We start from the raw sequence: 57,671 nt of genomic DNA on the forward strand, positions 1-57,671 counted from the left end.
ATGGGGAAGATGAAGCTGCAGCTATGGACTCCGTAGTGGCTTTATTTGAGAATCGGTTTGGAGATCTGGAATAACATGGTTCATTTAAAACTATTCATGAATAAGAAGGGTACTTAATAAGTATATAATAAAAGAAATCATAGGCGTCAACTTAACCCATCATTTGTCATCCTGAGCGGAGTAAAAGGGAGTCGAAGGATCTTTAAGCTAGATGATATATTCTGATACTCAAAAGTAATCTTGCTTATGTTCTATAAGATTCTTCGCTAACGCTCAGAATGACATGCTTCTAAGGTTTATTTGGAAATAATTGGATTACGTTGACGCCTATGTAAAAGAAATAAGAGAAGCTTTTGTATTAGCTTCTCTTATTTGTCTACACAATAGGACTTCCACTAGGGGCTAGTAGTTTCTGGTAAAGGCTAATAAAAGGGGTAGGACAAAAAAGTATCATCCAGAACAAAATTTTATCTCAATATTCAGAAAACAAATACAAGGTGGTCAAATTTGCATAAAGGGTTTTTAAGATTCATATAGAATAGTAATGGCATAAAGTGTCTTGAATATCGGATTCGCTTGATACTTTTTACCAAGCTCAAAGGGAAAAGTAAATTAGGGATGGGAAAAAGTATCAGAGAAATGGGCTTACACCGGTGGGAAATTAGAATATTTAGACTATTTTCCGTTTGGCACAGATGTTGCATTAATATTTTATGGAGGTTGAGTTAAATGGGAAATAAATTTTATACGAAGATTCAAGCGAATCCGATCGTAGCTGCAGTAAAAGATATCAATAAGCTAGAATCCGCTATTCGATCTCCTAGTGAAATTATGTTCCTGCTTGCAGGGAATATTTTTAATCTAAAAAGCATCGTAGATAGGGTTAAAAGTGAAGACATGTACATATATATCCATATAGATTTAATGGAGGGGTTTTCGAAGGATGCTGTAGCCCTTAAATATATCAATGAAAATATAAAGCCCGATGGGATCATAACTACAAAAAGCAATCTGATCAAAATTGCAAAGGATTTAAATATATTTGCGATCCAAAGGCTTTTTATACTAGATTCACTGTCCTTAGAAACCGGCATCAAATCTATCCATACTACAAAACCTGATGCTATAGAAATACTACCTGGAATCATGCCAAAGGTGATCAAGACCATCCACCAGGAAACCAGGATTCCTGTTATTGCGGGAGGCTTGATTAAAGATAAAGAGGATGTTATCGAAAGCTTAAAAGCGGGAGCCATGGGGATTTCTACAACCCGGGAAGAGGTCTGGTACTTTTAATCTACTGTTTTTACCGCAAAGGTAAACGTTTACCTTTGTGTAAAATAATACTTTTAAATTTATGGGGGGTGAAAGAATGAAAATGTTCAGATCAATTGTAGGTTTCACCATCGCTGGTATGTTTGTTATGAGCGTATGGGGAGCATTTGCAGGTGCTTATGGTATTGCAGGTGGATGGTTTGCAGGCTTTGCGATTATCAGTATTATGTGGTTCTTAAATCATTTTATCGGAATTATTGATAATCCGGGGGCATTCGTAGACATGGCACTAGGTATCGCGATCTGCGGTACACTAAGACCGGTTTTCTCTGCAGGATCTATTACACCATTAATCGAGTCTCTGCCTACACTTATTATCGTGATTTTAGGCGGTATGACAGGTGGTATCGTAGCAGTTATGTTCCAAAAAGATTTAGCAAAAAAAGCTGAAGAAGTAAAAGAAGAGGCATAAAAAATAAAATAATAGGAAGTGAAGGGAGGTTAAGATATGACACCTGGATTGATGATCGCTACTTTTGCTGGAGGTTTTATATTTCCATTCTTGATCAGCATGTGCTGGGGTAAACTTGTTGAGGCTTTCGGACCAGCTGGCGGATGGTTTGCTGCAGCATTTATCGTTGGTACAACTTGGACGCTGAATCACGGCGTTGGTTTGATTCACCAAACCGGCGGCGCTTGGATAGACATGGCATGGGCAGCTGCAGCCGGTTTATTGGCAGGCGCTGTTTATTCCGGAGCCAGCCTTAGCAAAGCAATGCCTACAATCATTTCTGCTGCTATTGGTGGAACATTAGGCGCTTTAATATTATCCTTTATTCTATAGTCCATACAGCATGCACTGACAACATGGCAAATTACTAGGTTTTTAAAATAATAAACATCTCTTAGATGAAGGGGGCAATACACATGGGTAAATATATTTTGGCATTAGATCAAGGTACAACAAGTTCAAGAGCAATCATTTTTGATAATAGCGGAAAGAGTGTAGGCGTAGCACAAAAAGAGTTTACACAAATTTATCCTAAGCCAGGCTGGGTTGAGCATGATGCAATGGAAATTTGGGGAACTCAAAGCGGTGTTGCTAGAGAAGTATTAGAAAAAACTGGTATTAGACCACAGGATATTGCTGCCATCGGTATTACAAACCAAAGAGAAACAACAGTTGTTTGGGAAAAGGCAACTGGAAAACCTGTGTACAATGCTATTGTATGGCAGTGTAGAAGAACTGCAGGGATCTGCGACGAATTAAAGGCTAAAGGCTGTGAGCCTTATATCCGTGAAAACACAGGTCTTGTAGTAGATGCTTACTTCTCCGGAACAAAGGTGAAGTGGATTCTTGATAACGTAGAAGGTGCTAGAGAAAAGGCTGAAAAGGGCGAATTGTTATTCGGAAATATCGATACTTGGTTAATCTGGAACTTAACAAGAGGGGCAGTACACGTTACAGATTACTCCAACGCATCTAGAACAATGTTATACAACATCAAAGAGCTTAAGTGGGACGAAACGATTCTTAAGGAATTAGGAATTCCTGCTTCTATGCTTCCGGAAGTTAAGCCATCCAGCTGCGTATACGGCGTAACTGATCCACAAACCTTTGGCGGTGCAGAAATTCCTATCGCAGGAGATGCTGGAGACCAGCAGGCAGCATTGTTTGGTCAGGCTTGCTTCGAGCCGGGTATGGCGAAGAATACTTATGGAACAGGCTGCTTCATGTTAATGAACACAGGGGAAAAGCTTGTACCATCCAATAACGGATTATTAACAACCATCGCTTGGGGCGTAGGCGACAAGGTTGAGTACGCTTTAGAAGGAAGTATCTTCGTAGCAGGTGCTTCTGTACAATGGTTAAGAGACGAATTAAAATTAATCGACTCTGCTGCTGCCAGTGAAGAGTTAGCTACAGCTGTTGAAGATACAAACGGCGTATATGTAGTTCCTGGTTTCGTAGGTATGGGTGCTCCATATTGGGATATGTATGCTAGAGGAACCATTGTAGGTTTAACTCGTGGTGCCAATAGAAACCATATCGTTAGAGCTACTTTAGAATCAATTGCATATCAAACAAGAGATGTATTAGAAGCAATGCAAGAAGACTCTGGTATCAACCTGCAAGCACTTAAGGTTGATGGCGGTGCTGTTGCAAACAACTTCTTAATGCAGTTCCAGTCAGATATTCTTGGCGTACCAGTTGACAGACCGGAAGTAACAGAGACCACAGCTCTTGGTGCTGCTTACCTTGCCGGTTTGGCAGTAGGTTATTGGAACGACAAGGAAGAAATTGCTAAGAAGTGGAATGTTGACAGAACATTCACCCCAGCAATGGAAGGCGAAGCAAAAGAGAAGAAGTACAGCGGCTGGAAGAGAGCAGTTGAAAGAGCCCTTAAGTGGGAAGAATAAGCGTAAAAGAATAGCCTAATCACCTGTTGTGGGGCTCAGGCATGAGCATAAAAGCTTGAGCCCTACAATTTTTATATGAGTTGAGAATTATGCAAGTTGAAAAAAGTTTTCATGCAAGGGAAAATGTTTGCTTTACAAATTGACTTTGTTTATAGTATAATAATACAAAAGTGAATAATATGAGAGCTTGAGAATTGGAGAGCTGCACAAGTCAACCTATGGAAAGATAGGGTTTACTTAGTGCGGTTTTTTTACGTCTCATTTTAAAGTTAAAATATTCTGAAATTAGACAAGTAAATTATATAAATTTCAATATAGATGATGTTATGGTTTAAATGTAAAATTCACCAAATTTTCCAAGGGGGGAATAAGTATGTATGATGTAGCAATAATCGGTGCCGGGATCAGCGGTACTTGTATTGCAAGAGAATTGTCTAAATATAATGTAAAGGCTGTACTGATTGAAAAGGACACCGATGTAGCCAATGGTACTACAAAGGCCAATAGTGCCATCGTTCATGCAGGCTATGATGCCAAGCCAGGCACGCTAAAGGCAAAGTTTAATGTACTGGGAAATGCAATGTTTGACCAGCTGTGTGAAGAGTTGCAGGTGCCCTTTAAAAGAATAGGATCTTTTGTGGTAGCCTTCAATGAAGAGGAGATGAAGACCCTTCAGGAGCTATATGAAAAAGGATTAAAAAATGGTGTGCCGGATATGGAGATCATATCAGGAGAGCAGGTCCTGGCCATGGAGCCCAATTTGAGTCCTTCGATTGTCGGTGCACTCCATGCAAAAACCGGCGGCATTGTAGGACCATGGGAGCTTGCCATAGCGGCAGCGGAAAATGCTGTAGATAACGGAGTAGAAATCAAGCTGGAAAGTCAGGTGACCAATATTGAGAAAATTGAGGGCGGATATCGGATTTTTATGGGAGCAGAGCAGCTGGATACAAAGTATGTAATCAATTGTGCCGGTCTTTATGCTGATGAAATTCATAATATGGTAGCACCTCCTGCCTTTAAGATTCTGCCAAGAAGAGGACAATATAACATTTTTGACAAAAGTGTAGGAAATTTTGTGAATAAGGTAGTATTCCCATGTCCAAATGAATTTGGAAAAGGGGTACTGGTTGCGCCAACCGTTCATGGAAATCTGCTGGTAGGACCGGATGCGGAGGATTTAGAGGATAGGACAGCGCTGAATACCACAGCTCATGGACTTGGTTTCATCAGAGACCACTCTGTAAGAACTGCAGAAAAGATACCATTCAATGCAATCATTACTGCTTTTGCAGGACTTCGGGCGAGACCTGATACAGGAGATTTTATTATTGAAGAAGTGCAGGAGGCAAAAGGCTTCATTGATGTGGCAGGAATCGAATCTCCTGGATTAACTGCTGCACCGGCTATCGCTGTTTATGTTGTAGAACTGCTGCAGCAAATGGCTGGATTTGAGAAAAAAGATAACTTTAATCCACACCGCAGAGAAGTGGTTCACTTTATGGATCTGACCAATGAGGAAAAAGCAGCGATGATCCAAAAGGATCCTCGATATGGAAGAATTATTTGCCGATGTGAGAACATCACAGAAGGGGAAATTGTAGACGTAATCAAGCGCAGTGCAGGTGCAAGAACCGTTGATGGCGTGAAGCGGAGAGCGAGACCGGGCAGCGGTCGATGTCAAGGGGGCTTCTGCGGGCCAAGGGTAATGGAAATTCTTGCGAGAGAAATGAATATTGAGATTGTAGATGTGGTAAAAGACAGCAGAGCTTCTTATATATTGACAGAACCTACGAAGCAAACAGCCATCACAGAAGAGACGATGGAATCTGTAGCGGCATCAAAAGAACAATAAGCGGGGGTGAGCGTATGTTGAAATATGATATTGTGGTAATCGGTGGCGGACCTGCAGGCTTGGCAGCAGCCATTGAAGCGAAAAAGAACGGTGTAGACAATATTTTAATATTAGAGCGGGACAGAGAACTGGGTGGTATACTGCAGCAGTGTATCCACAATGGTTTTGGACTGCACATTTTTAAGGAAGAGCTAACAGGGCCGGAATACGCCCAACGATTTATAGAGGAGTTGTATGATTTGGGCATTGATTATAAATTGGATACTATGGTATTGGATATACAGGCCGATCGGAGTATTAGTGCTATTAATACCACTGACGGATTTATGCAGATCCAGGCAGAAGCCATCATTCTTTCTATGGGATGCAGAGAAAGGACCAGAGGGGCTATCAATATACCAGGTACAAGACCTGCAGGGGTTTACAGCGCAGGGACGGCTCAACGGTTTGTAAATATGGAAGGCTACATGGTAGGTAAGAAGGTAGTAATTCTAGGCTCTGGAGATATCGGTTTGATTATGGCCAGAAGGCTTACTCTGGAAGGTGCAGAGGTTAAAGCTGTTGCAGAATTGATGCCTTATTCCGGCGGCTTGACAAGAAATATCGTACAGTGTCTTGAAGATTTCAATATTCCTTTATATCTAAGCCATACCCTAACGGATATACGAGGGAAGGATAGGGTAGAAGGGGTTACCATTGCTAAGGTAGATGAGAACAGAAGACCCATTCCGGGAACAGAAATGCATTATGAGTGCGATACACTGCTGCTTTCCGTAGGATTGATTCCAGAGAATGAACTGTCAAAAAATGCAGGCATTCAGTTGGATGGCATTACCGGAGGGCCTATTGTCAATGAAGCCATGGAAACAAGCGTGGAGGGTATATTTGCCTGTGGTAATGTAGTTCATGTCCATGACTTAGTAGACTGGGTAACAGAGGAGAGCAGAAAGGCAGGAAAAAATGCTGCTCGATATGTGAAGAAAGAGTTGTCTAAGGAAGGCCACATGATGAAAACACAGCCAGGTAAGGGTATTCGTTATATTGTACCCCACACCCTTCGCCTCAACAATTTAGAAGACAGTGTGGATCTGATGATGCGTGTAGATGATATCTATCACGACGTAAAAATGATTGTGAGCATTGATGGAGAACAAGTTAAAACCATGAAGAAAAGACATCTGGCGCCGGGAGAAATGGAATCTGTTAAGGTTTCTCTAAAAGAACTGTTAGACCGTAAGGGTACAGTCATTTCTATCGCCATTGAGAAGGAGGGGGCATAATGGAAAAAAGAGATATGGTCTGTATTGTTTGTCCCATGGGATGCCGTCTTACCTTAAAGGAAGATGCAAGCCAGCCGGGCGGCTATGAGATCCTTGGAAATCAATGCAAGCGGGGAATAGATTATGCCATTAAAGAAACCACAAATCCTACCAGAACCATCACCAGTACAGTAAAAATAAAAAATGCATTATTAAACAGACTACCGGTCAGAACCGATCAACCCATTGCTAAAGGCAAGATATTTGAGTGTATGAGACAACTGGATGCAGTTGAGGTTACAGCTCCGGTAAAAATGGGAGAGGTAATTGTTGAGAATATCCTTGATACAGGAGTCAATATCATAGCTTCAAGAAGCATGTAATGAACGGAGGGATGAAGGTGAGGGCTGCAGTTGTTACTAACTTAGACGAGAAGAAAAGAATGGGGTCAAAGGACCATTCAGAATTGCGATTTGAACAGGTTTTTGAAAATATGCAGGATGGCATATGTATCATTAATGAGTTTGGTAATATCCAATATATAAATGATGCCTATAATAACATGTTTAGAGTTAGTAACCCCGCGGAGGTAGGGAAAAATATTTTTCAAGTATTTCACGACGATGTGATTTTGACTGCCTATCGAGAAAAAAGACCTGTTAAAGGAAATCTCAGCGGGCATTATAGTATACATTTGATCAGCGTCGCTGCTTCTCCCATATTCCATAACGATGTTTTTAAAGGTGTGATGGCCATTTACAGAGAAGAACTATTTTCAGAAAAGGCAAAGAAAAAAGAGACAGTTATAGAATTGTCTACAGCAGCAGAAAAGACGCAGGAAGCATTAAATAACAATTTTCAACAAATTATTGGAAAAAGCAAGATTATGGAAAGAGCTTTGCTGATCGCGCAAAAAGCTTCTAAGACCTCTTCAACGGTATTAATTCGCGGGGAAAGCGGTACAGGGAAGGAGCTGGTTGCAAAAGCCATCCATTTTTCCAGTGACCGCTGTAGTAAGCCCTTTGTGAAGGTGAATTGCGGTGCAATCCCTGGAAGTTTATTAGAATCAGAGCTTTTTGGCCACGAACAGGGTGCCTTTACTGGAGCCATCCGTAAAAAAATAGGTAAGTTTGAGCAAGCGAATACGGGTACGATCTTTTTGGATGAAATCGGTGATATGCCAATGGAGATGCAGGTTAAGCTTTTGAGGGTGCTTCAGGAAAGAGAATTCGAGCGGGTAGGGGGAGAAGAAACCCTTCGATGTGATGTGCGGATTGTAGCGGCCACCAATCGAAACCTGGAGGAACTGATCGATAAGGGGTCTTTTCGGGAGGATTTATACTATCGGCTCAATGTTATACCCATTTATCTGCCCGCATTAAAAGAACGGAGAGAGGATATACCTGTTTTAGTAAGACATTTTCTGGACAAAATCAACGGTAAGCTGGGAAAGAGCATACAGCAGGTTGCTCCGGAGGTAGAGGAAGCTTTTTTCTATTATGATTGGCCGGGAAATATCCGGGAATTGGAAAACCTGATGGAGCGGTTAATTGCCTTAGTAGACGGGGATCAGATTGAATTAAAGGATATTCCCTCCCATATTTCAAACCTTTATACAGTCCACTATCAGGATGATCATCAAAGTAGCTTGATTAACATGGATTGGAAGGGAGAATTGGCTACTTTGGAGGAATATGAAAAAGAGATTATCGAATATGCGATTAAACGCTTCGGGAGTTTTAATGCTGCAGGGAAGGCTTTGGGCGTAACCCATAAAACTGTAGCCTTCAAGGCGCGAAAGTATAAAATTATAGAGTAGCAAAAACCCCGGGAACCATTTAGAGAAAGAGATCTCTGAGTGGTTCTTTTTTTTAAACTTACAGATTGAATCATTTTAAGAAAAGTCATATATTTAAGAAAATAATAGAAAAAAATAAAGGTTTTTGACAAGATTGGTAGAAAATATCAACCTATATAATTAATGAATCTGATTATATAAAGGTTTTTTAGGACTTTAGAAGGAAATTTATATAGTATAAAATAGACAAATCCAGCATTTTATTGAGATTGCAGGGATATGTTTTCTATGCTTTTGGTAAACAGAATAAAATGGCATATTTATTGCAGTTGTTTTTATTAGACAAAAGAAGAGGGGGGCGTAGCTGAATGGTTAGCAAAAATGTCTTTTTACTGGGGGCTATCAACGGATTATTGGCATTTCTTCTAAGTATTTTCAGTTTACCATTTCAAGGAATCTTTGTTTTTATTGCCTTAGCAGCAGCACAGATACTATTGTATAAGTTGCTCAATTTCGATAAACCACAGGCAAACATTGTGGTACAGACAGATAAATCTGAGGGAAGTCGAGAGGATAACTTGCTGGAGGTCTCAGAACAGCTGGCAATTGCTGCACAGAATTTGATTAATCTTTCCAATAAGAATGCAGAGGATGCAGGAAAGATGGAACAGTTGGCAAAAAATATGACAGACAATGTTCGCCTGACAGCCAAAACTACCGAAGAGGTAAATGCAGGCATACAGCAATGGGCAGCCTCGTCGCAAATGGCCAGTGAACAAGCCAATAATATGCTGGCATTTACCAATGCATCCATGGAGCTCATTCAGAGCAGCAGAGATACGATCAAGGAGTCCAATGCTTTATTGATTCAGCTCGCAAAAGATATTGAAGGCTCTTTTCAATCCATAGAAGAACTTAAACCCATAACAGATCAAATTACGCAATTCTTAAGCAACATAGAGAATATCTCCAGTCAAACGAACCTGCTGGCTCTAAATGCAGCCATTGAAGCAGCACGGGCAGGTACTGCAGGAAAAGGTTTTTCCGTAGTAGCCGATGAAATACGCAAACTCTCTGACGAAAGCGCTCAGTTGACTGGAGAAATCAAAAAAGTAGTTACTTCTATCGGTCAGCGGATTGACAGAGTAAACCATGTTTTCTCTGCCAATATCAAGAAGATTTCAGGGGTAGGGGAAATCTCGCAGAAATCCTCCCAAGCTACCGCAGAAATTGAGAATAAGCTAAAAGATATTCAGCAGGCTGTGGCAGTTCTTTTTGAAACAGCTGAGAGCCAAGCGAAAACTGGGGATGAGATTTCCAGCTCTGCCCAACAAATTGCAAGCGTGGCAAATAGCTCAAAGGCTGTTGGAGACGCAACAATGGATTCGGTGCTTCATCAGCTGAAAAACAATAAGGAAATAACCCTTTTAGCGGGAGAACTTGGAAACCTAGCTTATGATTTACAGAAGACAGCTGTACAGTTTAAATCGGACCATGAAGTATTCTTTGGCATTAATCCCATCGCCTCTCCGGAGCTGCGAAAGCAATATTTCGGTATTATTAATGAAGCTGCCAGACAGGCAGGTTTTAAAGCAAGAACTATCATTGTAAAGGACTATAATGCATTGGCAGAGGCCATGCAAAACAATATTATTGATGCAGGCTGGTTCTCGCCCTTTGCTTATGTCAATGCCAGAGACAAGGTAAACACAGAGCCTATTGCTATGGGTGTTTTAAATGGGCAGCCCTTTTACCACGGCTGCATCGTTACAAAAAAGAATAATGGCATCCAGCACTTGAAGGATTTAAAAGGCAAGGTTTTCGGATATGTAGATGTGAAATCCACTTCCGGATATGTCTATCCGAGATACTTATTAAAAGAAAATAACCTAAACCCCGATACTCTTTTTAAAGAGGTACAGTATCTTGGTACCCATAACAAGGTAATAGAAGCGGTTCTAAAGGGTGAGATTGATGGCGGCGCCACCTATGATGTAGGGATTGGGGTAGCAGGAAAAAGCGGAATCAAAATCAATGATCTAAACATACTGGCGAAAACAGAACCTATTCCGGCTGATGCCATTGCCGTCAATCCAAACCTTGCTAAGGAAAAGAAAGAAAAGCTGAAGCAGGCTTTCCTAAATTTAAAGCAAACAGAAGAAGGAAGGAGATTATTGACGAATTCCATCTTTACAGACTTCATTCAAAATGATGATCAATATTATGATGTGATCCGAAAGGTATCTAAATAGGGAAAAATAATAGGAACTGCATTTCAGCGTGAAATGCAGTTCCTATTATTTTAAAGCATTCTTTACTGCATGAATAAAGCCTTGAGAAGAAGCAGTAGCACCAGCAACCACATCTACATCTGTACTCTGCTGCTCAATCATCACTTTTGAAAGATGCTTAAAGGCATTTTGTGCGAGATTTTCGGTGTCTTCATGGGACAGAACAATAATCTGGTCAAGGTAACCATTTACAACGGTTACCTGTACCTTTACAGGTCCTTCGTTTCCTTCACCGGAACCTTTGTATGTACCATTTTTATATTGTCCCTCAGGCTGTATGTCTTTTGAAGGTTCGGCTACGGGTTCTTTCATAGTAGGAGATTGACCGTTGTGAACTTCTAGTTTAGGCTGAGGTGATGCAGATTGAGGTGAAACATTGGAAGACACTTGTTTTGGGATATCCGTCTTTTCCTTAGCACCTTTAGTGTTTGATAGAGGTTCGATAGGTGCAGCCTGTTGTGGCGGTTGGACAGGAGATACCTCGACTTCTTTAGGTTTTTCCTGAACCTCTATAGCCTCCTCCACAGGCTGTTTAGATACTTCGGTGGATACATGAATATTTTGATTTGTGGTTTCCGGCTGTTCCGACGATTTGATATTGCTGCACCCTGCTAATAAGATTACTGCAAAAAGGATGTACACCAAATTTTTTAAGATATGCAACATGAAAATCCCTCCTGTCAAATAAACGATAATGATTATCATTAATACTGAACTATCGTAACATTTTATATGTACTATTGTCAAATATTTTATTTGAAAAAGGTAAGTAAGAAATTATGAATCAATTAATAAAAGAGTACACCAAGCGGTGTACTCTTTTGAGGAGAAATACCTATATATGAGAAGTGGGGACCTACATATATAGTAGACAGTTATTTTGATTTATAAGGATGCTGTATAGGCTCTAGCCTTTTCTATCATAATTTTCACATTCTCCGGTGCAGTAGATCCCTTAGAAACCTTAGAAGCAATACAATGCTCCGCAGTTATGACTGGGAAGATATCCTCTGCAAAGTCAGGGGAGAAGCTCAGAAATTCTTCTATAGTCAAATCCTCTATGGCTTTTTGCACCTGGATGCAGTACAATACCATTTTTCCCACTACTTCATGGGCGCTTCTGAAGGGTAGTCCCTTCTTTACCAGATAATCAGCTACATCGGTAGCGTTCATGAAGCCTTCTCTGGTGGCCTTTTTCATCTTATCTTTGCGGATCTTCATGGTTGTAACCATGGCATCGAATATTTCAAGGCAATCCTTCAGGTTTTCAACCGTATCAAAGAGAGGCGGTTTATCCTCCTGCATGTCTTTATTATAAGCAAGGGGAAGGGCTTTCATAATTGTTAGGATGTTGGTAAGATTGCCATAAATTCTACCGGTTTTTCCACGGATCAGCTCCGCCACATCAGGGTTTTTCTTCTGAGGCATGATGCTGCTTCCGGTACTATAGGCATCATCCATTTCTACAAACTGGAATTCTGCAGAGCTCCATAATATTAATTCTTCACAGAAGCGGCTTAAATGCATCATCACCAAAGAAGCATCGCTGATAAACTCGATGACGAAATCCCGATCACTAACAGCATCCAGGGAGTTATCACAGTAAGCAGAAAAACCTAATTCTGCTGTTAAGAAATCACGGTCAGTGGCATAGGTGGTGCCTGCTAAGGCGCCTGCACCCAGGGGCATAATGTTCACCCTTTTATAGCAGTCCTTTAATCTTTCATAATCTCTTTTAAACATTTGAAAGTAAGCCATCATATGGTAACCGAAGGTAATGGGCTGGGCACGCTGCAGATGGGTATATCCCGGCATTACTGTTTCTACATGATTGTCAGCCAAATCGGTTAAACTTATCAACAACTTTTTTAACAATCCACAGATGATTTCTATTTCTTCACGCAAATACAGACGGATATCCACAGCTACCTGATCGTTACGGCTTCTTGCTGTGTGAAGTTTTTTTCCTGCATCACCGATTTTATCGGTCAGCAGCTTTTCAATGTTCATATGGATATCCTCGTAGGCCAGTTGAAACTCAACCTGGCCGCTTTCAATATCCTCGAGGACGGACTGCAAACCTTCTACGATTTTTTGTGCTTCTGCTGGAGTAATAATCTGAGATTTGCCCAGCATTTTAGCATGAGCAATGCTTCCCATAATATCTACCTTGTAAAGCTTTTGGTCAAATCCAATGGAGGCATTAAATTGATCTACCAGTGATGCAGTTTCTTTGGAGAAACGTCCTCCCCAAAGCTTCATATAGCTTTCTTCTCCTTCTTTTGCTCCTGCTGCATTTGGCTGTACATTAAGGAACGGATGGTAATCGGCAGGGCAAACAGATTGATAAAGCCTTCCGCATCTTTCTGGTTATAAACATGATCTTCTCCAAAGGTAACAAATTCTTCATTATATAAGGAATAAGGGGATGCCGAAGCTACTGCTGCACAAGTACCCTTATAAAGCTTCAGCTTAACTTTACCGGTTACAACCTGCTGTGTACTATCTACAAATTGATCCAGTGCTTCCTTCAGCGGCGTAAACCATAATCCGTCATATACCAATTGGGCATATTTTTCAGATACAGTTTTCTTAAAGCTCATGGTTGCACGATCCAGGGTCAGCTTCTCCAATGCTTTGTGGGCCTGAAATAAAATCGTACCGCCGGGAGTTTCATAAATTCCTCTGGATTTCATACCGACCAAACGATTTTCTACAATATCGATAATGCCGACGCCGTGGGCGCCGCCGATTTGATTGAGCTTGTGGATCATATCAATAGGATTGTATTTAACCCCATCTACAGCCACAGGAACGCCTTTTTCAAATTCTACTTCCACATAAGCTGGTGTATCCGGTGCTTTCTCAGGGGCTACCCCCATCATGTAAATGCTGTTATCGTGCTCGTTCCATGGATTTTCAAGATTTCCACCCTCGTGGCTTAAGTGCCAGATATTTCTGTCACGGCTGTAGATATCTTTCTTTGTTACAGGAATCGGAATATTGTGTTCTATCGCATAATCTACACAGTCTTCACGGGATTTTAAATTCCAAATTCTCCAAGGAGCAATAATTTTCAAGTGTGGGTTTAGGGCTTTGATGGTTGCTTCAAAACGCACTTGGTCATTACCTTTACCGGTAGCGCCATGGGCAATGGCAACTGCCCCCTCTTTTTCGGCTATTTCTACCAGCTTTTTAGCAATGAGTGGTCGCGCAAAAGAAGTTCCAAGTAAGTAGTCATCCTCATAAACTGCACCGGCCTTCAGGGTTGGGAAAATATAGTCTGTAATAAATTCCTCTGTTACATCTACCACATAGGCTTTGGAAGCACCGGTAGCCAGGGCTTTTTTCTTAACTGCGATCAAATCTTCTTCCTGACCTACATCTACACATACGGCAATAACTTCATAACCATAGTTTATTTCTAACCACTTCAATATAACCGATGTATCTAGGCCACCGGAATATGCCAATACAACTTTTTGTTTTTCCATGAATAAAAACCTCCTTAAAATAATTGATGCTAATACATATTATAAACGGAATTGTATTTTCATGCAATATAAATATGCAAATTATTTTATAAAAATACATAAAAATATTTTTGGATTTTCAGAATGAAATTCTTTATGGTTAGGAGGTGCGCCATGGAATCTAAGGAGGATTTCAAAAGAATAAAATTCTGTATTTATGCATAATGATGTATAATTTGGGGAGTGAAGGATTATGGAAGTTTCGTATAATCATTTATAACAAAAATTTTCCTATAAAAGAATGGTGAGACCGCGGTAGAATAACCTTCTCGGCTTAGATTTAGAAAAATTCTTATATGTTTTTTGAAACCATGTATAAGGTTTCACCCTTAGGCAACACTGATGAATGAAGGAGACAAAAGTGATTCCTGCAAATAAACCTTATTGTATTCATTAACTTTGCAGCAGGAAAGAGAAAATAGAAGAAAATATTGCAATTATATTGGAGATGCCCTTGGAATGCATGCAAGAATTGTGAAGGAAATGAGCAAAATACTTGTATGCATTGACAACGGTATGGGATTACTATACAATGAATATAAGGAAAAACCTTTGCCTACCAGATAAACCATAGCTGGTAGGCAAAATATTAGTGAGGACATGGAGGACATTATGGGAAGAGATCTGTTAAACGATGATCAAGCCGGAAGATTATCCTTGACTTCTAAGATTTTTAACATCTTAAGAGATGATATATTAAATGAAAAATATAAAGAAGGCGAAAAACTTATAGAGGCAAAGCTGGCAGAGGAACTTGGAGTGAGTCGTACTCCTGTAAGAGAGGCCCTTAAACAACTGGAACTGGATGGAATCGTAGAAAACATCCCAAATAGAGGCGTGGTGGTCAAGGGGATCACAAAACAGGATATTCAGGATATTTTTACAATTCGTATTGCCATAGAAGGTATTGCGGCGGCTTGGGCCGCGGAAAGAATCACTGATGAAGAGATTCAAAACTTAAAAGAAATCTTTGAATTAATGGAGTTTTATGCTTATAAGAAGGACTTGGAAAAGGTGGCAGAGTTAAATACCCGTTTTCATGAAGCCATCTATCGGGCAACAAAAAGCCGATATTTAGAGCAGGTACTGAGGGACTTCCAGTATTATATGAAAAAAACGAGAAGAAGATCCCTTCAAGTGGAGGGTAGAGTAGAACATGCCCTTAAGGAGCACCGGGAAGTACTGGAGGCCTTCATTGCAAGGGATAAGGAAAGGGCACAGAAAACCCTATCAGAGCATGTAAACAATTCAAAGAAAAATGTAGAAAGACTACTGAGCAAGTAGTCTTTTTTTTTTCATCCTAAGGACGATTCTTGTCAAAGGAACTAGTCCCCTTGACAGATTTGAAATATTCTTTTACAAAACTTTGCCAGATCAAGAATTAACCGTTATAATAATATTGAGAAGAATTGAAATATTTAACAAAAATTTCTTTTATTGGTGTGACAGAAAGAAGGGTTTTGATGAAAAGGGAATGGGATGTGGGGATTTTAGGAAAAAGAAGAGGGATAATAGGTCTGACTCTAGGGGTAGGACTTATTTTTTGCGTGTTTTTTTTGTTTGTAAGTCAGTCCTTTGATGAAACATTATTTCAGGTAGATCGCGTATATGACCATATTGAGGAACTGGCTAAACCTGAGTACGAAGGGCGGCAGCCCGGAACAGAAGGGAATCAGCGGGCACTGGAATACGTAGCTGATTATTTTAAAGAGATTGGTGTGGTACCGGGAGGTGAAAATGGTACCTATTTTCAGTCCTTTGAAGCAATGGTTCCTTATTACAGCATTGAGCCCTTTTTTTATGTACTGGATCAGAGGGGAGAGGTTATTCAGCGTTATAGAATCCGTGAAGATTATCGGGATTCTCATCAGGGAAGAGGCTTTGTTGAAGGTGAGTTGATGTATTTAAACCAGCATATGATCTTTTACGAAAGTGAAGTGCTGAAAGATAAAATTGTTTTAGTGGATGTCCTGCTGCGGCAGGAGGACGTCCAATATGCAAAAAAATCAGGAGTAAAAGCTATTGTCTATACAGTTTATAAAGATCGATGGATTGTGGCGGAACCAGTCAAGATGACGAAAGCCTCAGGCAATATAATGAGGCTGGATGATGAGGGGATCATTATTCACGGAATGGAAGTGCCTACATTTATGCAGCTAAAGAGCTACGCAGATAGGGGCTGCCGTAGTACTATCGGTTATGAATATGCATTTCGAAAGGTTAAAACTGCCAATATATTGGGAAGGATTGACGGAAAAAACAAGGATGGGGGCTATATAGTTTTCTCTGCCCATATTGACCATGTTGGGAAAGAGTATGATGGAAGATATTTCCCCGGTGCTTTAGACGATGCCTCTGGTATGGCCATGGTGATGGAGCTGGCAAGGGTGATAAAGGAGCAGAAAACTCCACCAAATAAAACCATTCTCTTTGCAGGCTGGAATCATGAAGAAGGCGGGATTGTAGGATCCAATTACTATGTAAATCATCCCATCTATCCTTTGGAAAAAACTCAGGTCATTCAACTGGATTGTATCGGCTTTAGGGGTATGCAGGAATTGCTCTTTGCTTCCGGGGGAAGAAAAGGGGAAATACTGCGCAGCCGATTCCGCCAAATAGGGGAAATATCCAAACTTAAAGTTACAGAAAATAATTTTATGGCCAGTGATCATGCACCTTTTGTGCAAAAAGCTGTGCCGGCAGTACTGATCATGGACAATTTATGGAATATAAAGGAAGAAAATCCTTTACATACCTATGGGGATACCACCGATGTCATTAGCAAAGAGAACCTTGACAAGGTAGGTGGTGTTCTTTTGTCCTATATTCAGAACGAAGCCTATGGACAGGGCTTTATTCAGGATTTCTATCCGCAAGAAAGACTGCTGTTGAGTCTGCTGGCCCTCGTTGGCATTTGTATTTATTTGGTTTATCGTCTCAATCTTGTTATGCCTAATCAAAGAATTGGAAAGGCTGCTATTGAAGATATCTATTATTCCGTACCCTACCGATTGACTGCGAAGCTGTTTCACTATATTTTCCTTATAGGTACGGTGACTTTTTTACTGGTCTTTATCTCCAATATTCCTACGGATTTTAATTTGCTAGTGGAAAATGGAGAGATCTATACAAATTTTTCTATCTCTTTGATTACTCAAAAAAGCATTCTTTATATCCGGGATCTCTTAACAGGGGGGTTGGGAAAGTCATTAAGAAATATCAGTGTGCTGCGGATTATTCAAACATCTTTTTTCAAAAGTATGAAGCTAATCTTAAGTACCTTGTGTCTTTCTGTTGTTATTGGAATGGTAAAAGGAATTCTGGACGGATATAGGGATAAAGAGAAGGGCAGCCTTCGAGCCCTCGGTACCATTGGGGCTTTGTCTGTACCGGATGTACTGGTTGTGATGATCGTTCAAATTCTTATGGTTTGGATGCATAAGCAACAGATTTTAGAACCCATTATGGTTACAGAGACCATGCGTAAATTTGTCATTCCTCTCATCTGCCTATCTGTAGTGCCAAGTGTCTATATCTCCAGGATTACGGCAGTAGCCCTGCAGGAGGAAATGAAAAAGGATTATGTGAAAGCTGCAAAGGCCAGAGGGCTTTCACGAAATAAGATATTAATTTCCCATCTTTTGATAGGGGCAGTCATGAAGGTAATCGATTCTCTGGTTTCAGTTATTCCTATTCTTTTATCCAATCTGATACTGGTAGAATACGTCTTTCATTATCCCGGCGTGATTTATATGCTGTTGAAAGCTTATCAAGAGCAGGATGCCACTACCTTTATCGGTTTAGCCTTTGCCCTTGGCGGCATGTATGTGCTGTTTAGTTTAGCTTTTAAAGTAATTGCTTATGGGATAAATCCTCTAAAAAGGGAGGGAGCCTATTGAAAAAAGTAAATCTGCCATTATACATAGGGTCGTTTATTTTGCTCATGCTCATCTTCGTGCTGATGTTTCCGGGGCTGTTTACAGAGGTTAACCCCTACGCTACTCAGACCTTAAAGACCTGGAGTCAGGAAAACGGAGAATTCAGTCTGGAAGCACCTCCTTTCCCGCCCTCTAAGAATGCACCCTTTGGAACCGACGAAATGGGCCGGGATTTATTAAGCTTTATCGTTCATGGTACCAAAATCACCATGACCATTAGCCTGCTGGTTGTTTTAGGTCGGTTTATGGTTGCACTGCCTATAGGAATGGCTGCCGGTTTTGGCAGCTACCTTGCAAAAACAACTATTGAACAATTTAGCATTATTTTTAGTGCCCTCCCCGCTTTATTAATTGGTGTCATTGTTTTGAAAATGAACTTTTTTGCAAATCTATACCGTGAACAATCTATCATCGCTTTTGTAGTGGTTTTAACCTTTATAGACTGGGCTAAATTAGGAAAGCTCATCATGGAAAGAGTCCAGGAAATATTGGCGAGACCTTTTATAAAAGGCGAGATTGCCATAGGAAAAAGCAGACTTCAGATTGCCATGGAAAGTGTAGTACCCCATCTGGCGGCAGAGCTGGTTGTATTGTTTTTTATGGAAATTGCCAGGGCCTTGACCATGATGATGCAGTTTGGCATATTTGGTGTTTTTGTAGGAAATATGGGATTTATACTGGACAGTGAAGGCGGACAGATTACTTTTATGAACATTAGCTTTGAGCCCGAGTGGGCCAGTCTGTTGGGAAGTGCTAAGAACTATGTCCGTACAGCACCTTGGATCATAATTTTTCCCGGTCTTGCCTTCTTTGTAAGCATCTTAGGATTTAACCTCCTGGGAGAAGGTCTAAGACGACAGCTGCAGGAAAGAGATTCTAAGCTTTTATTTTGCCTGCGGAAGCTTTTCCGGCTCAGATCCTATAGGTCTATATTGCTTCAAGGAAAAAAGCTGTATCCATTAAGAAGAAAAAAGGGGATAATCCTGGCTCTATTTATCGCTTTACTGGTTTTGCTTCTGCTGAATCCTATACCTAACCCATTCCGTCATGTAGATGCTGCTCATTTTTCCTTTGATGCAAAGGATCAGGTATTGATCGGAACTTCTGAAGCTAAGGAGAGGGCTGAAGAAATTGCCAGAGCTTTTGAGCAAATGGGATTAGTTCCTATAGGGGAGAATGGCTATATACATACCTATATTACGGAGGAGCTTTATGTACCGGTGCAGACTTCTTTTGAAATAGGGGTTTGCGGTGCAGGAGAGACAGCATTCCGGCATGAAGAAGATTATAGCTTTGACAGCTTTAGAAATCTGGATATCAGAGGAACTCTTTACGATGCTTCAAAGGAGGATTTGCTATATCCCCTGGATTTTGAGAGATTTCGAGGACAATTTGTACTTCTCGATAGTCAGATATATTCGCGGAAAGCACGGGATTTTCTTATTGACAGACTGATCCATCAAGAGGGTATAAAAGGTGTGTTCTGTGCTTTAGCGGAAGGTGAAGAACTGCCTTATAGCGGAGGAAAAGACCACCATGAGGGTGCTGTGGTGTGGATAACGAGGGAAACTGCCAAGCAGATGCAGAAAGCTCACTGTCAGGAAATTCATTTGACACTAACTAGCAAAAAATTAGAATCGGTGGGAAGAAATGTTTTGGGAATGATACCCGGAAAAGATAAAAAAGTAGGGGAAGAAGCCATTTTAATAGGCTTTGGCTATAATTATAAGGATTCAAATCAACAACTGGGAAATCAGAGGCTGCTGTTTGCTTTAGAAATAGCCAGACAACTGATAGAGCGAAAGGATCAGATGAATAGAACCGTTATTTTTGCCTTCTGGGACGGAACCATGACAGATGCCTATAACGGATTAAGGGCTTATTGTGTAAAACCCCTATATAATCCGGAGCGCAGTGTGCTCTATATAGACTTAACCAAGCTAGAGACCGGCCGTTCAGAAGCTGTTTCCTACAGCGGCAGGCAGGCACCGGTTACCCGCTATTTTGCATTTCGATTTAATCATCAACTGAGTGAAGTGCTTCGAAAGAAAAAAGTTCAACAGAGAGAGTATCCCGTGGATATGCATATCGAAGCAAAGCAGGATAACTATCTAGATAAGATCATGTACTATGAGGCCAATATTCCCACCATCATTTTAGGACTTGAGGCTGGTCGCGAAAATGGAGAAAAGGGTGTAACCTTGGATCAATTAGGAAGCTTGCTGCTTGAAACCATAAATAAGAATCTTTATTAAGGGAGGTCTGTAAATGGATCAGAATAAACTGCTTAAAGTGAAAGATCTTCGAATTTCCTTCCCTTATAAAAAGGAGAAGCTTCAGATTGTCAGAGGTATAGATCTAGAGGTCCATTCGGGAGAAATGATTGGAATCCTTGGAGAATCGGGCAGTGGAAAAACCGTATCCTCTACTGCGGTATTGCGGTTATTTCAGGAGGCTGATGGAGTTGTGGATTCAGGAGAAATCCTCTACAAGGGGAGGAATCTGTTAAGCCTTTCGGAGAGAGAGATGAACAAGATTCGGGGAAAAGAGATTGCCTATATTTTTCAAGATCCGACGGCCTCTTTAAATCCTTACCGAAGAATTGGAAAGCAAATGATGGAAGCAGGGCAAATCCATGGAATAAAGCTTACAAAAGAAATAATACAGCAAAGAATGGTGGATGTGGGTTTAGACCAGCCAAAGGTGATTTATAATATGTATCCCTTTCAGCTAAGCGGGGGACAGTGCCAGCGCATTGTTATCGCCATGGCTCTTTTGACAGAACCACAGCTGATCATTGCCGATGAGCCTACAAATGCGATTGATGCTTCCCTTCGGAAAAAAATTTTATCCTTGCTGAGGGATATTGGTATAAAGCATGGGACGACCATGATGGTGATTACCCATGACTTTGATGTAGTAAGATTTTTATGCAGCAGAGTAGTGATTCTGTACGGGGGACTTATTATGGAGGAAGGCAGCATTCAGGAGGTTTTAGAAAGACCTGTGCATCCTTATACCAGGGAACTCCTTTATTGTGTAAATTCCCTTCATAATGGTAAATCCACCTTATATTGTCTCGAGGGAAAACCCCCAAGTCCCTACGAATTTGAAAATGTATGTCCCTTCTACGACCGCTGCAAGGAGCGGGAAGGGCTCTGTAGAGAAGGGATTCCTCCTATGGTAGAGCTAGGAGAAAGAAGAGCAAGGTGCATCCATGTCGAAAGGCACTATAAGGAAGGGTGATGGGATGAATCAGATTTTGCTGGAGGTTGAAAACCTCTCTAAACACTATACATTGAGAAAAGACCTGCTTTCTCCAAAAACTGTCATTAAAGCAGTAGATCATATTTCCTTTTCTGTCTATGAAGGGGAGACCTTGGGTTTAATCGGAGAAAGCGGTTGTGGAAAAACAACTATAGGGGAATTGATTCTACGGCTTAATAAAAGGGATACGGGAAAAATATGCTTTCTAGGACAGGATATTGCAGCAATAAAAGAAATAGAGATGCGAAAGCTCCGAAAGGATATGCAGATTGTTTTTCAGCAGTCCCAGGAAACTCTAGACCCAAAAGCTGCTATTGGCGAGCTGCTGGCTGCACCCTTGAGGTTACATAGGATTGTACCAGAGGATGAAATAGAGGGGGAAGTGGTAAGGCTCTTAAATCTAGTGGGATTGCAGCCTCAGGATCAGCATAAGCATACCTATCAATTGAGTGGAGGACAAAAGCAAAGAGTAGGTATTGCCAGGGCTATTGCATCCCGGCCGAAGTTTGTCATTTGTGATGAACCGGTTTCTGCCTTGGATGTTTCGGTACAGGGGCAAATATTAAATCTGCTGAAGAGCTTGAAGCAGGAATTGGGATTGACCTATTTGTTTATATCTCATGATTTAAAGGTGATACAGCATATTTGTGACCGCATTGCGGTGATGTATAAGGGAAAAATCGTGGAAATTGGGTCAGCAGCAGAGCTAATACAAAATCCTAAGCACGAATATACCAAAAAGCTGATGCAGGATTTATTATAAACACTCCTTCGGGTGTGTTTTATTATTACAAAGAGCTTATTAAAGAAATTTAGGAATGCTAGAAAATTTTAGAAACCCATGAAGATTGCAGGAATATTATATAATTTGTCGAAAATATTTTATAATCTATTATGCCCTGTACAAAGGAGGAAAATCTGTGAAATCTATACAAAATAAATTGATTTTGATTACATTGGTTTTAGTGTTAGTTCCCTTATTGGCATCCAATGTCCTTGGATTTTATTTTATCTCCAAGGATCTAAAAGAACATGCCCAAGAGGATCAGATCATGGTAGCTAATACCATTGCAGACAGTGTGAGTGCATTTATTGAGAAAGCCTATACGATTACGGAGCATTTGGCAAATGATCGCCATGTTATAAGCTTTAATGCTGAGGAGCAAACCCATACACTGGTGGGAACAGTACAGCGGCATCCATACCTTGAATTATTATACATACAAGGCACCGATGGTATGCAAACCGCAAGATCCTCCGGAAATCTTGGAGACCGGTCCAACCGCTGGTGGTTTATCCAAATGATGGAACAGAAAAAGCCCTTTGTGAGCAAATCCTATTACTCGCTTACGGGGAATAAACCGGTAACCTCCATATTTTTGCCTATATATGATGAAGCAAAAACTTTTGTAGGGATCATAGGGGCAGACCTCAGTTTGGATGCCTTGCAAACACTGGTCGAAAAACACAGCCGTGATGGGAGCTATGCCTATATTATTGATGGAGAAGGGGTTGTGATTGCACACCCTGATAAATTGCAGGTATCAGAGCTTTATAACTATAAAACCCACGAAAAGACAGTGCAGGTAAGAGATGCGCAGGGAAATGTGGTAAAGGATGAAAAGGGGAATGAAAAGACAGAGATTCAACCCATTACAATACCCGCTAAACTGAAGGAAATAACAGAAAAAGTATTAGCGGGTGAATCAGGGATAGCGGAGTATGAGGATCTGAATGGCGAATCGGTGATCAGTGCCTATCATAGCATCCGGCTGCCGGGTCAATCTGCACCCTGGGCCGTTATTACTGTAGAGAAAAAGGCAAATGTTCTAGCCATGACTCATGCAATGCAGCGGAGAAATCTGTTGATGGCAGGCGTCCTTGCAATGATTGTTATACTCATTACCTATTTTGTATCGAAAAGTATCACCAAGCCGATTACAGGATTGATGGTATTGATGGAAAAGGCATCGAAGGGAGATCTGACGGTAACCAGCAGCTACCAATCTCAAAATGAGCTAGGAAAGCTTAGCGAGAGCTTTAATCGCATGATGAAGGGTATGACAGGATTTATACGGGAGATCCAAAATACGGCTGCCCAAGTATCCGGCACCTCCGATTTGCTGGCATCTACCACGGAAGATACGGCAAAATCTATCGAGGAAGTAGCCAAAACCATATCAGAAGTAGCTAATGGTGCCAATGATCAAGCCTCTGAGGCTGAGAAGGGAGCTGCAGCGGTGCAGAGCCTTTCCGCTGAACTGGACAATATGGCAGCCCATATTCAAGGAAGCAGCAAATCCTCTAACCAAGTATATCAAGCCAACCAAAAAGGCTTGGAGGCTATTGAAATTTTAGAAGAAAAGGCGAAGGAAAATAACCGTGTAGCACAAAAAGTAGGAGAGGTAGTAGAAAGCTTGAGCCGGAAAGCTAATACCATTGGAGAAATCGTAGAGACCATTACCTCTATTTCAGAGCAAACCAACTTGCTGGCATTGAATGCTGCCATTGAGGCTGCAAGAGCAGGAGATGCGGGAAGGGGCTTTGCGGTGGTTGCGGAGGAAGTAAGAAAGCTGGCAGAGAATAGCGCTCAGTCCAGCAATAATGTAAAGAATATTATTACTACGATACAACAGGATATAGAGAAAGCACAGCAAACCATGAAGGATTCGGAGATCGTTGTAAGTGCACAAAATAACGCGGTAAATCATACGAAGGAAACCTTTAGAATCATCGACCAAGGAGTAGCGGGAATCGTTTCTAAGATCGAAGAAATCACCCAATCCCTCAATCAAGTGATGGAGAGCAGAAATCGGGTGATGGCAGTGATAGAACAAGTGTCGGCAGTTTCAGAAGAAACAGCAGCAGCAGCCCAGGAGGTATCAGCAGCGACGCAACAGCAAAATGCAGCTACAGAGCAGGTAAATTCGCTGGCTGAGGAAATGAACGAAATGGCTAAGCGTATGGAAGCAGCCATCAAGAACTTTAGAATTTCATAGATCATCAATAGCATAGCCATCAGCAGCACAATCCCTGCTGGTGGTTTATTTATGTTTTTCTTTGGAAAGCAAACATTGACATAGTCAAATTTGCTCTGTTGTGGTAAAATAAAACCATTAATCCGATTGACATGTTGACGCTGTTCTTGAGATCGATGGAATACAGAGAGAAAGGAAGATTCTATGTTATCAGAAGAGAGACGTCAAAAAATATTGGAGACCTTAAAAACTGAGGAACAGGCAGTTACAGGAGGAGAATTGGCAAAAACCTTTGATGTAAGTCGGCAGGTGATTGTACAGGATATTGCAGTTCTTCGTGCCCAAGGCTATGAGATTTTGGCTACGGCCAACGGGTATATGCTGCCAAGGCATCCGAAGGACTATCGGTATATTAAGGCCATAGCCTGCAGACATATGGGTTATAAGGAAATGGAAGAAGAGTTGACGATCATGGTGGATATGGGAGCAAAAATTCTTGATGTGGTGGTAGACCATCCTGTATATGGTAAAATTTCAAGAGAATTGATGATTTGCTCGCGGATGGATGTTAAAGATTTTATGCATAAGGTTAAGACCCAAAAGGCAGAACCCCTGTCTTCACTGACTGGGGGAGAGCATATCCATCACTTGGAGCTTTCTGGAGAAAGGGCCTATCAGTTGATGGTAGATGCGTTGAAGGAGAAGGGATATTTCTTAAGAGAGGGTGCTTCTTTATAAACATAGGTTATAAAACAAATCAGGGATTGCAAAATCCACAGAGATTTGTTATATTTTTACCATGGGGTGACAAGACAGGTGATGTGCAGGTGATTGACATAAGGAGAAAGGCCTATTTATGCAATCAAAGGATATGTGTATAATCTGGGAAAGAACGCAAAAAATGATAAGGTTAAAAGAAAAGGAAGGGATTTGAAATCATGACGGAACAAGGGTTGATCGAAGGGTTGAAGAAGCTAAGAGAGGAAAAAAATGCCATCATTCTGGCGCATAATTACCAGATACCTGAAATACAGGATGTTGCTGATTTTGTTGGAGATTCATTAGAGCTGGTACAGCAGGCCGCTAAAACCGATGCAGCAGTGATTGTATTGAGCGGAGTCTATTATATGGCAGAGAGCGTCAAAATAGCAGCGCCTGCTAAGAAGGTATTACTGCCGGTGTTGGATGCCGGCTGTACCATGGCCAATATGATCCAACAAGAGCAGCTGCGGGTCTTTCGTATGGAGTATCCGGACATTCCCATTCTATGTTATATCAATTCTTCTGCAGAGGTTAAGGCAGAGAGTGACCTTTGCTGTACTGCCTCTAATGCAGTAAGTCTGGTGAGGGGAATGAAAGCAGATAAAATTCTATTTGTGCCGGATCAAAATATGGGAAGCTACATTGCTACGCAGGCACCGGATAAAGAAATCATCAGTTGGGATGGTTTCTGCATGACCCATCATATGGTAAGGCCTGCAGAGGTGGATGCTAACCGAAGCAGGCATCCGGGGGCTTTGGTGCTGGTACACCCGGAATGCACTGCTGCTGTCGTGGAAAGGGCTGATTTTGTAGGAAGCACTACAGAGATTATCAATTATGCCAGACAGTCCGAAAAAAAAGAATTTATTGTGGGAACTGAGATGGGGGTTTTACACCGACTGCGTAAAGAGAACCCTGACAAGAAATTTTACTTACTATCACCTGTGTTAACCTGCTTTAATATGAAAAAAACCGCGTTGACAGACCTATATTGGGCCTTGGAGAAAGAGCAGCACGAGATAAAGATCCATGAGGATATTCTTGAAAAAGCACGGCTTTGTATGGAAAAATTGTTTGTATAAACTGGATTAAAGATTGCAATAGACAATATTAAGGATGGGGGTTGAAAACAAATGCAAGAAAAGCATTTTTCCTTTCGTGATTATATTACTCAAGCATTAAATGGAATGGCCCTTGGATTATTTAGCTCCTTGATTATCGGACTTATATTAAAACAAATTGGTGATTACACGCAGATGGAAACCCTGTCTGCCTTTGGCAGAATGGCTCAATTCTTAATGGGCCCCGCCATTGGTGCGGGGGTAGCCTTTAGCGTCAAAGCCAGTCCATTAGGAATTTTTGCCTCTATTGTTACCGGTGCCATCGGTGCAGGAACCTTCTCTCCTGCTGAGGGAGGCGTTTTTGTAGCAAAGATCGGCGAGCCTGTAGGGGCTTTTGTGGCCGCATTGGCAGGGGCAGAGTTTTCCAAGCGTATTGCTGGGAAAACCAAGGTAGATATTGTATTGGTACCGGCGGGTACGATTCTGTTAGGTGGGATAGCGGGATTGTTCATTGGTCCCGTAATGACCCAGGTTATGAAGGGCTTAGGCGGTCTCATTAACAGTGCTACAGAACTGCAGCCTATTCCTATGGGGATCATCGTAGCTGTATTGATGGGGATGATTTTAACTCTGCCCATCAGCAGTGCGGCACTGGCCATCTCTCTAGGCTTAAGCGGCCTGGCGGCAGGGGCCTCTGTCACTGGCTGTGCAGCCCAGATGGTGGGTTTTGCCGTAGCCAGCTACCGTGAAAACGGTATGGGGGGATTAATTGCCCAGGGCCTGGGTACCTCCATGCTTCAGGTACCAAATATCATACGAAACCCTATGATTTGGGTTCCGCCGACTTTAGCCAGTGCGATTTTAGGTCCTATCTCCACCTTTATTCTGAGAATGGAAAACAATAGTGTTGGGGCAGGAATGGGAACCAGCGGCCTGGTAGGACAATTCGGCACAGTGGCAGCCATGGCGGGAACCCAGTCTACCGCCATGATTCTTGGCAAGATTGCCATCCTTCATTTTATCTTGCCGGCTGTATTGACATTGATTATCTCTGAGTATATGCGCAAAAAAGGCTGGATTAAATTTGGTGACATGAAATTAAATCCTTAGAAAAACTTTCCTCCTGATAGTATTTATGGGTATAATAATACTGTTAGGAGGTTTTTTCATAAGACAATAACAGGGCTTCTACGTATATAAAATATAGAGAATGGGTTATACCGAAGTTTATTGATACTAGGGTATAATTCTTTAATGCAGTAGAAAATAAAAGACCCAAGAGAGCGGCTCTTTGATCCTTTTGCTATCGTTCTTAGCAAATGGAGATAAAAAATGGGTGTAAAAACTTGCATGTTTGAACGGAGTGAGTTTGCAAGTTTTAGCATTTTTTATCGGAGTGAGCTTTAGAACGAACAAAAGGGCAAAACTAGCGAATCTGGGTTTTTATTTTCTGGGTATCCCATATAGGGAAATCCCGTAGAGAATGGAATACAGTGTCTAAATGAATAAAATAGGGGTGAAGTGACTTGAAACACGGAAAACGGGTGTTGGTGTTTGTGGGTATTGGGGCAGTGATCATTCTGTTGACATCCTTTACCACCATTATCAATTTTATTACAGACTATCAATGGTTTAAAGAGCTTGGATATGAACAGGTCTTTCTGACGAAGCTGATGACACAGTTAAAGCTTGGCATTCCTATCTTCATTGTGCTGACAGGGCTAATCTATTTTTATTTGCTGTCAATTAAAAAGGACTATTATAAGAAGGTCAACGTCATAACCGCCGCTTCAGATGAAAAAAGAATGAATCGTGTGGCTCTTTTGGCCGCTGCCTTTGTTTCCTTCTTTACCAGCATGGCTTTTACAGGAAGCTTATGGTATGAACTGCTGCAATTTTTCAATGCGGCACCATTTCCTACTACAGATCCTATCTTCGGACGAAACATTTCCTTTTATATGTTCCAACTGCCATTGATTCAACGGATCTATTATATGCTGATCAGCTTTATTGTATTGATGGCCATACTTACTTTTATTTTCTATATCATTCTGCTGAGCATCCGGAGTCCTAAAGTCTTTGAGGAAGCTCCGGAAACAGGCACCATCAGGATGAAACGGGGAATGCCTATTTCAGAAGGCAAAAAGTTGCTGGATATCGCCATCCGCCAGGTAATGCTCGTCGGGGTAATTTTCTTTTTAATACTGGGTCTCGGCTATTATCTCAGAACCTTTGAACTGCTGTACTCTCCGAGAGGGGTAGCCTATGGCGCCAGCTTTACCGATGTCCGTGTAACCCTATGGATGTATCGGGCATTGGCGGTTTTATCTCTTCTATCAGCGGGATTGTGGATTGCAGGCATCAGAAAAGGAAAACTGAGGCAGGCTCTGTTGGGACCGATCATGATTATTGCCATCGGCATCCTTGGCAATGGAGCAGCCATGGTAGTGCAAAATTTTGTGGTGGCTCCGGATGAAATCTCCAAAGAGCGTCCCTATCTGGAATACAATATTGCATTTACGAAAGAGGCTTATGGATTAAATAATATCGAAATTCAGGATTTTCCTGCAGAAAATAATTTAACCCGCGAGGACCTGGAAAGAAATCAAGAGACGGTCAGAAATATTCGGATTAATGACTACCGCCCCACGCTGCAGTTTTATAATCAAAGACAGGGAATCCGTCCCTACTATCAGTTCAATGATGTAGATATTGACCGATATAGTATCGATGGTCAGTATACCCAGGTCTTTTTATCTGCCAGAGAAATAGATTCAAAGCGTGTCAATGAGCAGTGGATCAATCAGCATCTAAAGTATACCCATGGTTATGGGGTGGCCTTATCCCCGGTGAATACCATTACAGCTGAGGGCTCCCCCAGGCTGCTGGTAAGGAATATTCCACCGGAAACAGATATTCGGGCCTTAGAGGTTACACGACCGGAAATCTACTTTGGGGAGATAACCAATCAGTATATTATTACCAACACCAAGGAAAAAGAGTTTGATTATCCCCAAGGGGAGCAAAATGCAGAGGCTGTTTATGAGGGAACTGCAGGAATCCGTCTGGGGGGATTGAATAAGCTGATCTATGCAATCCGGCAGGGAAGTCTAAAGCTCTTGGTATCAGGAAATATCACGGGAGAAAGCCGGATTCATCTCTATCGAAACATCAATGAGAGAGTTAGAAAAATCGCACCCTTTATTTACTATGATGAGGACCCTTACCTGATCATTGATGAAGGAAAGCTCTATTGGATGATCGACGGCTATACCGTCAGTGAGAACTACCCCTATGCAGAACCCTATGTAGGGGATCGGGGCAACTATATCCGCAATTCAGTAAAGGTTGTGATTGATGCTTATAATGGTACCACTACCTATTATGTTGCTGATGAACAGGACCCGGTAATACAGACTCTAGGGAAGGTGTTTCCGCAGCTGCTGACACCGATGGATCAGATGCCGGCGGGTATCAAAGCCCATATTCGCTATCCCCAGACCTTGTTTGATATACAGGCAGAGGTATATCGAACCTATCATATGCGGGATATAGATGTTTTTTATACAAAAGAGGATCTGTGGGATATCGCCCGTGAGATGTATGAACGAAAAGAACAGGTAATGGAATCCCACTATAATATCATGAAGCTGCCGGGAGAAGAACAGGAAGAATTCATCCTATCGATTCCCTATACACCGAAGAATAAGCCAAATATGACAGCCCTGCTCATGGGGCGGTCCGATGGAGAAAACTATGGGAAGCTGATGCTCTACCGTCTGCCAAAACAGAAGAATGTCTATGGACCTATGCAGATTGAGTCTAAAATTGATCAAGATACCAATATCTCTAAAGAATTCTCTCTTTGGGGACAGCAAGGTTCCAGCTATATTCGCGGAAATCTGCTGACTATTCCTATTGAAAATTCTCTGCTCTATGTAGAACCCATCTACCTGAAAGCAGACAACGAAAGCAGCTTGCCGGAGGTAAAACGGGTGATCGTATTCTATGGTGAGCGGATCGCCTACGAGGAGACGCTGGAGGAAGCTCTGGAAGTACTGTTTGGCAAAGCAGCAGAGGCGCCGGCTCCAGGCCTGCAGTCACCACAAATCCCCGATGCTGAAGAGGGCGAAGAGGATATTCAAGCACTGATCCGCAAAGCCAATGAGGTGTTCAATAGGTCCCAAGAGGCCCAAAGAGCAGGAAACTGGTCAGAATACGGGGCGAGGATTGAGGAATTGAAAAGTATCCTGGAGCGATTGAACCAAGGAGCTCAATAGTCTGTCATTATATTGCTAAAAAGAATTAAACTGTGGAGAAGGGATCCTGTGCCCTTCCGTTGAGTTAAAAAAGAGACCGTTCTTTTACAGAACAGGTCTCTTTTTGCACTAAAAGAAAAGATTAAATAAACCGTTGCAGATCAGATCAATGGGAGGCTCCATAACACGGTCCAAGACATTGGGATGATCAGCAAGGAAGGTAGATGAAAAGGATTCAATCAAGGGAGCGGTGTATCATTTTTGTATTGATCAAACTGTTCGTTAAAGACGATTTCAGCTTCTTTTAATTTCTTTTCAATATACTCCTGAAAATGATAAGTTCCAATGACTTTTTTAAGTTTTTCCTCCCCAAGCTGCTGCTTAATTTTGTCATATACATGGCTTTTGTATGCTTCCTCTGTCTCCAAACCAAATAATTCCATTTCCCTTATCTTTGCGTATCTGTAATAATACTGATAAAATATATTGCTTTCAATATCCTCCCTAATCTGAGCTTGGTAGGCCAGGTAGGCTCCCTCCACTTCTTTAGAAGAAGGATTTAGGTCCCTTGCCTCCAGTTCTTCTGCGATAACTGCTTTCGTTAAAGCCTGTTGATAGGCATAGAGGAGAGTTTGTTTTTTTAGCAGATTTTCATAATTGTCAATTTCCTTTAATACAAAATATTTCAGTGTGTTTTTTTCCTCTGCAACAGCTAAATTCTGAACCGCTGCTCTAGCTTCATTGAGTTTTCCCTGCTGAATCAAAAGAATAATATCATCTACTAGAGAAGGTCTGATTCCCAGAAGCTCTAGCTTTGGATAAATATTATTTCGAAAACGATTATATTCGTAAAGCTGTTTTTCCAGCTGGAGGAACTTAAACTGAGTCTCTACTGCTTTCACGGTAATAACATGGCCGTTAATCATGGCTACCTGATCAGGGCTTAAGGTTTTCTGCTCCGAGCAGGAAACTAAAAAAGCTGTAAGGAGCAATACAAAACATAAAAAAAATAGACGCTTTACCCCCATAACAAAAATCCCCCTAAAATAACTCTCATATTATAGACGGAATTTTTGGCAAAAGGTTTCACTTTATACAAATAAAAAAACCTAATCACTTAGGTTTTTTAGGATATAAGTAAGGAGCGTATTCACAAAATAATTGGGACTAACGACTACGTAAAAATTTTAGCTCTTCAATTGTCATTTGATCTAGTTTTTGTGCCATCTGGGAAAATTCTTTTCTTTGAATCACACCTTTATCGATCAGTATCTCAATCATCGTAGCAATGGCTAAGGTATTGCGATAATCAACTTCCTTTAAATCACCGATTTGAGCATATAAATCAATGTCATGCATGGATATTCCCCCCTCTACTTTCTTTGCTACTTGTAATTATAGGCAATGGGACAAAGTAATATACATTTTTTTTGTAAAGACACTAAAATAATAGAGAGTTCATATGAGGTATCAAAACCGGAGATTATTGCATAATATGAATATAATATAAATATAATCCTTAGTACAGGTAGATTACCCTGAAAAGGGGGGGAATAGATGGATAATCAAAGGGTACTTACAACAGGCAGCTATTTTTGGATGCTGACAAAGATTTTTTTTAAATCCTTAGCAGCCTATTATTTTCAAAGAGATGACGATCGATTGGAAGCGTTATATTATGAAACTTTAGATCTTCATGAACAATATATTGATATCTATTGTGATGAGGAAGATAAAGAAGAACGTCTAAAGGAAAAAGTTTATGAAATGTTGGAGCTCATCCTCTTAAAGGAGCAAAAAGATATATTGCAAATGAAGAGCTCTGAAAAGACATTTCGGGGGTTAAAGCTGAAAGAAAACATTATTCATGATATCTATGTAGAGCTCTGGCTGCTGGGACAAAACCTTTGGCTATATACCTTTGGGGGCAGGGATCAACAGGAGAATATTATACCCTTTGATATTGAAAATCCACATTTGCTGCGGATAGATCAAGTATATCACGGTTTAAAGATACAGCGGGTACCCGGACTATTATCCATGCTCTATGCAAAAGAAAAAGAGAATAAAAAATAAGGTTCTTGCCAAACTAATGGTAATATGTTAGAATATTTTAAAATATGGAAAAGACTGTGAAGAGAAATAGTAAATAGTTCAGTTTGTGTAGAGAGCCGGTGGTAGGTGCAAACCGGTGAAATTGGCTATTGAATCCGTCTCGGAGTTGTGGACTGAAAGAAAGAGTAGGTCCAAACGGGTGCGACCGTTATATCGCAGCAAAGAGGATTGAAGGAATTCAATCAATTTGGGTGGCAACGCGGGAATATAACTCTCGTCCCTATCATTTTGGGACGGGAGTTTTTTTACGAAAAGCGATAAGGAGGTAGGTCAAATGTTAGATTTAAAACGCATTCGAAATGAGTTGGATTATGTTAAGGAAAGAGTGATGTCCAGAGGACAAGGGGACTATGGCTTGGATCAAGTAGTTGAGCTGGATGAGAAACGCAGAAACCTGCTTCAAGAAGTGGAACAAATGAAAAACAAGCAAAATACGGTGTCAAAGGAGATACCAAAGCTTAAAAAAGAAGGAAAAGATGCTTCTGCAGTGATGGAAGAAATGAAAGAGCTGTCAGATAAAATTAAGGCCTTAGACGAAGCGGTAAAAGTAGTTGAACAGCAAATTCAGGAAATATTGATGGGGATTCCCAATGCACCTCATCCAAGTGTGCCTGCAGGACAAAGTGATGCAGATAACGTTGAGGTGAAAAAATGGGGAGAGCCCAAACAATTTGATTTTGAACATAAGGCCCATTGGGATATTGGTACAGATTTAGGTATTTTAGATTTTGAAAGAGCGGGAAAAATTACGGGAACCCGTTTTACCGTGTACAATGGATTAGGAGCTAAGCTGGAGCGAGCCATTATAAACTTTATGCTGGATCTGCATACAGGTGAGCATGGGTATACAGAGATTTTACCGCCTTTTATGGTGAATCGTGCCAGCATGACCGGTACGGGGCAGCTGCCTAAATTCGAAGAGGATATGTTCCACATTCCTGCGAAGGATTACTTCCTGGTTCCAACGGCAGAGGTACCTGTGACGAATTTATACATGGATGAAATCCTGGATGCAGACCAGCTTCCTATCTATCATACAGCTTATACCCCATGCTTTAGAAAAGAAGCGGGCTCTGCAGGAAGAGATACCCGAGGACTTATTCGCCAGCATCAGTTCAATAAAGTAGAGCTGGTAAAATTCACAAGTCCTGAGACTTCTTATGAAGAGCTGGAAAGCTTATTAGCGGCAGCTGAAGAGGTATTAAAGCGATTGGAGCTTCCTTACAGAGTGGTGAAGCTTTCAACGGGAGACTTGGGTTTTAGCTCTGCCTGTACTTATGATATAGAGGTGTGGATGCCTAGCTATAACCGATATTTGGAGATTTCTTCCTGCAGTAATTTTGAAGATTTCCAGGCCAGGAGAGCCAATATACGCTTTAGACCTGAACCAAAGGGCAAGGTAGAGTTTGTCCATACCCTTAATGGTTCCGGCTTAGCTGTAGGCAGAACCTTCGCGGCCATCCTGGAAAACTTCCAGCAGGCCGATGGCTCCGTGGTTATCCCTCAAGCCTTAAGACCTTATATGGGCGGCATTGAAATGATTACAAAATAAATGGGAGCAGACTGAGACATTTATCTCGGTCTGTTTTTTTTTTGCAGTTTTGCAGGATAAAATAACATTTTTTTCAGGTAAACGATTTCACGGAATAAAAGCAGTTGACGGGTGAATCACAGATAAAATATGATATAAATAAACATCAGAGGGCATCGCAAGTAGGGCTCTATTTGAAGCAAAGGTTAAAAATAGAGGGGGAATGAAGGCTATGTTTAAAGGAATTGCAGCATCTCCGGGAATTGCCGTAGGGAAGGCGCTCGTACTAAAAAAGGAGAACATCATTATTGAACGAAAAAAAGTTGATGATCTGGATAAAGAGAAAAGCAGATTTCAAGAAGCGGTAAAGGTATCAAGAGCACAGATAGAGATGATTAAGGAAAAAGCAGGAGAAGAGCAAAAAAGCATTATGGATGCTCATATTATGATCTTGGAAGATCCGGAGCTTTTAGGCAATGTAGAGGATAAAATTCAGTCGGAAAACATCAATGCAGAAGCTGCCTTAGATGACGTACTAAATCTATTTATCACCATGTTTGAAAGCATGGACAATGAGTATATGAAGGAAAGAGCCGCAGACATCAAGGATGTGGGTCAGAGATTGTTAATGAATCTATTGGGAAAAGAAATACCCAATTTATCTGTGTTAAAGGAGGAGGTCGTGTTAGTAGCCCATGATATTACCCCTTCGGATACAGCTCAAATGGATCGGGAAAAGGTATTGGGCTTTATCACCGATATCGGAGGACGAACTTCCCATAGTGCTATCATGGCCCGTTCCATGGAGATTCCTGCAGTATTAGGCTTAAAGAACATAACAGAACAGATCAAGACAGGAGACCAGGTGGTATTTGACGGTGACGAAGGCGTGGTACTGGTCAATCCGGAAGAGACCGTAGTAAAAACCTACTTAGAAAGAAAAGAAAAAGAAATGGCGGCAAAGAAAGAGTTAATGCAGCTGGTAGGCAGTCAGAGCCTATCTTTAGATGGCAGGCGGGTAGAGATTGGCTGCAATATCGGAAATCCACAGGATGCTAAGAAGGCCCATGAAAACGGGGCAGAAGGCATTGGTTTGTATCGTACAGAGTTCTTATATATGGACAGAACAACGTTACCTTCAGAGGAAGAGCAGTATCAAGCCTACAAGGCGGTGCTGGAGATCATGGGAGAGCGCCCTGTGGTAATCAGAACCCTGGATATCGGAGGAGACAAAGAGCTCCCCTATATGAATATGCCTAAGGAAGCCAATCCTTTCCTGGGCTACCGGGCCATCCGGATTTGCCTGGATCGAACAGATATTTTTAAAACACAGCTGCGGGCACTGCTGCGGGCAAGTGTTTATGGCAATTTAAAAATTATGTATCCCATGATTTCCTGCGTGGAGGAAATCCGGGGAGCCAATCGTATATTGGAGGAAGTAAAGCAGGAATTAGACAGCCAGGGAATAGCCTATGCCCCTGATTTTGAAGTAGGAATCATGATAGAGATTCCTTCTGCGGCGGTGATTGCTGACCTATTGGCCGATGAGGTAGATTTCTTTAGTATCGGCACCAATGACTTGATTCAGTACACTACGGCAGTAGACCGTATGAATGAAAAGATATCCCATCTATACAATCCTTTCAATCCTGCCGTATTAAGATTGATCAAGACCGTTATCGACAGCGGCCATCAGGCAGGCATCTGGGTAGGCATGTGCGGCGAGGTTGCGGGAGACAAGCGACTGATTCCGGTACTGTTGGGAATGGGTCTGGATGAGTTTAGTATGAGTGCAGGATCTATCCTGCCGGCCAGAAAGCAGATTCAGGGACTTTCCTATGAAAAGATGAAAGGCTTAGCAGAGCAGGTGCTCAAGATGAAGAGTGCCGAAGAGATTGAGAAGTTTGTTGCGCAAAACCTATAAGATAAACCCGCCAAATGGCGGGTTTATCTTATGCCTAAATAATGAGCTATATTGGCTTTAGAGTCCTTTATTCCGCGAATTTTTGGAAGTTTGCAGGTCATAAGGGTGGTCACCCCGGGACCATGGCCCATTTTAACGCAATCACTGTGGACCACGACGCCAATAGATACAGCTCCTTTTAAAAAGCCCCTGCCATAGCTGTTGTCGCAGTCCTGAAGCAGCACAATATCCCCAAACCGAAGGTCATTTAGCCCAAAGGCAGCATTTGCTCCCGCATCTGCTGTCATAATGTCATAATCTCCGCTGACAGCTGTTACAGCGCCAATACCGGAGCCCATCAGATAGGCCGGAACCTCTGTTACTACCGGAACCTCCAGTATTCCATCCTTGCCGATGTGAAGTTCCATTTTTTCTAATAAGTTGGGGTCCATATTCATAATCATGACTTCCGGCAGATCAAGGAGTTTTAAACCCTGTCCATAGGCCTTTATCAGAATTTTATCCCCGATGGTCATATTTTCTAAATCCTTTTCATGAAAATAGATCAACACATGATCAATTCCTCCATGAGTTCCAGTCACAAAGCCCTTTGCACCCTTTGCATCACCGCTGACGACTTTGGCTTCATTGCCTACACAGGCTAGAAGATTGAGTCCGCCATTGGGCCCCGTTTCCGTCAATTTGATGCTCACTCCCGGTTCTACATGGTCTCCGGCCCAACCCATGGCAGGATCACCTACCTGTACATTATAGGTGATGCCCCCGGTAGCGGGCAATATAAGCGGTGCACCTTCATGGCTGATACGGTAAGGATAAACCGCAACAGGATGAGCAATCTGCCCCTGAACCGATTGCATGACGACTCTGTCTTTATTAGTTTTAATCATATCCCATAAGCCCCCTTTACACATAAGAATATTGATGTGATAGAATATTCTATAAAAAAAAATAAACCCCTTTTCCCACGAAGGGCAAAAGCATGATAAAATAGAAAAAATGAATAATAAAGATGAATCAGGGCTGCCTAAGCAGCAGGATTCATGCACAAAACAACAGGGGGGTTTGGGACGTGCCAAGACTCAGGGGGAAGAGATGCCTTATATGCATAATTATTATATTCATGTTTATGACGGTACAGGTTCACAGCAGCGCTACAGCTTTAGAAGCCTTCAATCAAGAGTTTGTCAGAAGCCAATCAAAGGATTTCCAGTTGGTGCCAGTCTTTCAAGATGCCCGGCAATTTGCCCAGGCTGAAGAAAGGGTTTACGGGTGGGATGTGGTTCAAGGAAAACAACCGATGGGGAGGCTGACCATGAACCAGTATCGCTTGGCCAACGGAGATTTGTATTATTATCTGCGTTATTTGCCCCAGCAAAGCGACAAGCGATCTTTGATGCTTTCCATACCCGTAGAACTTACAGATTTTACATACCGTTATGTAACTTATCCTTTGGGTTATGACTTTTCAAAGTCTCAATGGTCAGAAATAGTGAGCGGAAACAAGGAAACAAAACTGCCCAAAGAATCCATGTATATTGACGATACAGCAGCCTCCTATTATCTCAGCTATATCGACGTTTTCGAACTACAGGATAAAGGGGTAAAGAAGGAACGATATGATCTGGGAAAGGCCCTTCGGATAGGGGATGAATGCCTTCTTCTGGAGTTTCCCAACATAAAGGGGACCAGTGTGGAGCAGTGGGGGGTTTTATCACAGGAGAGGCTGGTGGATTGGGAAGATTCTATGGCACCAATCCATTTGCGCATGGCGGATTTAAACCGTGTTCGAAAGCAGGGCCAGGAAGGAATCTATTATTTTACACCTAGCAGCTATTATCCTACCTCACCCACCAGCTTTTGGTTTAATCCGGCCCACCATATTGGAGAGTTGTTTATCCGTACAGAGGGAGCCAGATTTTTCGAAGACTTTGGTTTGGTTTCCCTTTATAAAGCGGTAAGATCACAGAATCAAAGGGGTTATTGGTGGTCTACTCCGCGATCCAACTGGCTGATGCAGGATTATGGTATCGACAGCAGTTTTTATGACACTCGATTTTCAACGGATGCAGCTATTTTTTTGTTAAAGGGCTATGATAAATATCAGGATCCTGTATTCTTAGAGGCAGGGAAAAAATATGGAGACTACCTGCTGCAATTTGCTGAGAATCATCATTTTGAGACAGTCAACGGAGGTTGGTTGATAATGGATTATGGACATGATATGAAGCCTGAGGCTGTAACCCATGTTTCCCTCAATCATCTGGTGACAGAAATGAACTTTTTATATCATCTATACATATTAACAGAAGAAGAAGCTTATTATACATTGGCGGGAAAAATCAAGCAGGCAGTCAAAGATACCCGTTTTAGCTGGATTAAGGAAAACGGCGATCTATGGTATGCCTATATGACAGATGGTACCTATGGAAAGCAGGATTATCCTGTACTGACATTAAAGGATCTGCGCATTAGCCAGGGATTTTTTGAAAAAGTAGACGGATACCGGGACGATGATTTTGAAATGCTGATTCTGAGTAAGGAAAACTATCTAAAGGCCAACAATTTACCCCTATGGTAGTAGGATGAAATAAAATGATTTGGTTAGACTGCATGATAAAGGAGAAGGGAAATCTAATGATTTTGGAGGTGGATACATGAAAAAAGTAGTGCTTTTTACCAGCAAAACCTGACCCCATTGCTATACAGCGAAGGAGTATCTTTCGCAAAAAGGAATTCCCTATGAGGAACGGGATATTCAAGAGGATCTAAGGGCCAGGCAGGAACTGATGAAAAGAAAAGTAATGGGAGTGCCTGCATTCCTAATTGGTGAGGATATGGTAGTTGGTTTAGATACAGAAAAGATTGAAGCTTTATTGGATTTTACTATTCAATCCTGTCCAGGCTGTAGGATCCGTATGCGGGTCCCCAAAAACAAAGGGACACTGATGGTGACCTGTCCCAAGTGCAGGCACAAAATGAAAATAAGTACATAGAAAAGCCTACGGCGTGTGCTTCGCTAGGGGAATCTAGTTCCCCTTCGACGGCTGCAAAGCAGCCTGAGCACCCCTCTTACAGCGGCAGGGGATTTCATCCCCTATGACCGCGTTTTTTTATTGTCAAAAAATGCTTTAAAATGTTTTAAACCTTAAAATTACTTTTATTGAACCCTTCATTAATTTATACTATCTTAGACAAAAAAACCGGGCATACCCGCTTTCAGATTGATGATATGAACAAGCAAAGCCCTCCTAGGATCCTCTCGATTCCGTGACAAGGCCACTTTTTCTAAAATAATAAGTTGAAAAAAAGTGATCTCGTCAAAGTCCCTGTTCGGAAGCTTAGGAGGGCTTTGATAACGATTTCGAACTGAGAATACTAGTTTTTTCTATGATTATACATAGTTTCAGCAACTGCGTATTCTTGTACAGCCTTTTTATCCACAGCCTGTTTACGAATACAGGAATCATAGAATCCTCTCTCAAGCCTGTTTACACATATTATAGTAAAAATACGATGATAAATACAAAAAACCACAAAAATAAGCCCATTGACTTTGCAAAAACAACCCCCTTACAGCCTAGTGTTTACGAAAAGACTCTAAAGGGGTTACTGGAAAAGGGGATAAAATTTACGAACGATAGGCACCGTTTATTTTTACATAATCATAGCTTAAATCGCAGCCCCAGGCTGTAGCGCTATAGGAACCATCCTTTAGATCAATAACAATATTGACATAGCTTTCATCGAGAATTTTTTTGGCCAGATCCTCATCAAAGGGAAGTCCCGCACCGTCTTGAACCAACTGTAAAATGCCCTTTTCATTTTTAAAGAACACATCTACCGCTTGGGGAGAGAAGGTACCGCCGGAATATCCCAGGGCGCACATGATTCTTCCCCAGTTGGCATCAGCGCCGAAAAAGGCTGATTTAACAAGATTAGAGGATATAACGGACTTGGCACATAGCTTAGCATCCTTTTGTGTGCAGGCATTATGGAGGGAAACCTCTATCAGCTTGGTTGCCCCTTCTCCATCCTTTGCGATCATCTTGGCCAACTCTATATTCACGTAGTCCAAAGCCTTCTTAAACAATGCATACTGATCATTTGCCGTATCGATCAGAGGATTGTTGGCAGTGCCATTGGCCAAGGCAATGACCATATCATTGGTACTGGTATCCCCGTCCACAGAAATCATATTGTAGGAGTCACCGACACTTTCCTTGAGAGCTGCAGACAGCAGGTCTTTAGAAATATTTGCATTGGTCACCACAAAGGAAAGCATAGTAGCCATATTGGGATGAATCATGCCGGAACCCTTTGCAAAGCCGCTGATACGTACCGGTTGGTTATCCAGGAGGATCTCAACGGTGATCTGCTTGGGGAAGGAATCGGTGGTCATAATCGCCTCAGCAGCACTTTGACCATTGCCATTGTCTAAAAGTTCGCAGGCTGCTTGGATACCGGGAACCACCACATGCATCGGCATAGGTACACCTATGATTCCTGTTGAGCTGACCATTACCTGCTGGGGACTAAGTCCTAAGGCTGCTGCTGCTGTACTGGCCATTTCCTGAGCATCCTGAAGGCCTTGGGAACCGGTACACGCATTGGCGTTACCGCTGTTAATGACGATGGCCTGGGTGGTATCAGATTTTAAATGCTCCATATTGACCTGTACGGGGGCTGCTTTAACGATATTAGTTGTGAAAGCTGCTGCAGCTACGGCAGGCACCTTGCTATATAAAACACATAAGTCTTTTTTTCCATTCTTTTTAATACCGCAGTGAATACCTACTGCCTGAAATCCCGATACATCGGTAACCGTCATGTTTTCTAGAATTTTCATATATAATAACCTCCTATAGTAAATTTATAATTTTTTTCTTTCTTTAAGGTAGAGTCATCTAGAAAATACAGATACAGATTCGCTAGTTTTGCCCTTTTGGTCGTTCAAAAGCTCCTTTCGATAAAGAATGCTAAAACTTGGAAACTCACTACGTTCAAACATGCAAGTTTTTTTTAGTATTCTTTAACTCCAGTCACTAAGAACGATGGCAAAAGGATCAAAGAGCTGCTCTCTAGTATCTGTATTTTCTGATGATTAGAGAATGGTACTAGAGCATGGCAGGCTAAATTTATTTTTTAAGGAACCATCGGCAGTATATCTAAACCGATCATTTCCACCAGACCAAACATGATATTCATGTTTTGAACCGCCTGACCGGCAGCACCTTTTATGAGATTGTCGATGGCTGAGATCACGATAACCCTTCCAGTTCGTTCATCTATCCGCAGTCCGATGTCGCAGAGATTGGAGCCTTTTACATTTCTCGTTTCTGGTATCGTGTCTAGTACCCGTACAAAATATTCATTTTGGTAAAAGGATTGGTAGCAGTCATACAGGGCTTCCTTTGAAATCTGCGTTCGAAGGCTTCCATAACAGGTTGCCAGGATTCCCCGATTCATGGGAACCAGGTGAGGTGTAAAGGAAATGAAAAGAGGACTTCCGTTCAGTAAGCCTAACTCCTGTTCAATTTCCGGTGTATGTCTGTGACTAGCCACTCCGTAAGCCTTAATGGATTCGCTGCATTCTGTATAGAGCGTTGCAATATTTGCTGTTCTGCCGGCCCCTGATACGCCGGATTTGGCATCAATAACAATAGACTCTTTCACGATAAGCTGTTCCTTTAATAAAGGAGCCAGAGCCAGTATACTGGCGGTTGGATAACAGCCCGGATTGGCAATAAGGCTGGCATTTTTTATTTTATCCCGGTGGAGTTCCGGCAATCCATATACTGCTTGAGAAAGCAGTTGAGGGCAGCCATGATCCAGGTCGTACCAGTCTTTATAAAGGTTGGCATCGGTGAGGCGGAAATCTGCTCCTAAATCGATTACCTTTACACCTTGTGTTAATGCCTTTTGTGCCAGGTCGAAGGATTTACCATGGGGCAATGCAATAAATAACACATCTATTTTAGAGAGCTGTTGCTCTGCTTCTTGGATATCTATGCAAATGTCCTGCATAAAATTCCTGTAGTTCGGATAAGTGGCAGAAAAGGATAAGCCTGTATGATTATGAGAACTTAGAAAGCGGATTTTCACATGGGGATGCCTGTGCAAGTACCAAACCAACTGTTGTCCTGCATATCCTGTTGAACCAATTACACCAACATTTATCATATTTTATCACCTCGAAGATTTATATTTGTAATTATACAATAATATAACATAAATATTCAATAACAAAAACAAAAAACACAAAAACTATTGAATAAATATTAAAACAAACGTATAATTATAATTATCATTTTCTTAAAAGGTTGGTGGATCAAGTTCATGAATGGTGAAACAGTAAAAATTCTCATCGAAGCCCTGCCCTATATTAAAAAGTTTAGAGGAAAGACCTTTGTGATTAAATATGGCGGCAGTATTATGAAAAATAAAGCAGCAAAAAAAGCATTTATTGAAGATGTAGTACTAATGAAGCTGGTAGGAATCAACATCATTATCGTCCATGGCGGAGGACCCTGTATCTCCTCCATGCTGGAGCAGCTAAACATTGAAAGCAGATTTGTTCATGGGCTGCGGGTAACGGATGAAAGGGCTATCGAAGTGGTAGAAATGATTCTTTCGGGACAGATTAACAAAGAAATTGCATCGGCTCTTTGCAAGCATGGGGTTAGTGCCATTGGAATCAGTGGAAGAGATGGGCATCTTATCGAAGCTGAAAAGAAATATCTCTATGAAGGGGAAGAAAAAATTGATATCGGATTTGTAGGAGAGGTAGTCAGTATCAATAAAAAGCTGCTGACAGATTTATTAGAAAAGGAACAGCTGCCGGTGATCTCTCCTGTAGGCTGTGATATAGAAGGAAAGGTATATAATATCAATGCGGATTATGTAGCTTCCGCTATGAGTACAGTACTGGAAGCAGAAAAGCTGATTCTGCTGACGGACATAGAAGGCATTTATAAAGATATCAATGATCCTGAGAGCTTTATTTCAGAAATTAGTATAGAGGAATTGAAGGAATATATTCATACTGGTGTTTTAAAGGGGGGAATGATTCCAAAGGCCCAATGCTGTATTGACGCTCTGGAACGGGGAACAAAAAATGTCCATTTAATTGATGGCAGAAAGGAACACAGCTTGCTGCTGGAGATATTTACTAACGAAGGAATTGGAACCATGGTGAAAGGGAGGGTTTAATTAATATGAAAAAAGAGTATATCATGAATACCTACGGAAGATTTGATGTGACCTTCACCAAAGGGATAGGCACGAAGGTCTATGATACAGAAGGAAAGGTCTATCTGGATTTTGTATCGGGGGTAGCGGTGAATTGCTTGGGGCACAGTCACCCGGCTATTGCAAAAACCCTGGCAGATCAAAGTCAGACTTTGATGCATGTATCCAACCTGTATTGGAATGACAAACAGCTGATGCTGGCTGAAAAGCTCGCAGCCCACAGTCATCATCATCAGGTTTTTTTCAGCAACAGCGGTACAGAGGCAGTAGAAACGGCTCTGAAGCTGGCTCGAAAGCAAGGGAAGATCAAGGGCGGCAAAGATAAAAATGTCATTCTATATATGGAGAATTCTTTTCACGGCAGAACATTAGGAGCCCTGGCAGTAACCGGACAGGAAAAATACCAAAAAGACTTCATGCCGTTGATGTCGGGGCTTAAGACGGTTAAGTTTAACGATCCTGTGGATTTGGCAGAGAAAATGGATGAATCCGTATGTGGAGTCATTCTGGAGCCGATCCAGGGTGAAGGAGGCATTATTACAGTCAGTCCTGTGTTTTTGCAAAAGGCGAGAGAGCTTTGCGATCAGTATCAGGCACTGCTTATTTTCGATGAGGTCCAGTGTGGAATCGGAAGAACAGGAAAACTGTTTGCCTACGAAAATTTTGCTGTTCAGCCCGATGTGATTTGTATGGCCAAAGGCTTGGGAGGTGGGTTTCCCATAGGCGCTACTCTGGCCAAAAAGGAAGCCGCAGAAGCCTTTGCACCGGGAGATCACGGCTGTACCTTTGGAGGAAATCCTTTGGCTTGCGCAGTAGCGCTAACGGTATTAGAGGAGCTGCTGGAAAAGGGTGTATTAGAGAATACAATCCAACAAAGCAAATATCTTGTAGATCAGCTGTCTAAGCTGCAGGAAAAACACACGGTAGTACAGGGCGTTCAAGGAATGGGCCTGATGCTTGGACTTGGATTAATTATCCAAGGCAAGCAGCTGGTGCAAAAGTGCTTTGAAAAGGGGTTGCTGCTGGTAGGTGCAGGAGAAAAGGTTGTGAGAATTCTTCCGCCGCTGAATGTAACCCAAGAGGAAATTGATGAGGCTGTAGCCATCATTGATGCAGCATTAAGCGAACTATAGGCTAACATTTTGCACTTTTTGAGAAGATATCTAGAAAATAAAGATACAGATTCGCTAGTTTTGCCCTTTCGATTGTTCTATAGCTCCTTACGATAAAGAAAGCTAAAACTTGCAAACTCACTCCGTTCAAACATGCAAGTTTTTATACGCTTTCTTTATCTTCACTTACTAAGAACAAAAGCAAAAGGATCAAAAAGACGCTCACGTAGTATCTCGTATTTTCTGCTTTACAAAGGGTAGGGAACGACCCCTGTGTCGTTCCGAAAATGAAATAGACCTGCAAACATTTTATGCTTGACAATATAGAAGTAATTATGTTACGATTTGATGAAATGAAAATAGATTTTCCTTTAAAATGGTCCAGAGAGGCCAAAAAGGAGGTGAAGAAAGATGCGGGATTTCCTGTATCTCTATAAGCTGTGCAACCAAACCTTCTGCCTCTGACAGAAGGTTAATTTTTTGTCTTGATATGGATATATATGCATAAAAAGAGAGAAAGCTTTGTGATAAGAAATGAATAAATATTATTAAAATGCTTATAAAATTACAGCAAAAATCCTTGATAAATTGAGAAATACAGAGATAGATAATCATATGTCATGCAGTGGAAAAGGTGCATATAAGCCTGATAGTCTCTGATTTTTAACCCTTTCTTTCATTAAACAAAAAAAACACATAAAAAAAACTAAAAAATTTTAAATAACTATTGCATAAATATATAATAATAAGTATAATTATAAATAACCAAGTAAAGAAGGGTTGATAAAATATGAAGCGATATCGTAAAAGGCGCAGGCCTCTAACATAAGCAGAATTAAAAATATATTATCTTATTAAAAGAAAGGATGAGAAACCATGACATATATGCTTTCATCAAAAGCACTTCATACAGTTAACATGGAAGAGGTTTGCAGCAGCTGCAAGGGAGGATATTTTCACATTGCTCCTAAAATCACAAAGGTGGCAGTGATCAATCTGGGAATGCAAAAAGAGAACCTGATGGATATGGTCAACATGAAATGCAGCCTAAATGTATTTGACGAGGATTTTAGCGTAAACCAATTGAATATGGTACCCCATGATATCGTAATGGTGTCTAACGGAAAGCTTGATGCAGAAAAAATTCCAATGGTTGTGGATAAGATTAAGGCACTGATTGGCAAAAAGAAAATTTTCGGCATCGGCTTAGGCCAAGAACTGGTAAAGGAAGCTGCAGCCCAGGCAGGGGTACAGACTTGGAAGCAGGAAGGCGATATTATGATCAGCGAGGAAAATAAACTGTACTGCTGTGATATGAGTCAGCAAAATCAACTGGAAGAAATCATGAAATATGCATAAATAGCAATAAAAGAAACAGAAAAGAAATGAACTTTCCTGTTTCATTATGTAGAGGAGATTGCTTGGGTCAATCGTTAAGAATCTATAGAAAATAGAGGTGTAGACAATGAATGGATTGATATATTTAGAAGACGGAACAGTATACGAAGGAAAAGGCTTTGGCAAAAAGGGAACCTCTGTTGGAGAGTTGGTATTCAACACCTCTATCACAGGGTACCAGGAAATTCTTACGGATCCTTCTTATGCGGGCCAGATCATCACCATGACCTATCCCCTAATCGGAAACTATGGTGTAAATCAATGGGAACAAGAGTCAGAAAAGGTATATGCAAAAGGATTTGTGGTAAAGTCTATTGCTCAAAATCCTTCCAATTATATGAGTGAAAAAACTGTGGAAGAAATGCTGAAGGCCATGGGAATCGTAGGCATCAGCAATGTAGATACCCGAAGCATTACAAAGAAAATCAGAAATACAGGAGCCATCAAATGTGTAATCTCAAATGAAGCTCTATCCGTTCAAGACCTGGAGAATCATATCAAACAGGCAAAGCAAGAGGATGACTGGATGAAGGATGTAAGCACAAAGAAAATGATCCATATTCCGGGGCAGGGACTAAAAGTTGCTTTGGTGGATTTTGGGGTAAAAGCCAATATCGTCAACAATCTAAAAGCACGAGGCTGTGACATTACTGTTTTACCATACAATACATCTTATGAAGAGATCATGAATCTAAACCCTGACGGAGTACTTCTAAGCAATGGACCTGGGGATCCAAAGACCGTTACAGAAGCCATTGCTATGGTTAAAAAGATTATGCACAAGCTGCCTACCTTTGGGATTTGCTTAGGACATCAAATCCTGGGATTAGCTGTAGGCGGTGATACCTATAAAATGAAATACGGACACCGCGGGGGCAATCATGGTGTATATGATATTGATAAGGACAAAGCCTATATTACTTCTCAAAACCATGGGTATGCAGTAAACCCGGAGAGTATAAAAGACAAAGGAATGGTTCTAACCCATATTAACCTGAATGACAACACGGTGGAGGGCATGAAACACAAGGAACTTCCGGTATTTTCCGTACAGTTCCATCCGGAAGGAGCTCCTGGCCCAACAGATTCCTCCTACCTATTTGACAAATTTATGAACCTGATGAAGGAGGGAGCAGTATGCCTTTAGACAAAAGCTTAAAAAAGGTGTTGATTATTGGATCAGGCCCTATCATTATCGGTCAGGCCGCAGAGTTTGACTACTCCGGTACACAGGCCTGCAAGGCCATCAAAGAAGAGGGAATTGAAACGGTGCTGGTAAACAGCAACCCTGCTACTATCATGACGGACATGAATGTGGCAGATAAGGTATATATCGAACCTTTGAATATCGAAAGCTTGGAGAAAATATTGGAGGCAGAAAAGCCCGACGGTATTCTGGCGGGCTTTGGCGGTCAGACGGCACTAAACCTAGCGATGAACCTGCAGGAAAAGGGTATTTTAGACAAGTACGGTGTAAAGCTTTTAGGAACCGACAGCGACACCATTAAAAAGGCAGAGGATCGTGAAGCCTTCAAGGAATTGATGCTGGAGATCGATGAACCGGTGCCTATGAGTATTATTGCCACCAATATTGCACAATGCGAAAAATTTGTACAGCAGTACGGTTTTCCGGTGATCATTCGTCCCGCCTTCACCCTTGGAGGTACCGGCGGCGGAATTGCTGCCAACCATGAACAACTGATCGAAATCTGCGAACGTGGCATTCACAACAGTCCCATTGGGCAGATCCTGCTGGAGCAAAGTGTAGCAGGCTGGAAGGAAATAGAGTATGAAGTCATTCGGGACAAAAAAGATAACTGCATCATTATCTGTAATATGGAAAATATGGACCCTGTAGGGGTGCATACGGGAGACAGTATTGTTGTGGCACCTTCCCAGACCCTGCGGGATAAGGAATATCAGATGCTGCGACAGGCTTCCATTAAGATTATCCGAAGCCTTAAAATTCAAGGGGGCTGCAATATCCAGTTTGCCCTGGATCCAAAGAGCTCAAATTATGTGGTAATCGAGGTAAATCCAAGGGTTAGCCGTTCCAGTGCCCTGGCTTCTAAGGCGGCAGGTTATCCGATTGCTAAGATCGGCGCGAAAATTGCCATTGGATTCAGCCTGGATGAACTGAAGAATTACGTAACGAAAAGCTCCAGTGCCTGCTTCGAGCCAACCTTAGACTATATCGTAGTAAAGTTTCCTAAATGGCCTTTCGATAAGTTCAGCAAGGCTGCCAGAACTCTGGGTACCCAGATGAAAGCCACAGGAGAGGTTATGGCCATCAGCCGAAGCTTTGAAAGTGCCCTCCTAAAGGCAGTAACCTGCCTGGAAGGCAAATTTACCGGATTAAGAATGTTCTCGATTATGGATATGAATGAAGAAGAGCTCTTCGAGAAAATCGAAAAATGCGATGATGAGCGAATTTTCGCTATAGCGGATGCTCTGAGAAGAGGAATTACCATAGAAAAGCTTCATGAAGTTACCCAAATAGACCCATGGTTCCTCCACGGGGTAAATAATATTGTAAAAATGGAGTACCGACTGCAGCAGGAGCCAATGGACGAAAATCTCCTTTATGGGGCTGAGTCCATGGGCTTTACCGACACGGAGATTTGTGACCTGACGGGATTGACCCGGGATGTGCTGCAGGCTATTCGAAAAGAGCATCAAATCTATCCGGTTTATAAAATGGTAGACACCTGCAGTGGGGAATTTGATGCAGAAACTCCTTACTATTACTCTTGCTACGAAGAGGAAGACGAAAATATTATCAGTGATAATAAGAAAATATTGGTGATCGGTTCCGGCCCCATCCGTATCGGCCAGGGAATAGAATTTGACTATTGCTGCGTTCACGGAGTATGGGCGATCAAGGAAGCTGGATACGAATCCATTATCATGAACAATAACCCGGAAACTGTAAGTACCGACTTTGATACGGCAGATAAGCTGTATTTTGAATCCCTCTATATTGATGATGTGATGAATGTCATCCGCAGTGAAAAGCCAGAGGGCGTGGTGCTCCAGTTTGGCGGGCAGACCTCTGTAAACCTGGCGCCGAAGCTTTACGAAAGAGGCGTCAACATATTGGGAACCTCTTATCAATCCATTGACCTTGCAGAGGATCGAGAAAAATTCAGAGATTTCCTTGGCCAAATGAGCATCCCTACCCCTACAGGCAAATCTGTAACCAGCATTGCAGAGGCTAAGGAAGCAGTAAAGGAGCTGGGATATCCTGTAGTAGTGCGTCCATCCTATGTTATCGGCGGCCGGGCCATGCAGGTTGTTTATAACGATTATGCCCTGGAAAGCTATATGCAGGAAGCTGTGGACCTTTCTAAAAAGTATCCAATTCTAATCGATCAGTATGTAAAAGGGATTGAGATCGAGGTAGATGCCATTGCAGACGGCGAGGATGTGCTGATCCCTGGAATCATGGAGCATGTGGAGAAAACAGGGATCCACTCTGGTGACAGTATTACCATATATCCTTATGTTTCACTGTCACAGGATACAGTAAAAACCCTAGTGGAGCATACCAAGAAGATTGCTAAGGGCCTAAAAATTATGGGTCTTGTGAATATCCAATATGTATTTGACGGCAAGGATGTTTATGTCATCGAGGTAAATCCGAGAGCTTCCAGAACTGTGCCCATCTTGAGCAAGGTTACACAGGTACCAATGGTGAAGATTGCCGTAGACATCATGCTGGGCAAGAAGTTGAAGGAAATGTCCTATGGTACTGGACTCAAGGAAAATCAAGACTTGTATGCAGTAAAGGTGCCGGTGTTCTCAGGAGAAAAGCTGACGGATGTAGATACCTACCTGGGACCGGAAATGAAGTCTACCGGTGAGGTACTGGGCATCGATACAGATCTGGACATCGCCATCTATAAAGGTTTCAGCGGTGCCAACGTCAAGATTCCAACCGCGGGAGGCATCTATGTATCCCTGAAAGAAGTTGATAAAGAAGAAGGCTTGGAGGTCATTCAAGACTACGCAGCCATGGGCTTTAAAATCTACGGTTCAGCAGGAACCAGCAATTACCTGGCAGAGAAAAATGTTTCTTGTGAAACAATTGAACTCCATCAGTTGGCTCAGGAGCTTTCCAAGGGGACGATTCAGATGGTGATCAATACGCCTACTATCGGAAATGACAGCCAGCGTGAGGGTTTTAAGATGCGCAGAAAGGTCAGCGAATACAGAGTGCCCCTCTTTACTTCTATCGATACAGCCCGTGTGTTCTTAAAGGCTATCGCTGTGAAGAAGGAAGGCAGACCGGTGATCTATAAGACCTTAGATTCCTACTTTTCGCCAGAGGATGATCAGGTAAAATACAGTGCTTAAAAAAGCAAAACAATATAATATATAAAAATATTTTTAAATAGTTGCTTTTTCAAAATAATCATAATATAATAGAAAAAATCATCAAAGGCGTTGAACGGTAATAGTAAATAGCATCTTGTTCTCAGAGAGTCGATGGGTGGTGCGAATCGACAATAAGAGCTGTTGAATCCGACCGGGAGCTGCGCGGGGGTAAAAAACCTGCGACGGAAATTTCCGTTATCAAATAGAGACTGTGTTGGCAGTGAAAAAAGGTGGTACCACGTGGATGTTGATCCCCGTCCTTTACATGTGTAAAGGACGGGGTCTTTATTTTACCTATAAAAGGAGGAAGAAAGGATGCAAATGCTATTGATGACCCCAGGACCGACCAATGTACCAGAGAGGGTTCTGGAGAAAATGAAAAATACCCAGTGTCATCATCGAACAAAGGAGTTTGGAAGAATTTTCGGAGAGTTAAACGAAGGATTAAAATACGTATTTCAGACGAAGAATCCCGTGCTGACTTTCCCGGCTGCAGGAACGGGAGGCTTAGAGGCGGCGATTGTAAATCTCTTTTCTCCTGGAGATAGGGTACTGGCTGTATCCATCGGCGTGTTTGGGGATCGATTTATAGAGATTGGCCGTACCTTTGGTCTGGAGATCGATGTATTGGAAATCCCATGGGGAAGAGGGGCTACCTTAGAAGAGCTTGAAGGGGCTTTGAAAGATGAACATAGAGCCTTGATCCTGACTCATAATGAAACCTCAACGGGGGCTGTGAATCCCATCCGGGAAATCGGTGAGTGGATGAAAGAAAAACCTCAGCTTTATGTGGTGGATGCAGTCAGCTCCCTAGGGGGAAGCGAGATTCGTATGGATGACTGGCATATTGATGTACTCATCACTGCTTCACAAAAAGCGCTGATGTCGCCGCCGGGGTTGACCTTTATCGGTGTCAGTGATCAGGGATGGGAACAGGTAGAGAAAGCAAAGCTTCCCAGATACTACTGGGATTTCAAAAAGGCCAGAAAGGATATGGAGAAGCCCAGTCCTCAAAACCCTTACACACCGGCAGTAGCTTTGATCGGAGCTGCCAGCGAAGCGATAAAAATGATGCAGGAGGAAGGCTTAGAGGCAGTATTTGAGAGACACAGGATACTGGCTGCTTATTTTAGACAGGAAGTAGAAAAGCTGGGTTTGCCCTTCTATACCCATCCGGATTATTTGTCCGATACCATTACTGCTATTGCAACTACAAAGGGAGAAGAGATTAAAAAGATCATGGAAACCAAGTATGGCATCGTCATTGCAGGGGGTCAGGACCAACTAAAGGGAACCATGATTCGTGTGGGACATATGGGTTATGTCAACCAAGAGATGATAGACCGTACTTTAACAGCTTTGAAAGGAGCTTTAGAGGAGGTTTGCTAAAGTCGGTTTTCTTTGCACTTAAACACTTCTATACAGTATAACTGGATAACAATAAAGCGAAAAAGGAGAGGATACTCATGGAGGATAGAAAAAAGATATTGATAACAGAAAAGGTGGATGAAGAAGGGATCAAACTGCTGCAGGCAGAGATGGAGGTAGATATTGCCCTAGGACTTCCCCGGGAAGAACTGCTCCAGCGTATTGGGGAATATGATGGGCTCATCGTAAGAAGTGAAACAAAGGTAAATGAAGAATTGATGCAGCATGGGAAACAACTTAAGGTTGTAGGAAGAGCAGGAAACGGCATTGATAACATTGACGTCAATGCTGCCACGGAACGAGGGATTATCGTAGCCAATACCCCTGAGAGCAATACCCTCTCTGCCTGTGAGCTGTCCATTGGATTGCTGCTGGCTCAGGCAAGGAATATTCCCCAAGCCAACAGCTATTTAAAGGGAGGAAATTGGAGCCGGACACCATTTAAAGGGTCAGAGCTCTACAATAAGACCCTGGGTATCATTGGCTTAGGCAGAATTGGTTCTTTAGTAGCTACCCGGATGGCACCCTTCGGCATGAAGATCATTGCCTATGATCCCTACATCTCTGATGAGCGATTTAGAAGATTTGGTGCAGAAAAGAAAGAGACCCTAAAGGAGCTTTTGGAAGAGGCTGACTTCATTACTATCCATACGCCGAAAACAAAAGAGACCTTTAAGATGATTGGTGAGGAAGAAATTCAATTGATGAAAAAGGGTGTCCGTATCGTCAATGCAGCTCGAGGGGGCATTATCTGCGAGAAGGCTCTCTATGACGGACTGGTAAGCGGAAAGGTTGCCAGTGCGGGATTAGACGTACACGAGCAGGAGCCTTGCTTTAATACACCGCTCTTTGGGCTGGATAATGTGATCGTAACGCCTCATATCGGTGCCGACACCGTAGAAGCCCAACAAAACGTGGGAATCACAGTAGCCCAGCAGGTTCTCAATGCCTTAAAGGGTGAAATCGTGCCCAATGCAGTCAATCTTCCAGCCCTTCATCGAGATGAACTGGCCAATATCAAACCCTATATAGAATTGATGGAAAGGTTGGGCAAGCTGTATTATCAGCTCCATAACGAGACCATTGAATTGATTGAAATGGCATACTGGGGAAATATTGCAGATCAGGATACAGAGATGGTGACTATCGCCTTTGTGAAGGGGTTGTTAGAAACTGTCATCAAAGAGAAGGTAAACTATGTAAACGCCTGCCTGCAGGCGAAGCAGCGGGATATCGTCATAGAACAGAAGAAAATCCATCAGCCCTATAATGGATATGCAGACTTAATTGCTGTGAAAATCAAGCACAAGGGAGGTACCTTTACCCTAGCAGGAAACCTGTCAACGAAACGGGAGGGCAAGCTGGTGGAAATCGACGGCTATGAGGTAGATGTAAATCCCAGTGAGCATATGCTGTTTATTCAAAACCTGGATGTTCCCGGGGTTATCGGAAATATCGGGACCCTTTTAGGAAAGGAGAAAATTAACATCGCCACCATGCAGGTAGGACGGCATCATCGAGGGGAAAAAGCGTTAATGGTTTTAAATATCGATGACGAAGTTGGCAATGATACCTTGGAAAAATTAGAGAAGGTTGATAATGTACTTTGGGCGAAGGGTATAAAGCTATCATAAAGACCAAGGGGGAATGGGTATGAATCATCGGATCGGATATGCAGCTGCCATGTGGGAAAAAGACATTCTATCAGCTATTGACTTTGCAGCAGAGCATGGTATGAATGCGGTAGAAATCAATATGAATATGCCTTGCTTCTTTCCGGAAAGCTACAGTAAAGAGGCCAGAAATGAAATTCGTATGTACAAAAGAGAAAAGGATGTGGCCTTAACCCTCCATGCACCGGAGGATATCTCTTTGCTTCAGCTCCATGAGGAAGTCAGAGAGGCAGGCATCAAAAGACTCAAGGAAATCATCGATTTTGGCTGTGATATCGGCGCTGCCCGAATGACGATCCACGTAGGCACCTCTGTTTATTTCACTATGACAGAAGGGAAATGCTACCTGGAGGAGCTTTACTACCAAGACTTCAAGCGAATATTAAAAAACAGTCTTATAGGTCTGGGCGATTATTGTGGAGATCGAATGAAGCTTTGCGTGGAAAACTCAGGACGGTTTCCAAAGGCTTTGGTACAGGAAGTGCTGGAGGAGTTGCTGGAAAAAGAAAATGTCTATCTTACTTGGGATATCGGTCATTCCTATACGAATCTATACGGGGAAGTAGAATTCTTCCAAAGACATCTTCACCGGGTAAAGACCTGTCATCTTCATGATGTAACTGAGGTCAGCGATCATCAGGTTATCGGGGAGGGAAAGGTAGACTTCTGGGGGCACATTGAGAAAATGGGGCAGGAGGATATGATCTATATCATCGAGGTTAGGCCGAAAGAGAAAGCAGCTTTAGCTTTTGAAAACTTAAAAAAGATACTATATAAATAAAACCAGCCTAATGCTGGTTTTTATTTTATCTATCCCTTTTCCATAAATATATTCCAAGGACGGTACATATTCTGTATAATAGGGATATCAAATATTTTTCAGGAGGTCTATAATGAGGAAATTTCGAAAAGGGTTTGGCACCATTCTCTTGCTCTTACTACTGATCATCACCGGATGTAAAGGGCCCGCTGCAGTACCCATGCAGCAGGAAACCTTAATTGTAGAAGATCTCAACGGTATGAGTCTGGAAAAACTTACCCACTACAACATGGATATTGTGTTTACCCCTGAAGAAGCTATGCTAGATGTAGTACAAAAGATTGATTATATCAATAATGAGACTGTTGCTCTCGATAAACTATATTTTCATTTATATCCAAATGCATTTCGAAGCCAGGAAACTACCCCTTTTCTATTTGATGATTTCGATAGAGCTTATCCTGAGGGATTTGAACCGGGATTTATTGATCTTATGGCGCTTCGTATTGGAAAGGAAAAGGCCAACTATCGTATCACTGGGGAAGGCAACACCATCCTGGAAGTTAATCTTCCCAATGCACTGAAGCCGGGGAGCAGAATTCCACTGGAGATGACCTATAAAGTAAAGCTGCCTCCTGCGCAGGAACGGTTTGGATATGGAGAAAATACCTTTAATTTTGGCAACTGGTATCCTGTGGCCGCTGTTTATGATGAGAATGGATGGAATCTGGACCCCTACTATCCTATAGGAGACCCTTTTTATAGTGACGTCAGCAATTATGACGCAAAAATAGAAACCCCGAAGGACATGGTGATCGCAGCCACGGGCAATATCGTTACGGAAGGGGTTCAGGGAGATAAAAAGATATGGCAGATAGAGGCTAGACTTATCCGGGATTTTGCCTGGGTTGCCAGCAAGGACTTTGAAGTAGTGGAAAAGGATGTAGAAGGAACGATTCTGAAAATGTATTTTATCAAGGATCGAGCCCTCAAACAGGATATTAAGGATTGGGCCACTCAAGCTGCAGAAAACTCTCTGCGCATATTTAACCGGACCTTTGGAAAATATCCCTATGGTCAATACTCAGTAGTGCAGACCAACTTTCCCAGCGGTATGGAATATCCGGGAATCGTATTTATTGGAAAGCAGTATTATGATAAGCGCTGGAAAAGCTTCCTAGAGGTTGTGATTGTTCATGAAACTGCGCACCAGTGGTGGTACGGTATTGTGGGGAACAATCAGATCGAAGAAGCCTGGTTGGATGAGAGTTTGGCTGCTTATTCAGAGGTTGTTTATGCCATGGAAGCCTATGGTGAAGAAAGGGGGCAGCAGTATCATGTTCAGTCTAACGAAAACGAGTATAGAGAAGCCGCCCAAGATATCCAGGATGAAGTAATCCTCAAATCTTTGCGGGCTTTTCAGGGCTGGTATGATTATGGACCTTTGGTTTACAGCAAGGGGGCCATGTTCTTAAATGAAATTTACACCGAATATGGAAAAGATACGTTGTATCAAATTCTAAGTGAATATTACCGCGCCAATCGTTTTAAAAATGCGAGGACAGGGGATTTCCGCAAAATCTGTGAGGAAGTCACCGGAAAAGATCTAGGGCCGCTTTTTGATAAATGGCTGTTGGCGAAATAATATTAAAACCACAGGAAGAAACTACCTGTGGTTTTAAACTTGTCACTTCTTTAATATGAATAGATATAAAGGATATGATAATAGGTGACAGAGAAGCCTCACCGATTCATTTTAGATATAAGGAATAAACTCTGTGCCATTCCGGTGGGCTTTAAATATCCTAAGCACTTATCTATAACGCAAAGGAGTGGAACCGTGAAAAGAAAATATGCCCTTTTGATCGGAGTTCTTCAGATTTTTCTGATGAATACACTCCTGGGTTTTGCACAGGAAGAAGTGAGCATTCAATCCCGTGCAGCTGTTTTAATGGAGTTTGATTACGGAAAAATCCTATGGAGTAAAAATCCCCATATGAAAACACCCCCGGCCAGTATAACTAAACTCATGACCTATCATCTGGCTATGGATGCAGTAGAGGCAGGAAAAATTCGTCTCGAAGACCGGGTAACCATCAGTGAAAAAGCGGCAGCAGAAAGGGGAACCAGCTACAACCTAAAGGCAGGGGATGTAGTATCTCTAAAAAACCTTATGGATGCTATGATGATCGTTTCCGGCAACGATGCGGCTTATGCCATCGCTGAGTATGTAGGTGGATCGGCGGAAAGCTTTGTGGAGCAGATGAACGGGGAAGCCAAAAGACTGGGAATGAAGGACACCACCTTTGTAAATCCCAATGGAATGCCTACAGAGGGGACGGAAAATATCACAACTGCATGGGATATGGCCATTCTTTCACAGTATTTGATTGATCGTTATGGAAAGGATCTTATTCCCATTACCAGCAGTTGGAGCTTTATAGACCCAGAAAGAAACTTTATAAAGGACAATACCAATATGCTCTTAAAGGAACTGCCAAAGGTAGATGGACTGAAAACTGGCTTTACCAATGCCGCAGGGTACTGTTTGTCCTCTACGATGAAGGTAGCGTCCCAGGGGGAGGGTACATCAGATTTTCGGTTGATCGCTGTGGTGCTAGGGGCGCAGAATGACCGGCAGCGGGTGGCTGACAGCAAGAAGCTGCTAGAATATGGTGCTTTAAACTACAGCAAACAGGGTATCATCAAAATGGGAGACATCGTGGAGACATACCATTGGTGGAATATGGAGCCTCTAGAGATTGGTCTGACGGTTAAAGAGGATGTTTTGGTTTTTGGGCCTAAAGAAGGAGCCATCAAGCAGCAGGAGGTGTTTATGTTCCCTGGTGCCCGATTGCCTATTGAGAAGGGGCAGCAATTGGGTGAAATGGTGCTTACGCTGTATGATGACAGTAAAATGTATGTGGAGCTGGTTAGTGACAGAGACTTGAAGCGAATTCCAATAGGTTTGAGGGTGCTCAAGTGGTGGTGGGATTTTTCCGGATTTATGGTAACTCTTTTGGAGCATTTTGTAGGTTAATTTAATAAAATACTCGTGGGTGTCTAATAGGTCCCGGTGTAGGGAAGGGCCTCTGTGGAGATCACTGAAAAGTCCTGGTTTTTGTCATTCTGAATGAAACGAAGTGAAATGAAGAATCTTTGAAGTGGCTTAAATGCTCAGATTCTTCGCTGCGCTCAGAATGACAATCCTGTGGATACAACGTATTATTTGACTTTTTTAGTGATCTCCCTCTATGCCCTTCTGGCGAAGACTAAATTCTTTTTTCCAGGTTGTCATCAGGAGAAAATCCCATTATAATAGATAAAACACTACTTTAAAAGTAAGCAAATAACAGGTGAGGATGAGAAGGATGAACATTCAAATTGATGAGAAAGTAAAGGACTTCT

At 41.9% G+C, this 57,671-nt stretch carries 43 protein-coding genes and 2 other annotated features (1 of these 45 running past the window's edge); of the genes, 35 read left to right on the forward strand and 8 right to left on the reverse strand.

Annotation, left to right across the window (positions count from 1 at the left end; translation table 11 throughout):
* Nucleotides 1-729 precede the first annotated feature (729 nt).
* The 9 genes from BUB56_RS09905 (at nt 730) to phnD (ending at nt 10,860) form a co-directional block, all read left to right on the forward strand.
* Nucleotides 730-1,296 carry a glycerol-3-phosphate responsive antiterminator gene (locus BUB56_RS09905; RefSeq protein WP_110941161.1) on the forward strand — a complete coding sequence of 189 codons (567 nt, stop codon included), beginning with the start codon at nt 730-732 and terminating at the stop codon, nt 1,294-1,296.
* A 76-nt stretch (nt 1,297-1,372) separates the two neighbouring features.
* Nucleotides 1,373-1,747: a Lin0368 family putative glycerol transporter subunit gene (locus tag BUB56_RS09910; protein ID WP_110941162.1), complete on the forward strand. Its 375-nt coding sequence runs from the start codon at nt 1,373-1,375 to the stop codon at nt 1,745-1,747.
* A 36-nt stretch (nt 1,748-1,783) separates the two neighbouring features.
* The gene (locus BUB56_RS09915) at nt 1,784-2,119 is read left to right on the forward strand and encodes a Lin0368 family putative glycerol transporter subunit (protein WP_110941163.1); all 336 of its coding nucleotides are present in this window, start codon (nt 1,784-1,786) and stop codon (nt 2,117-2,119) included.
* 83 nt (nt 2,120-2,202) lie between these two features.
* Nucleotides 2,203-3,696 carry a glycerol kinase GlpK gene (gene glpK, locus BUB56_RS09920; RefSeq protein WP_110941164.1) on the forward strand — a complete coding sequence of 498 codons (1,494 nt, stop codon included), beginning with the start codon at nt 2,203-2,205 and terminating at the stop codon, nt 3,694-3,696.
* 373 nt (nt 3,697-4,069) lie between these two features.
* Nucleotides 4,070-5,551, forward strand: coding sequence for an NAD(P)/FAD-dependent oxidoreductase (locus BUB56_RS09925; RefSeq protein WP_110941165.1), 1,482 nt, complete (start codon nt 4,070-4,072; stop codon nt 5,549-5,551).
* A 14-nt stretch (nt 5,552-5,565) separates the two neighbouring features.
* A complete protein-coding gene (locus BUB56_RS09930; protein WP_110941166.1) occupies nt 5,566-6,831 on the forward strand; it encodes an NAD(P)/FAD-dependent oxidoreductase in 1,266 nt (421 codons plus the stop codon).
* Nucleotides 6,831-7,193, forward strand: coding sequence for a DUF1667 domain-containing protein (locus BUB56_RS09935; protein ID WP_110941167.1), 363 nt, complete (start codon nt 6,831-6,833; stop codon nt 7,191-7,193). Before BUB56_RS09930 ends, BUB56_RS09935 begins: the two co-directional genes overlap by 1 nt.
* 17 nt (nt 7,194-7,210) lie before the next feature.
* The gene (locus BUB56_RS20110; protein WP_190014388.1) at nt 7,211-8,629 is read left to right on the forward strand and encodes a sigma-54 interaction domain-containing protein; all 1,419 of its coding nucleotides are present in this window, start codon (nt 7,211-7,213) and stop codon (nt 8,627-8,629) included.
* A gap of 347 nt (nt 8,630-8,976) precedes the next feature.
* On the forward strand, nt 8,977-10,860 hold the full coding sequence (gene phnD, locus BUB56_RS09945; RefSeq protein WP_110941169.1) for a phosphate/phosphite/phosphonate ABC transporter substrate-binding protein: 1,884 nt from the start codon (nt 8,977-8,979) through the stop codon (nt 10,858-10,860).
* A 45-nt stretch (nt 10,861-10,905) separates the two neighbouring features.
* On the opposite strand, the gene BUB56_RS09950 is transcribed toward phnD, so the two are convergent.
* The 3 genes from BUB56_RS09950 to BUB56_RS09960 all read right to left on the reverse strand — a co-directional run bounded on the left by BUB56_RS09950 (nt 10,906) and on the right by BUB56_RS09960 (nt 14,393).
* Nucleotides 10,906-11,565 (reverse strand): FMN-binding protein, encoded by a 660-nt coding sequence (locus tag BUB56_RS09950; RefSeq protein WP_190014389.1) that lies wholly within the window; start codon nt 11,563-11,565, stop codon nt 10,906-10,908.
* A gap of 219 nt (nt 11,566-11,784) precedes the next feature.
* Entirely contained in the window at nt 11,785-13,161 is a 1,377-nt protein-coding gene (gene argH / locus BUB56_RS09955; protein ID WP_110941171.1) for an argininosuccinate lyase, read from the reverse strand.
* Nucleotides 13,158-14,393, reverse strand: coding sequence for an argininosuccinate synthase (locus tag BUB56_RS09960; RefSeq protein ID WP_110941172.1), 1,236 nt, complete (start codon nt 14,391-14,393; stop codon nt 13,158-13,160). The genes argH and BUB56_RS09960 overlap by 4 nt, the downstream gene beginning before the upstream one ends.
* Before the next feature lie 651 nt (nt 14,394-15,044).
* Here BUB56_RS09960 and BUB56_RS09970 point away from each other — a divergent pair.
* From BUB56_RS09970 to BUB56_RS10015, 10 genes are all read left to right on the forward strand, one after another.
* Entirely contained in the window at nt 15,045-15,716 is a 672-nt protein-coding gene (locus tag BUB56_RS09970; RefSeq protein ID WP_110941174.1) for a GntR family transcriptional regulator, read from the forward strand.
* 179 nt (nt 15,717-15,895) lie between these two features.
* The gene (locus BUB56_RS09975) at nt 15,896-18,331 is read left to right on the forward strand and encodes a M28 family peptidase (RefSeq protein WP_110941175.1); all 2,436 of its coding nucleotides are present in this window, start codon (nt 15,896-15,898) and stop codon (nt 18,329-18,331) included.
* Nucleotides 18,328-20,625, forward strand: a complete 2,298-nt coding sequence (locus BUB56_RS09980; RefSeq protein ID WP_110941176.1) for a hypothetical protein — start codon at nt 18,328-18,330, stop codon at nt 20,623-20,625. Before BUB56_RS09975 ends, BUB56_RS09980 begins: the two co-directional genes overlap by 4 nt.
* 13 nt (nt 20,626-20,638) lie before the next feature.
* On the forward strand, nt 20,639-21,616 hold the full coding sequence (locus tag BUB56_RS09985) for an ABC transporter ATP-binding protein (RefSeq protein ID WP_110941177.1): 978 nt from the start codon (nt 20,639-20,641) through the stop codon (nt 21,614-21,616).
* A gap of 4 nt (nt 21,617-21,620) precedes the next feature.
* Nucleotides 21,621-22,400, forward strand: a complete 780-nt coding sequence (locus tag BUB56_RS09990; RefSeq protein ID WP_190014392.1) for an ATP-binding cassette domain-containing protein — start codon at nt 21,621-21,623, stop codon at nt 22,398-22,400.
* A gap of 157 nt (nt 22,401-22,557) precedes the next feature.
* Nucleotides 22,558-24,636: a methyl-accepting chemotaxis protein gene (locus BUB56_RS09995; protein ID WP_110941179.1), complete on the forward strand. Its 2,079-nt coding sequence runs from the start codon at nt 22,558-22,560 to the stop codon at nt 24,634-24,636.
* A gap of 183 nt (nt 24,637-24,819) precedes the next feature.
* Nucleotides 24,820-25,353 (forward strand): transcription repressor NadR, encoded by a 534-nt coding sequence (locus tag BUB56_RS10000; RefSeq protein ID WP_110941180.1) that lies wholly within the window; start codon nt 24,820-24,822, stop codon nt 25,351-25,353.
* Nucleotides 25,354-25,553: 200 nt separating this feature from the next.
* Nucleotides 25,554-26,459, forward strand: coding sequence for a quinolinate synthase NadA (gene nadA, locus BUB56_RS10005; RefSeq protein WP_110941181.1), 906 nt, complete (start codon nt 25,554-25,556; stop codon nt 26,457-26,459).
* A 51-nt stretch (nt 26,460-26,510) separates the two neighbouring features.
* Entirely contained in the window at nt 26,511-27,548 is a 1,038-nt protein-coding gene (locus BUB56_RS10010) for a PTS sugar transporter subunit IIC (RefSeq protein WP_110941182.1), read from the forward strand.
* A 416-nt stretch (nt 27,549-27,964) separates the two neighbouring features.
* Entirely contained in the window at nt 27,965-30,718 is a 2,754-nt protein-coding gene (locus tag BUB56_RS10015) for a UPF0182 family membrane protein (RefSeq protein ID WP_110941183.1), read from the forward strand.
* A 218-nt stretch (nt 30,719-30,936) separates the two neighbouring features.
* Here the strand turns inward: BUB56_RS10015 and BUB56_RS10020 are convergent, their stop codons facing one another.
* Together BUB56_RS10020 and BUB56_RS10025 are read right to left on the reverse strand one after the other, a co-directional pair.
* Nucleotides 30,937-31,725, reverse strand: a complete 789-nt coding sequence (locus BUB56_RS10020) for a hypothetical protein (RefSeq protein WP_110941184.1) — start codon at nt 31,723-31,725, stop codon at nt 30,937-30,939.
* A gap of 139 nt (nt 31,726-31,864) precedes the next feature.
* The gene (locus BUB56_RS10025) at nt 31,865-32,056 is read right to left on the reverse strand and encodes a hypothetical protein (protein WP_110941185.1); all 192 of its coding nucleotides are present in this window, start codon (nt 32,054-32,056) and stop codon (nt 31,865-31,867) included.
* A gap of 198 nt (nt 32,057-32,254) precedes the next feature.
* On the opposite strand from BUB56_RS10025, the gene BUB56_RS10030 reads away from it, so the two are divergent.
* The 3 genes from BUB56_RS10030 (at nt 32,255) to ptsP (ending at nt 36,267) form a co-directional block, all read left to right on the forward strand.
* A complete protein-coding gene (locus BUB56_RS10030) occupies nt 32,255-32,773 on the forward strand; it encodes a hypothetical protein (protein ID WP_110941186.1) in 519 nt (172 codons plus the stop codon).
* Between the two features lie 47 nt (nt 32,774-32,820).
* Nucleotides 32,821-33,037: a binding site (T-box leader), on the forward strand.
* Between the two features lie 49 nt (nt 33,038-33,086).
* Nucleotides 33,087-34,364: a serine--tRNA ligase gene (serS, locus tag BUB56_RS10035; protein WP_110941187.1), complete on the forward strand. Its 1,278-nt coding sequence runs from the start codon at nt 33,087-33,089 to the stop codon at nt 34,362-34,364.
* Nucleotides 34,365-34,575: 211 nt separating this feature from the next.
* The gene (gene ptsP / locus BUB56_RS10040; protein WP_110941188.1) at nt 34,576-36,267 is read left to right on the forward strand and encodes a phosphoenolpyruvate--protein phosphotransferase; all 1,692 of its coding nucleotides are present in this window, start codon (nt 34,576-34,578) and stop codon (nt 36,265-36,267) included.
* 23 nt (nt 36,268-36,290) lie between these two features.
* On the opposite strand, the gene BUB56_RS10045 is transcribed toward ptsP, so the two are convergent.
* Nucleotides 36,291-37,154 (reverse strand): DUF4438 domain-containing protein, encoded by an 864-nt coding sequence (locus BUB56_RS10045; RefSeq protein WP_110941189.1) that lies wholly within the window; start codon nt 37,152-37,154, stop codon nt 36,291-36,293.
* Nucleotides 37,155-37,336: 182 nt separating this feature from the next.
* Between BUB56_RS10045 and BUB56_RS10050 the strand changes: the two genes are divergently transcribed.
* Complete coding sequence (locus tag BUB56_RS10050) at nt 37,337-38,845, forward strand: hypothetical protein (protein WP_190014394.1); 1,509 nt, start codon at nt 37,337-37,339, stop codon at nt 38,843-38,845.
* A 76-nt stretch (nt 38,846-38,921) separates the two neighbouring features.
* Complete coding sequence (locus tag BUB56_RS19900; RefSeq protein ID WP_110941191.1) at nt 38,922-39,260, forward strand: glutaredoxin family protein; 339 nt, start codon at nt 38,922-38,924, stop codon at nt 39,258-39,260.
* A 635-nt stretch (nt 39,261-39,895) separates the two neighbouring features.
* On the opposite strand, the gene argJ is transcribed toward BUB56_RS19900, so the two are convergent.
* Nucleotides 39,896-41,113, reverse strand: a complete 1,218-nt coding sequence (gene argJ, locus BUB56_RS10060) for a bifunctional glutamate N-acetyltransferase/amino-acid acetyltransferase ArgJ (RefSeq protein ID WP_110941192.1) — start codon at nt 41,111-41,113, stop codon at nt 39,896-39,898.
* Between the two features lie 296 nt (nt 41,114-41,409).
* Nucleotides 41,410-42,447, reverse strand: a complete 1,038-nt coding sequence (gene argC / locus BUB56_RS10065; RefSeq protein WP_110941193.1) for an N-acetyl-gamma-glutamyl-phosphate reductase — start codon at nt 42,445-42,447, stop codon at nt 41,410-41,412.
* Nucleotides 42,448-42,603: 156 nt separating this feature from the next.
* Here argC and argB point away from each other — a divergent pair, with 156 nt between their 5' ends.
* The 11 genes from argB to BUB56_RS10120 form a co-directional block, all read left to right on the forward strand.
* Nucleotides 42,604-43,476 carry an acetylglutamate kinase gene (argB, locus tag BUB56_RS10070; protein WP_110941194.1) on the forward strand — a complete coding sequence of 291 codons (873 nt, stop codon included), beginning with the start codon at nt 42,604-42,606 and terminating at the stop codon, nt 43,474-43,476.
* Between the two features lie 5 nt (nt 43,477-43,481).
* Entirely contained in the window at nt 43,482-44,648 is a 1,167-nt protein-coding gene (locus BUB56_RS10075) for an aspartate aminotransferase family protein (RefSeq protein WP_110941195.1), read from the forward strand.
* An 855-nt stretch (nt 44,649-45,503) separates the two neighbouring features.
* Nucleotides 45,504-45,986, forward strand: a complete 483-nt coding sequence (locus BUB56_RS10080) for a type 1 glutamine amidotransferase family protein (RefSeq protein WP_110941196.1) — start codon at nt 45,504-45,506, stop codon at nt 45,984-45,986.
* 106 nt (nt 45,987-46,092) lie between these two features.
* The gene (gene carA, locus BUB56_RS10085) at nt 46,093-47,172 is read left to right on the forward strand and encodes a glutamine-hydrolyzing carbamoyl-phosphate synthase small subunit (protein ID WP_110941197.1); all 1,080 of its coding nucleotides are present in this window, start codon (nt 46,093-46,095) and stop codon (nt 47,170-47,172) included.
* Nucleotides 47,163-50,381 (forward strand): carbamoyl-phosphate synthase (glutamine-hydrolyzing) large subunit, encoded by a 3,219-nt coding sequence (gene carB, locus BUB56_RS10090; protein ID WP_110941198.1) that lies wholly within the window; start codon nt 47,163-47,165, stop codon nt 50,379-50,381. Before carA ends, carB begins: the two co-directional genes overlap by 10 nt.
* Before the next feature lie 81 nt (nt 50,382-50,462).
* Nucleotides 50,463-50,667 (forward strand) — a binding site (T-box leader).
* Between the two features lie 50 nt (nt 50,668-50,717).
* Nucleotides 50,718-51,791, forward strand: a complete 1,074-nt coding sequence (locus BUB56_RS10095; RefSeq protein ID WP_242946284.1) for a pyridoxal-phosphate-dependent aminotransferase family protein — start codon at nt 50,718-50,720, stop codon at nt 51,789-51,791.
* A gap of 77 nt (nt 51,792-51,868) precedes the next feature.
* On the forward strand, nt 51,869-53,464 hold the full coding sequence (gene serA, locus BUB56_RS10100; protein WP_110941199.1) for a phosphoglycerate dehydrogenase: 1,596 nt from the start codon (nt 51,869-51,871) through the stop codon (nt 53,462-53,464).
* A 19-nt stretch (nt 53,465-53,483) separates the two neighbouring features.
* Nucleotides 53,484-54,284, forward strand: a complete 801-nt coding sequence (locus BUB56_RS10105; RefSeq protein WP_110941200.1) for a sugar phosphate isomerase/epimerase family protein — start codon at nt 53,484-53,486, stop codon at nt 54,282-54,284.
* Nucleotides 54,285-54,396: 112 nt separating this feature from the next.
* On the forward strand, nt 54,397-55,908 hold the full coding sequence (locus BUB56_RS10110) for a M1 family metallopeptidase (protein ID WP_110941201.1): 1,512 nt from the start codon (nt 54,397-54,399) through the stop codon (nt 55,906-55,908).
* A gap of 195 nt (nt 55,909-56,103) precedes the next feature.
* Nucleotides 56,104-57,303, forward strand: coding sequence for a D-alanyl-D-alanine carboxypeptidase family protein (locus BUB56_RS10115; protein WP_110941202.1), 1,200 nt, complete (start codon nt 56,104-56,106; stop codon nt 57,301-57,303).
* A 331-nt stretch (nt 57,304-57,634) separates the two neighbouring features.
* Nucleotides 57,635-57,671, forward strand: partial view of a CC/Se motif family (seleno)protein gene (locus tag BUB56_RS10120; RefSeq protein WP_110941203.1) — the beginning only. Its footprint extends 248 nt past the window's final position; only the first 37 of its 285 coding nucleotides appear in the window; it begins with the start codon at nt 57,635-57,637; its stop codon lies beyond the right edge, outside the window.

It is taken from the genome of Geosporobacter subterraneus DSM 17957, assembly GCF_900142145.1.
Taxonomy (GTDB): Bacteria; Bacillota; Clostridia; order Peptostreptococcales; family Thermotaleaceae; genus Geosporobacter; species Geosporobacter subterraneus.

Bases quoted from the DNA above. Each gene is read 5' to 3' on its own strand.
- BUB56_RS09905 (WP_110941161.1), top strand. From the start codon at position 730: ATGGGAAATAAATTTTATACGAAGATTCAAGCGAATCCGATCGTAGCT.
- BUB56_RS09910 (WP_110941162.1), top strand. From the start codon at position 1,373: ATGAAAATGTTCAGATCAATTGTAGGTTTCACCATCGCTGGTATGTTT.
- BUB56_RS09915 (WP_110941163.1), top strand. From the start codon at position 1,784: ATGACACCTGGATTGATGATCGCTACTTTTGCTGGAGGTTTTATATTT.
- glpK (WP_110941164.1), top strand. From the start codon at position 2,203: ATGGGTAAATATATTTTGGCATTAGATCAAGGTACAACAAGTTCAAGA.
- BUB56_RS09925 (WP_110941165.1), top strand. From the start codon at position 4,070: ATGTATGATGTAGCAATAATCGGTGCCGGGATCAGCGGTACTTGTATT.
- BUB56_RS09930 (WP_110941166.1), top strand. From the start codon at position 5,566: ATGTTGAAATATGATATTGTGGTAATCGGTGGCGGACCTGCAGGCTTG.
- BUB56_RS09935 (WP_110941167.1), top strand. From the start codon at position 6,831: ATGGAAAAAAGAGATATGGTCTGTATTGTTTGTCCCATGGGATGCCGT.
- phnD (WP_110941169.1), top strand. From the start codon at position 8,977: ATGGTTAGCAAAAATGTCTTTTTACTGGGGGCTATCAACGGATTATTG.
- BUB56_RS09950 (WP_190014389.1), bottom strand. From the start codon at position 11,565: ATGTTGCATATCTTAAAAAATTTGGTGTACATCCTTTTTGCAGTAATC.
- argH (WP_110941171.1), bottom strand. From the start codon at position 13,161: ATGAAGCTTTGGGGAGGACGTTTCTCCAAAGAAACTGCATCACTGGTA.
- BUB56_RS09960 (WP_110941172.1), bottom strand. From the start codon at position 14,393: ATGGAAAAACAAAAAGTTGTATTGGCATATTCCGGTGGCCTAGATACA.
- BUB56_RS09970 (WP_110941174.1), top strand. From the start codon at position 15,045: ATGGGAAGAGATCTGTTAAACGATGATCAAGCCGGAAGATTATCCTTG.
- BUB56_RS09975 (WP_110941175.1), top strand. From the start codon at position 15,896: ATGAAAAGGGAATGGGATGTGGGGATTTTAGGAAAAAGAAGAGGGATA.
- BUB56_RS09985 (WP_110941177.1), top strand. From the start codon at position 20,639: ATGGATCAGAATAAACTGCTTAAAGTGAAAGATCTTCGAATTTCCTTC.
- BUB56_RS09990 (WP_190014392.1), top strand. From the start codon at position 21,621: ATGAATCAGATTTTGCTGGAGGTTGAAAACCTCTCTAAACACTATACA.
- BUB56_RS10000 (WP_110941180.1), top strand. From the start codon at position 24,820: ATGTTATCAGAAGAGAGACGTCAAAAAATATTGGAGACCTTAAAAACT.
- nadA (WP_110941181.1), top strand. From the start codon at position 25,554: ATGACGGAACAAGGGTTGATCGAAGGGTTGAAGAAGCTAAGAGAGGAA.
- BUB56_RS10010 (WP_110941182.1), top strand. From the start codon at position 26,511: ATGCAAGAAAAGCATTTTTCCTTTCGTGATTATATTACTCAAGCATTA.
- BUB56_RS10020 (WP_110941184.1), bottom strand. From the start codon at position 31,725: ATGGGGGTAAAGCGTCTATTTTTTTTATGTTTTGTATTGCTCCTTACA.
- BUB56_RS10025 (WP_110941185.1), bottom strand. From the start codon at position 32,056: ATGCATGACATTGATTTATATGCTCAAATCGGTGATTTAAAGGAAGTT.
- BUB56_RS10030 (WP_110941186.1), top strand. From the start codon at position 32,255: ATGGATAATCAAAGGGTACTTACAACAGGCAGCTATTTTTGGATGCTG.
- serS (WP_110941187.1), top strand. From the start codon at position 33,087: ATGTTAGATTTAAAACGCATTCGAAATGAGTTGGATTATGTTAAGGAA.
- ptsP (WP_110941188.1), top strand. From the start codon at position 34,576: ATGTTTAAAGGAATTGCAGCATCTCCGGGAATTGCCGTAGGGAAGGCG.
- BUB56_RS10045 (WP_110941189.1), bottom strand. From the start codon at position 37,154: ATGATTAAAACTAATAAAGACAGAGTCGTCATGCAATCGGTTCAGGGG.
- argJ (WP_110941192.1), bottom strand. From the start codon at position 41,113: ATGAAAATTCTAGAAAACATGACGGTTACCGATGTATCGGGATTTCAG.
- argC (WP_110941193.1), bottom strand. From the start codon at position 42,447: ATGATAAATGTTGGTGTAATTGGTTCAACAGGATATGCAGGACAACAG.
- argB (WP_110941194.1), top strand. From the start codon at position 42,604: ATGAATGGTGAAACAGTAAAAATTCTCATCGAAGCCCTGCCCTATATT.
- BUB56_RS10075 (WP_110941195.1), top strand. From the start codon at position 43,482: ATGAAAAAAGAGTATATCATGAATACCTACGGAAGATTTGATGTGACC.
- BUB56_RS10080 (WP_110941196.1), top strand. From the start codon at position 45,504: ATGACATATATGCTTTCATCAAAAGCACTTCATACAGTTAACATGGAA.
- carA (WP_110941197.1), top strand. From the start codon at position 46,093: ATGAATGGATTGATATATTTAGAAGACGGAACAGTATACGAAGGAAAA.
- carB (WP_110941198.1), top strand. From the start codon at position 47,163: ATGCCTTTAGACAAAAGCTTAAAAAAGGTGTTGATTATTGGATCAGGC.
- BUB56_RS10095 (WP_242946284.1), top strand. From the start codon at position 50,718: ATGCAAATGCTATTGATGACCCCAGGACCGACCAATGTACCAGAGAGG.
- serA (WP_110941199.1), top strand. From the start codon at position 51,869: ATGGAGGATAGAAAAAAGATATTGATAACAGAAAAGGTGGATGAAGAA.
- BUB56_RS10105 (WP_110941200.1), top strand. From the start codon at position 53,484: ATGAATCATCGGATCGGATATGCAGCTGCCATGTGGGAAAAAGACATT.
- BUB56_RS10110 (WP_110941201.1), top strand. From the start codon at position 54,397: ATGAGGAAATTTCGAAAAGGGTTTGGCACCATTCTCTTGCTCTTACTA.